Origin of the sequence: Mycolicibacterium wolinskyi (assembly GCF_002101965.1) — a bacterium.
Lineage (GTDB): Bacteria > Actinomycetota > Actinomycetes > Mycobacteriales > Mycobacteriaceae > Mycobacterium > Mycobacterium wolinskyi.
In genome coordinates this window covers 1-57,380 of record NZ_LQQA01000031.1, presented here as the reverse complement: position 1 = coordinate 57,380, position 57,380 = coordinate 1, and the positions used below count along the sequence as shown (strand labels likewise).

At 66.9% G+C, this 57,380-nt stretch carries 55 protein-coding genes (1 of these 55 running past the window's edge); 40 read left to right on the top strand and 15 right to left on the bottom strand.

Features of this window, described 5'->3' with window-relative positions; all coding sequences use genetic code 11:
• The 14 genes in view from AWC31_RS27755 to AWC31_RS27690 are tightly spaced (at most 34 nt apart) and all read left to right on the top strand, a layout consistent with a single transcriptional unit that may run on beyond the window.
• Positions 1-1,114, top strand: the 3' portion of a protein-coding gene (locus tag AWC31_RS27755; RefSeq protein WP_234817021.1) for an ABC transporter substrate-binding protein. It extends 515 nt beyond the left edge of the window; 1,114 of the gene's 1,629 nt are visible here — the last part of the coding sequence; its start codon lies off the left edge, out of view; it ends in the stop codon at positions 1,112-1,114.
• Positions 1,115-1,124: 10 nt separating this feature from the next.
• Positions 1,125-2,084 (top strand): ABC transporter permease, encoded by a 960-nt coding sequence (locus AWC31_RS27750; RefSeq protein ID WP_067859802.1) that lies wholly within the window; start codon positions 1,125-1,127, stop codon positions 2,082-2,084.
• On the top strand, positions 2,081-3,025 hold the full coding sequence (locus tag AWC31_RS27745; protein ID WP_085147455.1) for an ABC transporter permease: 945 nt from the start codon (positions 2,081-2,083) through the stop codon (positions 3,023-3,025). Before AWC31_RS27750 ends, AWC31_RS27745 begins: the two co-directional genes overlap by 4 nt.
• On the top strand, positions 3,025-3,906 hold the full coding sequence (locus tag AWC31_RS27740) for an ABC transporter ATP-binding protein (RefSeq protein ID WP_085147454.1): 882 nt from the start codon (positions 3,025-3,027) through the stop codon (positions 3,904-3,906). The genes AWC31_RS27745 and AWC31_RS27740 overlap by 1 nt, the downstream gene beginning before the upstream one ends.
• Entirely contained in the window at positions 3,896-4,705 is an 810-nt protein-coding gene (locus AWC31_RS27735) for an ATP-binding cassette domain-containing protein (protein WP_085147452.1), read from the top strand. Before AWC31_RS27740 ends, AWC31_RS27735 begins: the two co-directional genes overlap by 11 nt.
• Entirely contained in the window at positions 4,702-6,093 is a 1,392-nt protein-coding gene (locus tag AWC31_RS27730) for an amidase (protein ID WP_085147450.1), read from the top strand. The genes AWC31_RS27735 and AWC31_RS27730 overlap by 4 nt, the downstream gene beginning before the upstream one ends.
• Before the next feature lie 20 nt (positions 6,094-6,113).
• On the top strand, positions 6,114-6,311 hold the full coding sequence (locus AWC31_RS27725) for a hypothetical protein (protein ID WP_067859861.1): 198 nt from the start codon (positions 6,114-6,116) through the stop codon (positions 6,309-6,311).
• Between the two features lie 34 nt (positions 6,312-6,345).
• Entirely contained in the window at positions 6,346-7,752 is a 1,407-nt protein-coding gene (locus AWC31_RS27720) for an Asp-tRNA(Asn)/Glu-tRNA(Gln) amidotransferase GatCAB subunit A (RefSeq protein WP_085147449.1), read from the top strand.
• On the top strand, positions 7,749-8,210 hold the full coding sequence (ureE, locus tag AWC31_RS27715) for an urease accessory protein UreE (protein WP_067859821.1): 462 nt from the start codon (positions 7,749-7,751) through the stop codon (positions 8,208-8,210). Before AWC31_RS27720 ends, ureE begins: the two co-directional genes overlap by 4 nt.
• Positions 8,207-8,866 (top strand): urease accessory protein UreF, encoded by a 660-nt coding sequence (locus AWC31_RS27710; protein WP_085147447.1) that lies wholly within the window; start codon positions 8,207-8,209, stop codon positions 8,864-8,866. The genes ureE and AWC31_RS27710 overlap by 4 nt, the downstream gene beginning before the upstream one ends.
• 21 nt (positions 8,867-8,887) lie before the next feature.
• Positions 8,888-9,538, top strand: coding sequence for an urease subunit beta (gene ureB, locus AWC31_RS27705; RefSeq protein ID WP_085147445.1), 651 nt, complete (start codon positions 8,888-8,890; stop codon positions 9,536-9,538).
• Positions 9,535-11,241 (top strand): urease subunit alpha, encoded by a 1,707-nt coding sequence (gene ureC / locus AWC31_RS27700; protein ID WP_085147443.1) that lies wholly within the window; start codon positions 9,535-9,537, stop codon positions 11,239-11,241. The genes ureB and ureC overlap by 4 nt, the downstream gene beginning before the upstream one ends.
• The gene (gene ureG, locus AWC31_RS27695) at positions 11,238-11,855 is read left to right on the top strand and encodes an urease accessory protein UreG (protein WP_085147441.1); all 618 of its coding nucleotides are present in this window, start codon (positions 11,238-11,240) and stop codon (positions 11,853-11,855) included. The genes ureC and ureG overlap by 4 nt, the downstream gene beginning before the upstream one ends.
• Positions 11,852-12,673, top strand: a complete 822-nt coding sequence (locus AWC31_RS27690; protein WP_085147439.1) for an urease accessory protein UreD — start codon at positions 11,852-11,854, stop codon at positions 12,671-12,673. The genes ureG and AWC31_RS27690 overlap by 4 nt, the downstream gene beginning before the upstream one ends.
• On the opposite strand, the gene AWC31_RS27685 is transcribed toward AWC31_RS27690, so the two are convergent.
• On the bottom strand, positions 12,597-13,826 hold the full coding sequence (locus AWC31_RS27685; RefSeq protein ID WP_085147793.1) for an RNA polymerase sigma factor: 1,230 nt from the start codon (positions 13,824-13,826) through the stop codon (positions 12,597-12,599). The genes AWC31_RS27690 and AWC31_RS27685 overlap by 77 nt on opposite strands.
• A gap of 192 nt (positions 13,827-14,018) precedes the next feature.
• Positions 14,019-15,620: a fatty-acid--CoA ligase FadD8 gene (fadD8, locus tag AWC31_RS27680; RefSeq protein ID WP_067859101.1), complete on the bottom strand. Its 1,602-nt coding sequence runs from the start codon at positions 15,618-15,620 to the stop codon at positions 14,019-14,021.
• 167 nt (positions 15,621-15,787) lie between these two features.
• Here fadD8 and AWC31_RS27675 point away from each other — a divergent pair, with 167 nt between their 5' ends.
• Positions 15,788-16,045 (top strand): hypothetical protein, encoded by a 258-nt coding sequence (locus tag AWC31_RS27675; RefSeq protein WP_085147437.1) that lies wholly within the window; start codon positions 15,788-15,790, stop codon positions 16,043-16,045.
• A 66-nt stretch (positions 16,046-16,111) separates the two neighbouring features.
• Here AWC31_RS27675 and AWC31_RS27670 read toward each other — a convergent pair whose 3' ends face one another.
• Entirely contained in the window at positions 16,112-16,570 is a 459-nt protein-coding gene (locus AWC31_RS27670; RefSeq protein ID WP_085147435.1) for a YciI family protein, read from the bottom strand.
• A 197-nt stretch (positions 16,571-16,767) separates the two neighbouring features.
• Here AWC31_RS27670 and AWC31_RS27665 point away from each other — a divergent pair, with 197 nt between their 5' ends.
• The 4 genes from AWC31_RS27665 (at position 16,768) to AWC31_RS27650 (ending at position 22,020) form a co-directional block, all read left to right on the top strand.
• Entirely contained in the window at positions 16,768-18,402 is a 1,635-nt protein-coding gene (locus AWC31_RS27665) for an amidohydrolase (protein WP_085147433.1), read from the top strand.
• Positions 18,403-18,431: 29 nt separating this feature from the next.
• A complete protein-coding gene (locus AWC31_RS27660; RefSeq protein ID WP_085147431.1) occupies positions 18,432-19,997 on the top strand; it encodes a long-chain-fatty-acid--CoA ligase in 1,566 nt (521 codons plus the stop codon).
• A 146-nt stretch (positions 19,998-20,143) separates the two neighbouring features.
• On the top strand, positions 20,144-21,046 hold the full coding sequence (locus AWC31_RS27655; RefSeq protein ID WP_234791053.1) for an esterase family protein: 903 nt from the start codon (positions 20,144-20,146) through the stop codon (positions 21,044-21,046).
• A gap of 2 nt (positions 21,047-21,048) precedes the next feature.
• Positions 21,049-22,020, top strand: coding sequence for an o-succinylbenzoate synthase (locus AWC31_RS27650; RefSeq protein ID WP_085147791.1), 972 nt, complete (start codon positions 21,049-21,051; stop codon positions 22,018-22,020).
• 83 nt (positions 22,021-22,103) lie between these two features.
• Here AWC31_RS27650 and AWC31_RS27645 read toward each other — a convergent pair whose 3' ends face one another.
• Entirely contained in the window at positions 22,104-22,451 is a 348-nt protein-coding gene (locus AWC31_RS27645; RefSeq protein ID WP_085147429.1) for a type II toxin-antitoxin system HicB family antitoxin, read from the bottom strand.
• A 155-nt stretch (positions 22,452-22,606) separates the two neighbouring features.
• Between AWC31_RS27645 and AWC31_RS27640 the strand changes: the two genes are divergently transcribed.
• The 5 genes from AWC31_RS27640 to AWC31_RS27620 all read left to right on the top strand — a co-directional run bounded on the left by AWC31_RS27640 (position 22,607) and on the right by AWC31_RS27620 (position 27,421).
• Positions 22,607-23,575 carry a GlxA family transcriptional regulator gene (locus AWC31_RS27640; RefSeq protein ID WP_207626445.1) on the top strand — a complete coding sequence of 323 codons (969 nt, stop codon included), beginning with the start codon at positions 22,607-22,609 and terminating at the stop codon, positions 23,573-23,575.
• Positions 23,576-23,584: 9 nt separating this feature from the next.
• Positions 23,585-24,301 carry a DJ-1/PfpI family protein gene (locus AWC31_RS27635; RefSeq protein WP_067859083.1) on the top strand — a complete coding sequence of 239 codons (717 nt, stop codon included), beginning with the start codon at positions 23,585-23,587 and terminating at the stop codon, positions 24,299-24,301.
• A gap of 174 nt (positions 24,302-24,475) precedes the next feature.
• A complete protein-coding gene (locus AWC31_RS27630; RefSeq protein WP_085147427.1) occupies positions 24,476-25,255 on the top strand; it encodes an alpha/beta fold hydrolase in 780 nt (259 codons plus the stop codon).
• Between the two features lie 31 nt (positions 25,256-25,286).
• The gene (gene menD / locus AWC31_RS27625) at positions 25,287-26,906 is read left to right on the top strand and encodes a 2-succinyl-5-enolpyruvyl-6-hydroxy-3-cyclohexene-1-carboxylic-acid synthase (protein ID WP_085147787.1); all 1,620 of its coding nucleotides are present in this window, start codon (positions 25,287-25,289) and stop codon (positions 26,904-26,906) included.
• On the top strand, positions 26,903-27,421 hold the full coding sequence (locus tag AWC31_RS27620) for a DUF3592 domain-containing protein (RefSeq protein WP_085147425.1): 519 nt from the start codon (positions 26,903-26,905) through the stop codon (positions 27,419-27,421). Before menD ends, AWC31_RS27620 begins: the two co-directional genes overlap by 4 nt.
• Here AWC31_RS27620 and AWC31_RS27615 read toward each other — a convergent pair.
• On the bottom strand, positions 27,399-28,073 hold the full coding sequence (locus tag AWC31_RS27615) for a DsbA family protein (protein WP_067859077.1): 675 nt from the start codon (positions 28,071-28,073) through the stop codon (positions 27,399-27,401). The two genes, AWC31_RS27620 and AWC31_RS27615, sit on opposite strands and share 23 nt — an antisense overlap.
• A 108-nt stretch (positions 28,074-28,181) precedes the next feature.
• Here AWC31_RS27615 and AWC31_RS27610 point away from each other — a divergent pair, with 108 nt between their 5' ends.
• On the top strand, positions 28,182-29,309 hold the full coding sequence (locus AWC31_RS27610; protein ID WP_085147423.1) for a glycosyltransferase family 4 protein: 1,128 nt from the start codon (positions 28,182-28,184) through the stop codon (positions 29,307-29,309).
• Between the two features lies 1 nt (position 29,310).
• Here AWC31_RS27610 and AWC31_RS27605 read toward each other — a convergent pair whose 3' ends face one another.
• From AWC31_RS27605 to AWC31_RS27595, 3 genes are read right to left on the bottom strand one after another with little or no spacing between them, the layout of a single operon-like run.
• A complete protein-coding gene (locus AWC31_RS27605) occupies positions 29,311-31,257 on the bottom strand; it encodes an aconitate hydratase (RefSeq protein ID WP_085147422.1) in 1,947 nt (648 codons plus the stop codon).
• A gap of 39 nt (positions 31,258-31,296) precedes the next feature.
• Positions 31,297-32,121 (bottom strand): alpha/beta fold hydrolase, encoded by an 825-nt coding sequence (locus AWC31_RS27600; RefSeq protein ID WP_085147421.1) that lies wholly within the window; start codon positions 32,119-32,121, stop codon positions 31,297-31,299.
• Positions 32,122-32,145: 24 nt separating this feature from the next.
• Positions 32,146-32,970 carry an SDR family oxidoreductase gene (locus AWC31_RS27595; protein WP_085147420.1) on the bottom strand — a complete coding sequence of 275 codons (825 nt, stop codon included), beginning with the start codon at positions 32,968-32,970 and terminating at the stop codon, positions 32,146-32,148.
• A 70-nt stretch (positions 32,971-33,040) separates the two neighbouring features.
• Here AWC31_RS27595 and AWC31_RS27590 point away from each other — a divergent pair, with 70 nt between their 5' ends.
• Complete coding sequence (locus tag AWC31_RS27590) at positions 33,041-33,730, top strand: demethylmenaquinone methyltransferase (protein WP_085147419.1); 690 nt, start codon at positions 33,041-33,043, stop codon at positions 33,728-33,730.
• 475 nt (positions 33,731-34,205) lie between these two features.
• Entirely contained in the window at positions 34,206-35,198 is a 993-nt protein-coding gene (locus tag AWC31_RS27585) for a CobW family GTP-binding protein (protein WP_234817020.1), read from the top strand.
• Between the two features lie 24 nt (positions 35,199-35,222).
• On the opposite strand, the gene AWC31_RS27580 is transcribed toward AWC31_RS27585, so the two are convergent.
• Positions 35,223-37,142 (bottom strand): DUF1214 domain-containing protein, encoded by a 1,920-nt coding sequence (locus AWC31_RS27580; RefSeq protein ID WP_234817019.1) that lies wholly within the window; start codon positions 37,140-37,142, stop codon positions 35,223-35,225.
• A gap of 61 nt (positions 37,143-37,203) precedes the next feature.
• Between AWC31_RS27580 and AWC31_RS27575 the strand changes: the two genes are divergently transcribed.
• Positions 37,204-37,689 carry a TspO/MBR family protein gene (locus AWC31_RS27575; protein WP_085147785.1) on the top strand — a complete coding sequence of 162 codons (486 nt, stop codon included), beginning with the start codon at positions 37,204-37,206 and terminating at the stop codon, positions 37,687-37,689.
• Between the two features lie 14 nt (positions 37,690-37,703).
• Here AWC31_RS27575 and menJ read toward each other — a convergent pair whose 3' ends face one another.
• Entirely contained in the window at positions 37,704-38,924 is a 1,221-nt protein-coding gene (gene menJ / locus AWC31_RS27570; protein ID WP_067859052.1) for a menaquinone reductase MenJ, read from the bottom strand.
• Between the two features lie 21 nt (positions 38,925-38,945).
• Between menJ and grcC1 the strand changes: the two genes are divergently transcribed.
• From grcC1 to AWC31_RS27555, 3 genes are all read left to right on the top strand, one after another.
• Entirely contained in the window at positions 38,946-39,953 is a 1,008-nt protein-coding gene (gene grcC1, locus AWC31_RS27565; RefSeq protein ID WP_207626444.1) for a nonaprenyl/(2E,6E)-farnesyl/geranylgeranyl diphosphat synthase, read from the top strand.
• Between the two features lie 72 nt (positions 39,954-40,025).
• Complete coding sequence (gene htpX, locus AWC31_RS27560) at positions 40,026-40,895, top strand: zinc metalloprotease HtpX (RefSeq protein ID WP_067859046.1); 870 nt, start codon at positions 40,026-40,028, stop codon at positions 40,893-40,895.
• 205 nt (positions 40,896-41,100) lie between these two features.
• Positions 41,101-41,751, top strand: coding sequence for a DUF1326 domain-containing protein (locus tag AWC31_RS27555; RefSeq protein WP_085147411.1), 651 nt, complete (start codon positions 41,101-41,103; stop codon positions 41,749-41,751).
• A gap of 95 nt (positions 41,752-41,846) precedes the next feature.
• Here AWC31_RS27555 and AWC31_RS27550 read toward each other — a convergent pair whose 3' ends face one another.
• Complete coding sequence (locus AWC31_RS27550; RefSeq protein ID WP_085147409.1) at positions 41,847-44,033, bottom strand: SulP family inorganic anion transporter; 2,187 nt, start codon at positions 44,031-44,033, stop codon at positions 41,847-41,849.
• Between the two features lie 480 nt (positions 44,034-44,513).
• On the opposite strand from AWC31_RS27550, the gene AWC31_RS27545 reads away from it, so the two are divergent.
• The 4 genes from AWC31_RS27545 (at position 44,514) to AWC31_RS27530 (ending at position 47,799) form a co-directional block, all read left to right on the top strand.
• Positions 44,514-45,296: a response regulator transcription factor gene (locus AWC31_RS27545; RefSeq protein WP_085147407.1), complete on the top strand. Its 783-nt coding sequence runs from the start codon at positions 44,514-44,516 to the stop codon at positions 45,294-45,296.
• On the top strand, positions 45,293-46,786 hold the full coding sequence (locus AWC31_RS27540) for a sensor histidine kinase (RefSeq protein WP_085147405.1): 1,494 nt from the start codon (positions 45,293-45,295) through the stop codon (positions 46,784-46,786). Before AWC31_RS27545 ends, AWC31_RS27540 begins: the two co-directional genes overlap by 4 nt.
• Positions 46,787-46,915: 129 nt before the next feature.
• A complete protein-coding gene (locus tag AWC31_RS27535) occupies positions 46,916-47,215 on the top strand; it encodes a hypothetical protein (protein ID WP_067859028.1) in 300 nt (99 codons plus the stop codon).
• 62 nt (positions 47,216-47,277) lie between these two features.
• Entirely contained in the window at positions 47,278-47,799 is a 522-nt protein-coding gene (locus AWC31_RS27530) for a hypothetical protein (RefSeq protein WP_067859025.1), read from the top strand.
• A 1-nt stretch (position 47,800) separates the two neighbouring features.
• Here the strand turns inward: AWC31_RS27530 and AWC31_RS27525 are convergent, their stop codons facing one another.
• Together AWC31_RS27525 and AWC31_RS27520 are read right to left on the bottom strand one after the other, a co-directional pair.
• Complete coding sequence (locus AWC31_RS27525) at positions 47,801-49,234, bottom strand: APC family permease (protein WP_085147403.1); 1,434 nt, start codon at positions 49,232-49,234, stop codon at positions 47,801-47,803.
• Positions 49,235-49,252: 18 nt separating this feature from the next.
• A complete protein-coding gene (locus AWC31_RS27520; RefSeq protein ID WP_085147401.1) occupies positions 49,253-50,398 on the bottom strand; it encodes a Zn-dependent alcohol dehydrogenase in 1,146 nt (381 codons plus the stop codon).
• A 118-nt stretch (positions 50,399-50,516) separates the two neighbouring features.
• Between AWC31_RS27520 and AWC31_RS27515 the strand changes: the two genes are divergently transcribed.
• Positions 50,517-51,110, top strand: a complete 594-nt coding sequence (locus AWC31_RS27515; RefSeq protein WP_234817018.1) for a helix-turn-helix domain-containing protein — start codon at positions 50,517-50,519, stop codon at positions 51,108-51,110.
• 3 nt (positions 51,111-51,113) lie between these two features.
• On the opposite strand, the gene AWC31_RS27510 is transcribed toward AWC31_RS27515, so the two are convergent.
• Entirely contained in the window at positions 51,114-52,139 is a 1,026-nt protein-coding gene (locus tag AWC31_RS27510; protein ID WP_085147397.1) for an NAD(P)H-dependent glycerol-3-phosphate dehydrogenase, read from the bottom strand.
• 54 nt (positions 52,140-52,193) lie between these two features.
• Entirely contained in the window at positions 52,194-53,414 is a 1,221-nt protein-coding gene (locus tag AWC31_RS27505; protein WP_085147783.1) for an MFS transporter, read from the bottom strand.
• 99 nt (positions 53,415-53,513) lie between these two features.
• On the opposite strand from AWC31_RS27505, the gene AWC31_RS27500 reads away from it, so the two are divergent.
• From AWC31_RS27500 to AWC31_RS27485, 4 genes are all read left to right on the top strand, one after another.
• Positions 53,514-53,849, top strand: coding sequence for an ArsR/SmtB family transcription factor (locus AWC31_RS27500; RefSeq protein WP_067859009.1), 336 nt, complete (start codon positions 53,514-53,516; stop codon positions 53,847-53,849).
• Between the two features lie 413 nt (positions 53,850-54,262).
• Positions 54,263-55,132: an MlaE family ABC transporter permease gene (locus AWC31_RS27495; protein WP_085147395.1), complete on the top strand. Its 870-nt coding sequence runs from the start codon at positions 54,263-54,265 to the stop codon at positions 55,130-55,132.
• Between the two features lies 1 nt (position 55,133).
• Positions 55,134-55,991 (top strand): ABC transporter permease, encoded by an 858-nt coding sequence (locus tag AWC31_RS27490; RefSeq protein ID WP_085147393.1) that lies wholly within the window; start codon positions 55,134-55,136, stop codon positions 55,989-55,991.
• 9 nt (positions 55,992-56,000) lie between these two features.
• The coding region (locus tag AWC31_RS27485; RefSeq protein WP_110775302.1) for an MlaD family protein at positions 56,001-57,380 on the top strand (1,380 nt) is incomplete at its 3' end.

Here is a 57,380-nt window from a genome sequence, read left to right as displayed (position 1 = left end):
CAAAGTACGCCTGACGCAACCGTTCTCGGAGTTTCTCCGGATGCTCGCCCAGGGCGGCAACGGCTCGACGGCGATCATGAGCCCGACCGCACTGCAGACCTACGGTGACGATATCGCCGACCATCCGGTGGGCACCGGGCCGTTCAAGTTCAAAGAACGCATCCGCGGTGAACGAATCGACCTCGTACGCAACGACGACTACTGGGGCACCGTCCCGGCGATCGACGGCGTGGTGTTCCGGCCGTTGCCCGACCCGTCGGCGCGGACCGCGGCACTGCGGTCCGGCGACGTCGACATGATCGCGGTGCCGAACCCCGACAGCATCGACAACCTCGTCAACGAGGGCTATCAGCTCTCGGAGGGCACACCGCCGCACACGTGGTATCTGTCGTTCAACATGAAGGACCGTTACACCTCGATTCCCGAGGTGCGCGAGGCGATCAACCTCGCGGTCGATCGCGAAGGCATGGCACGAGATCTGTTGCGCGGCTCGGTGAATCCGGCATACGGCGTGCAGGCCCTGTCGGCCGGCGGCTACGTCGAGCGCAGGGACGCCTACGAGCGCAATCTCGACCAGGCCCGCAAGCTGCTCGCATCGGTGGGCCTCGCCGACGGGTTCGAGACGACGCTGATCACCTCGACCGACGGTTCCGGCCAGATCATGCCGGCGCAGATGGCTGAGTTCATCCAGCAGAATCTCGCCGAGATCGGCATCAACCTGCACATCCAAACCCAGGAGTGGATCTCGTACCTGGGTGTGTGGGCGCGGGGTATGCAGGACGGTGTCGGCATGGCCCAGATGTCGTGGGGCATGACCAGCCCGTACTGGCTCTACATCGTGACGTCGACGGAACTGCAGGCGCCCAACGGACCCAACGTCGGCTACTACGCCAACCCCGCACTCGACACGGCGATGCACAACGCGATCACCGCGCTCGATCCAGATGAAGCCGACCGGTGGTGGCGTCAGGCCAACAACATCGTGAGCGACGACGCCGCGCTGGTTCCCATCGTCAACGACAAGGCCCCGTATGTACTCGCCCCTTACGTCTCGGGATTCGTCTCGGCGAGCGAGGAGTGGTACGACCTGACTTCCGTACGGCTGGAACAGTGAGGCTCGAACAATGACCGGAGTGATCGGAAGTCGGCTGCTGTCAACGGTTCTCGTACTGTTCGGCGTCAGCTTGATCGTATTCCTGCTGCTGCAACTGGTTCCCGGTGATCCGGCGGTGACCATCCTGGGTTCGGGTGCGACGGCAGAGGCAGTGGCGGCATTGCGGACCGAGCTCGGGCTGGACCGGTCGTTGCCGGTGCAGTTCTTCGACTATCTCGGCGGGTTGCTGCACGGCGACCTGGGCCGGTCGCTGACCGTCAACGCGCCCGTCACCGACATCATGGTGCCCCGGTTCGCGAACACGATGATTCTCACGGTGGCCGCCCTGGTGCTGTGCATCGTGGTGGCGGTGCCGCTCGGGGTGATCGCGGCGCACAAGCAGTACAGCATCTTCGACCGTGCCTCGATGGTCATCTCACTGGCCGGTGCGAGCGTGCCGGTGTACTGGTTCGGCCTGCTGCTGATCGGCGTCTTTGCGATCACCCTCGGCTGGCTGCCGACCTCGGGCATGTACAACCCGCGTTTCCCTGGCGGGCTGGGAGATCTGCTGGCCCATTTGATCCTCCCGGCGATCGCGGCCGCGCTCGTGCCGCTTGCGGTGATCGCCAGGATGACGCGCAGCGTGATGATCGACATCCTGCAGCAGGACTACATCCGCACGTTGCGCGCCTCCGGCCTGTCGACCACGTCGGTGCTGTGGCGGCACGCGCTGCGTAACGCCTTGCCGCCGATCGTCAACATCATCGGCCTTCAGGTGGGCTATCTGCTCGGCGGTGTGGTGTTCGTCGAAGTCGTGTTCGGCTGGCCTGGTCTCGGTCAGCAGCTCTACACCTCGATCACCCAGCGCGACATCCCGGTGGTGCAGGCCGGTGTGCTGTTCATCGCGCTGGCCTTCGTGATCATCAACCTCATCGCCGACGGCGCGGTCGGCCTGCTCGATCCGCGTACCAGAAGAAAGGTCGGAGCATGAACGCCCTTGCCGCGGCCGCCGGTCGCCGCGCATTTCCGAGAGTCCGCCGCACCTCGGCGGGCGGCCATGCGCCGGTCGAGTCGGATACGCCGAAACCCCAGTGGCGCTTGGCCGTCCGCGCCTTCAGCCGCGACAAGATGGCCGTGGTGTCGCTGGTCGTCCTCGTGCTTGTGGCGCTCGCGTCGATCTTCGCGCCGCTGCTCACGCCGTACAGCCCCACCGCGGGAGACCCCGTCGACCGGCTCGCCGGTATCGGCACAGAGGGGCATCTGCTCGGACTCGACGGTCAGGGCCGCGACATCTGGACCCGCCTGCTCTACGGCGGTCGCAACTCGTTGATGGTGGCCGTGGTGCCCATTCTCGTGGTGTTTCCGCTGGCCCTTATGATCGGGCTGTTCGCCGGGTTCAAACGCAGCAAGGCGGGCGAGGTTCTGATGCGCGTCCTCGACGTGTTGTTCGCGTTTCCCCTCGTCCTGCTGGCGATTGCGCTGTCGGCGGTGCTCGGCGCCGGCCTGGGCAACGTGATGCTCGCGATCGGGATCACCCTCATCCCGTACATGGCCCGTGTTGCCTACACCGCAACCGTCCAGGAAGCGTCGAAGGACTACATTGAGGCGGCCCGGGCCTACGGCGCGAATCCGCTGCTGCTGATGTCCCGCGAACTGATGCCCAACGTCGTGGTGCAGCTGCTCGTGTACGCAACCACGTTGTGCGGCTTGATGATCGTCGTGGCATCCGGCCTGAGTTTTCTCGGCGTCGGTGTCATCCCGCCGACGCCCGACTGGGGCATCATGACCGCCGACGGCAAGAACGTCCTGCTCGAGGGCATCTATCACGTCGCCACCATCCCCGGCCTCGTCATCCTCGTCGTCTCGCTGGCGTTCAATCTCATCGGCGACGGCATCCGTGACGCGCTCGATCCGCGAAAGCAGACCAGCTGATGACCAATTCGCTCGACGTCAAGAAGCTGTCGGTCGACTTCCACACCGACAACGGTGTGGTGCATGCGGTGAAGAACGCCGACATCAGTGTGCGCGAAGGCGGAATCCTCGGCCTCGTAGGCGAATCGGGGTCAGGGAAGTCAGTCACCTCGCTGGCCGTGCTGCGGCTGCTGGGCACCACGCGAGCCCGGATCACCGGTGGCGAGATCCTGTTCCGCGGTGAGAACCTGCTCGACAAGACCGACAAGGAGATGCGTGCCATCCGGGGTTCGCACATCGGGATGGTGTCGCAGAACGCGTTGTCGGCGCTCGATCCGTCGTTCACGATCGGCTCGCAGCTGGTCGAGGTCATCCGGTTGCACCAAGGTGTGGACAAGGCGACCGCTCGCGCGAAAGCACTTGAGGCGCTGGAGCTCGTGGCACTGCCGGACCCGAAACGCCGGATGAAGGCCTATCCCCATGAACTGTCGGGCGGCCAGCGTCAGCGCGTGGTGATCGCGATCGCGCTGGCATGCCGGCCCGAGTTGTTGCTGGCCGACGAACCGACGACCGCACTGGACGCGACCGTGCAAAAGCAGATCCTGGATCTGTTGGTCACGATCAACCGCGAACTGGGCACGTCGATCTTGTTGGTGACCCATGACTTTGGTGTGGTCGCCCACGTGTGCACCGACGTCACCGTGATGCGCCGCGGTGACGTGCTGGAGTCGGGGACGGCCGACCAGGTCCTCAACAACCCGCAGCATCCCTACACGCAGGGGCTCATGCGCGCGGTGCCCAGGCTGCACCTCGACGACCAGACCCGCGCGATACCGCGCGCGGACCGCCGCCTGTTCGAGTTCCACGGCGACACCACCAGGGAGACAGCAGATGTCGCATAGGGAGGCCCTGATCTCGGTCACCGACCTGAGGAAGGTGTTCGCCGTCCGCGGCGAGGACGGCAAGCGCGGCGAATTCGTCGCGGTCGATTCGGTGAGCTTCGACATCCAGCGCGGCGAGACCTTCGGTCTGATCGGCGAATCCGGCTCGGGCAAGACGACGACGGGACGGATGGTGCTCGGACTGGAGAAGCCGACGTCGGGATCGGTCACGTTCGACGGCAACGAGCTGGTCGGACTGTCGGACCTGGACATGCGGCGCTACCGCCGCCACATCCAGATCGTGTTCCAGGATTCCGGTTCGGCCTTCAACCCGAGGCGCAGCGTGGGTTCGCAGATCGCATACCCGCTCAAGCTCTTTCGTACGTGTTCGCCATCGGAGGCACGCACGAAGGTGCTCGAACTGCTCGACCGGGTCGGCATGCTGCCGTCCCACTACGACCGCTACATCCACGAGTTCTCGGGCGGTCAGCGCCAACGCCTCGGTATCGCCAGAGCGCTGATCACCGATCCGGATTTCGTCGTCCTCGACGAGCCGACGGCCGCACTCGACGTGTCGGTGCAGGCGCAGATACTCAACCTGCTCAAGGATCTGCAGCGGGAACGCAAACTCACGATGCTGTTGATCACCCACAATCTCGCGCTCGTCGAGTACATGTGTGAACACGCCGGGGTGCTCGACCACGGCAAGCTGGTCGAGGTGGGGCCCGTCGATCGACTGCTCACCGCACCGGCCACCGACATCACCCGCAAGCTCGTCGACGCCGTGCTCGAGCCCGAACTCGCCGGAGCCGCCCGATGACCGAATCGCTTGTCAGCCCGACTATCCCGCAGCTGCGAACCCTCATCGACAGCGGAGACCTCGCCCCGGTCGGGCTGGTCCGCAGCGCTCTGGCGCGGATATCGCAGGTGGAGGACAAGATCCAGGCCTTCGCCGCGATATTCGCCGACGAGGCGCTCGCGGTCGCCCAGCAGCCTCAACCCGACGGGCCACCGGGACGGGCACCGCTGTGGGGCATACCCGTCGTTGTGAAAGACATCTACGACGTCGCGGGCTACCGGACCGGCAACGGATCGCTCGGTGCCCCGGACCACCTGGCGGTCCGCGATTCCGAAGCCGTCCGGCGCCTGCACGCCGCGGGCGCCATCATCCTCGGCAAGAGCACAACGCACGAATACGCGTACGGCGTCAACACTCCGCCGACCCGCAACCCGTGGTCGCTCGACCGGATCCCCGGCGGGTCCAGCGGCGGGACCGGCGCGGCGATCGCGGCAGGTATCACCACGGCGGGCCTGGGCACCGACACCGGTGGCTCGATCCGGATCCCGGCGGCGCTGTGCGGCGTCACCGGACACAAACCGACATTCGGTCTGGTGAGCCGCAGCGGGGTCAGCGCGTTGAGCTCCACCCTGGACCACACCGGTCCGCTCGGACGGACCGTCGACGACACCGTGGCACTGCTGGAGGCCATCGCCGGGCACGACCCCGCCGATCCGTACAGCTCGACCGCGCCCGTCGGCGACCTCCGCTCCGAATACGACCGCGGGCTGAACGGTCTGACCGTGGGCGTGGCGGAGAAGTACTTCTGCGATCGGCTGGCTCCCGATGTGGCCGCGGTGTTCGACGACGCGGTGCGGACCATCGAGGGTGCCGGCGCCACCATCAAGTCGGTCGAGTTCACCGACGTCGAATTGTGCCCTGGCGTGGTCGATGTGGTGTGCGGGGTCGAGGCCGCGGCCTGGCACGCGATGCAACTGGGAATGCAGCCGGACAAGTTCGGTTCAGATGTGCGCGACGCGCTGCGGATCGGCGCAGCGTACACCGGCGTCGAGTACGTGGAGGCACTGCGTGCCCGCGCCGCGGTGATCGCGGGTATGGACGCGCTGTTCGGCTCGGGCACGGACCTGTTGATCTCGCCGACAATCGCGATGACCGCACCGCCATACGGGTCGACTCAGGTCGAACTCGGCGGCCGGACGGTGTCGGTCCTCGCCGGCATCAACGCGCTGACCGTGCCGGCCAACGTGACGGGCATGCCCGCGCTCACCGTGCCGGCCGGCTTCGGAAGTGACGGTCTGCCCGTCGGTCTCCAGATCATGGGACCGCGCGGTGCGGACGCGACCGTGCTCGGTGCCGGGCGAGCCTTCGAGGCACTCGTCGACTGTGTGGCAAGAACCCCCGCATTGTGAAACAACCGCAAGGAGATGTCATGGCCAACAACGATTTCAGTCCGTCGCAAGAACAAGTGTCGGCGGCGTTCGAGTTCGCCGGGGTGACCGTCCCCGCCGATCGTGTCGCAGCCAACTACGAAACCTATTCATCGACACTCGCGCTGATCCGTAAGGCCTCGGCACCGGGGCTGGGTGAGACGGTCCCCGCTGTCGGCTTCAAAGCGCACTGGGACTGACCGGCCAACGCGAGAAAGGACACCGAAAACCACCATGGAACTCTACGAACTTCCGTTGATCGAGGTCGCCGAGAAGATCCGCACCAAGGAGGTCTCGCCGGTCGAGGTCACCCAGTCGGCGCTGGCCCGACTCGAAGCGGTCGAGCCGACCCTCACCGCATTCGTCACCGTCACACCCGAACTCGCGCTCGAGCAGGCCAAGCTCGCGGAGAAAGAGATCGGCGGCGGCAACTATCGTGGCCCGCTGCACGGTATCCCGCTCGGGGTCAAGGACCTGTACGACACGGCCGGCGTCAAGACCACCTCGAGCTCGGCCCAGCGGGCCGATTACGTACCGGACGCCGATTCGGCGTCAGTCGCCAAGCTGTACGACGCGGGAATGGTCCTGATCGGCAAGACCCACACCCACGAATTCGCCTATGGTGCAACGACACCCACGACCGGAAACCCGTGGGCACCGGAGCGGACGCCCGGCGGATCCAGCGGTGGCTCCGGGGCGGCCGTAGCTTCTGGCGTCGTGCACGTCGCGCTGGGCAGCGACACCGGTGGCTCGATCCGGATCCCGGCGGCCCTGTGCGGGACCGTCGGGCTCAAGCCGACGTTCGGCCGCGCGTCACGGGTGGGCGTCGCGTCCTTGTCGTGGTCTCTGGACCACGTCGGACCGCTGAGCCGCAACGTGATCGATTCAGCCCTCGTGATGGCCGCGATGTCGGGCTTCGACCGACGCGATCCCGGCACGGCGAACGTGCCGGTGCCCGACATGGTGACCGGCATCGACGCGGGCGTGGCAGGCAAGAAGATCGGCATTCCCGTCAACTACTACACCGACCGGGTGGCGCCGGAGGCGGCCGAGGCCGCGCGGACGGCAGCGGCCGAGTTCGAGGCGCTCGGCGCCGAGCTGGTCGAGGTCGAGATCCCGATGGCCGAGCACATCGTCCCGACCGAGTGGGCCATCATGATGCCGGAGGCGACCGCCTATCACCTGGATTACCTGCGCAATTCACACGACAAGTACACCGACGAGGTGCGTGTTCTGCTCGAGACGGGGGCGGCCCAGCCCGCCACCGACTACGTCAACGCGCTGCGCCTGCGCACCCTGATCCAGGCCGCGTGGAAGGACATGTTCTCCTCGATCGACGTGTTGTTGGCCCCGACCGTCGTCGCACCTGCGACACTGCGGTCAGACCCGTTCGTCCGGTGGGCCGACGGTTCGGTCGAGGCGGCCACCGCTGCGTACGTGCGCCTTTCGGCACCGGCGAACGTGACCGGCCTGCCGTCGTTGTCGGTTCCCGCCGGGTTCAATGCCGACGGGCTGCCACTGGGCGTTCAGATCCTCGGAAAGCCGTTCGCCGAGCCCGAGATCCTGCAGCTCGGCTACGCGCTGGAGCAGAGCACCGACGTCGTCGGCAAGATCGCGCCCGTGCTGGCCGAGGTGGCGTGACGGCCGTGGCCGACGGACCACGGATTCTCGACGGCATCGTCGGTTGGGCGACCGACGATGCCGTCGCGGGCCGGTTACACGAGCTGCGGCATCATCAGGCGGTCGAGTACGTGCATCTCGATGCGCACGACCTCGACCGCAGGAGGTTGCGGGTGACCTCGGACGCCGGCACGGACTACGCCGTGATCCTCACGCGAGACAGCACCCTCGGTGACGGCGCGGTCCTGCTGCTCGAGGCGGATCGTGCGGTGGTCGTGCGGGCGGGTGCGCCGCAGACCCTGACCCTGCGCGTCCACGACCTCGCGGCCGCACTCCGGCTGGGTTTTCTTGCCGGTCATCTACATTGGAAAGTCGACCAGCACGACGACACCCTGGTGGTCCATGCGGAAGGGCCGCGATCCGACTACACCGCCCGCATCACCGAACTGCTGGCTACCGGCCGCGTCGAGGTGCTATGACCGACCTCGGCCAGCTGCTGGCCGGAATTCGGTTCGGCGACAGTGCCTTTCCGTCCGGCGGGTTCGCGTTCTCCTCCGGTCTCGAGGGCTCGCATCGCGACGGGCTCGTATGCGACGAGGACGATGTGACGGCGTTTGCCGCCGAACAGCTCAGCGGCAGGTGGCATTCGTGCGACCGCGTGTTGATGCGGCTGGCCTGGCCGCAGCTCGATCCGCAGGGTACCGACGAACTCGCCGAGGCGCTCGCGTCGATGGCGGTGCTACGGCAAGCGTCCCGCCGGGCCGGTGCGGCCACGCTGGCGACGTTTCAGGCGGTGGTCGACCATGGTGTCACCGACTACCGCACGCGCGTGCTCGCCGGGTCCGCGCCCGGCCACCTGCCGGTCGCGCAGGCCGTGTGCTTTCGCGCCGCGGGTCTGGGCCTCGACACCGCCGAGGCGGTTTCCGCGTGGCAGGTGGTGTCGGGAATCACCAGCGCCGCCTTGCGTCTCGGCATCTGCGGGCACCTCGGCGCGCAGCGCGTGCTGACCGCGTTGAGCCCGGCGCTGCTCGACGTACTGCGCCGTGAGCCGCCCGGCGAGCCCGCCGCGTTCATCGCATTCGCCGACATCGCGGCCCAGCGCCGCGGAGACGGTGTGCGGTTGTTCGCGAGCTGATCTCGAACCGAAGGAGAGTATGTGAACCTGACGCCCACCGAGCTCGAGCGCTTGACGATCTTCACCGCGGCCGAGCTCGCCAGACGCAATCTGCGCGAGGGGATTCCGCTGAGCCACCCGGAAGCGGTGGCGTTCCTGACCGACGAGGCGATGCTCGCCGCGCGCAAGAACATGGCCTATGACGAGGTGATCGATCACGTCACGGGTCTTCTGGACGCCGACCAGTGTGAGCCCGGCGTGCCGGACATGGTGCGCATCGTGATGCTGGACGCGCCGTTTGCCGACGGTACCAAGCTGGTCACCCTCATCGATCCGATCGTGGCCCGAGGGGGCGACGCCCGACCGGGCGAGATCATCGTGGGCGACGAGCCGATCGAGCTGTTCCCCGGCGCTCAGCGGGTCACGCTGACCGTCGTCAATCGCGGTGACCGCGATATCCAGGTCCGCAGCCAGTCGCATTTCTGCGAAGCCAATGCCGCTCTGGAGTTCGACCGTCGCGCGGCGTGGGGCCACAAGCTGGCCGTGGCTTCCGGAGCCGGGGTGCGGTTCGAGCCGGGTATTCCGGTCGAGGTGACGTTGGTGCCGATGGCGGGGGACCGGATCATTCATGGATTCTCCGGCTCGGCCAACGGGCCGTTGGACGCCGACGGTGCGTTGGAGGCCGCGCTGTGACGAGTATCGATCGCCACGCATACGCCCGCATGTTCGGCCCGACCACGGGTGACCGCATCCGGCTGGCGGACTCCGAGCTGTTCGTCGAAGTGGAGCACGACCACACGGTGCCCGGGTTCGAATTGCTCAGTGGGGCAGGCAAGTCCGTACGCGACGGCGAGGGCTATCGACCGTCGTCGAAACACTCGGACGGCGCCCTCGACTACGTCATCATGAACGCGGTTGTGATCGACGCGATCGCCGGAATCGTCAAGTGCGACATCGGTATCCGGGACGGCAGGATCGTCGGGCTGGGCAAGGCGGGCAATCCCGACACCATGCCCGGCATCACCCCTGGCCTTGTTGTCGGTACCAGCACGACACCGATTCCCGCGGAGGGGATGATCGTCACCGCAGGCGCGATCGAGACGCACGCCCATCTGATCTCACCGCAACAGACCGAGCACGCGCTGTCCACGGGAACCACCACGCTCATCGGCGGATCCCTCGGCCCTTCGTTCGAGGTGGCGACCGGTGGCCCGCGCAACCTCGGGCTGTTCCTCAAGGCCGGCGACTACACCCCGATGAACTACGTGCCGTTCGGACGCGGCTCCTCGGATCCGGCGGCTGTGCTCGAGATGGTGACGGCCGGGGCCGGGGCGGTCAAGATCCACGAGGACTTCGGGGCATCACCGGCCATCATCGACAAGACGTTGCAGGCAGCCGATTCCGCTGATTTCGCGGTGCACCTGCACACCGACTCGATCAACGAGTTCGGTTTCTCCGAGACGACGATGTCGACCATCGGCGAGCGGACGATTCACCTCTACCACGTCGAGGGTGCGGGCGGCGGACATGCGCCGGACCTGATCCGCTGCGTGAGCTACGACAACGTCATCCCCGGCACGACCAATCCGACCAACCCGTACACGCTCGGCGGTCTGGATGAGGGCGTGCCGATGACGATGGTCGCGCATCTGATGAACTGGGAAGCGCCCGAGGACATCGCGTTCGCCGAAGCCAGGATCCGGCCGCAGACCATGATGGCCGAGGATCTCCTGCACGACATGGGCGCGATCTCGATATTCGGCAGCGACACCCAGGGTATGGGCCGGGTCGCCGAGAACATCGCCAACTGCTGGCAGCTCGCCGCGGTGATGAAGCAGCGCGTCGGGCGCCTGCCCGAGGAGACGACCGCCGCCGCCGACAACGAACGCGTCAAGCGATACATCGCCAAACTCACCATCAATCCGGCGATTTCGGTCGGTACCGACGCCCACATCGGTTCGGTCGAGGCAGGCAAGGTCGCCGATCTGGTGATCTGGGATCCCGCCTTCTTCGGTGTGAAACCCCGGGTGGTGCTCAAGCATGGTTTCATCGCGTGGGCGGCGCTCGGCGACGCGGCGGGCTCGATATCGTCATCGGAACCGATCATCCAACGTCCCAACTGGGGTGCGCTCGGCGACGCGGCCGCCGAGTTGGGATTCGTGTTCATGTCCTCGCTCGCGGTCGACGCCGGTGTGCCGGAACGCCTGGGCCTACGCAAGAACGTGTTGCCGATCAAATCAGTTCGCGGCCTGAGGAAGAAAGACATGGTGCGCAACGACGCCCTGCCGCATGTCGAAGTCGACCCCCGCACGTTCGAGGTGCGCGCCGACGGGCAGCTGCTCATCACCGAACCCGCTGTGAACCTGCCGTTTTCGAGAAAGTACATGCTGCGATGACAACTGCGCTCAAGGCCGCCCGCATCGGTATCGGCGGCCCCGTCGGGTCCGGTAAGACCGCGCTCGTCGAGGCCCTGCTCGCCGGGTTCGCCCAGCGTGGCCGGTCGGTCTCGGTCATCACCAACGATCTGGTGACCGTGGAGGACGCCGAACGCATCCGCCGCTCGGGGCTGATCGACCCGAGACGCGTGCGGGCCGTCGAGGCCGGCGGCTGCCCGCATACGGTGATCCGGGAGGACCCGTCGCTGAACATGGCCGCGGCCGACGCACTCGAGGCCGAATTCCCGGACACCGAAATGATCCTGCTCGAGTCGGGTGGGGACAATCTGGCGTCAACCTTCTCGCGTGACCTCGTCGACTACTGGCTCTTCGTGATCGACGTCGCCGGTGGCGACGACATCCCGCGCAAACGAGGCCCCGGCGTGCTGCGCTGCGATCTGCTCGTCATCAACAAGGTCGACCTGGCCCCGCACGTCGGCGTCGACCTGGCCTTGATGTGCAAGGAGGCCGACGAAGTCCGCCGCGGCAGACCGGTTGTCGCGATCAGCGCCCGCGGCGGACAAGGTGTCGATGTGGTGATGAACGTGCTCGAGCGGGACGTGTTGTTCGTGTGACCACGGCTCTTGATCTGGTCTTCGCCCGCGTCGGCGGCCGGACCGTGCTGACCAGGCGGCGCTATCGCTGGCCGCTGCTGATCGGGCGGGTGTTCGACGAGCCCGCACAGCCCGGCATGGGTTCGGTGACCGTCCAGAACGCCGCGGGCACAGTCATTCCCGGTGACGTGGTCCGGCAACGCATCGGCGTCGTCGATGCCGGGTGGGCAGTGGTGCGGGGCCAGGGCGCCACCGTGGTCAGTGGCGTGCCCGGCCGTGGCGAGGCGGTCGAGGACGTCTGCGTCCGGGTGGGCGCAGGCAGCAGACTGCTGCTCGATCCTCCACCGCGCATCCTCACTGCGCATGCCCGCTACCGCCAGCACACGCAGGTCTGTGTCGAGCCCGGCGGGCAGGCCGTGTTCACCGATGCCGTTGTGCTGCACCCCGCTCTGACCGACGAGGTGTTCGGCAGCTACGCGTCACGGGTGGCGATCACGGCGGCGGACGGCGCGCTACTCGCCCTCGACGCGCAGGTGCTCGCCACGATGCCCGTGGTGCGTCGTGCCCCAACCGCGTTCGGCACGGTCTACATCGTCGGAGCGGGCCTCGACACCGCGATGACGGCCCGGACGCCGGCACTCGAATCGGTCGCCGACCTCGGCAGCGTGTATGTGGGCGTCACCGACCTGCCCAATTCGGCCGGGTGGGCCGTGCGGATCGCCGCGTCGGACGGCGGTGCGCTGCGCACGGCCATCGGCGCGGTCATCGGGCTCGTGACGCCTTGTCCAGCAGAACTTCTCGTTCCCGTTCGTTGTCCGTCATCGACGCTGCCCGGCTGAACTCGGCGGCCGCCTCATCGTGTCGGCCCAGCCGCGACAGCAGCTCACCGCGCACGCTCGGCAGCAAGTACGAGTCGTCGAGGCCGTCCAGCCCGTCGACGATCACCAATGCCTCGGCAGGTCCCGAACTCATCGCCACCGCCACCGCCCGGTTGAGCTGCACGACCGGCGACGGCGCGATCTGCAGCAGCGCGTCGTAGAGCGCCACGATGCGGTTCCAGTCCGTGTCGGCGGCAGTCGGTGCGACGGCATGGCATTCGGCGAGTGCGGCCTGCAGCGCGTATGGCCCCCATCCCGAACTCCGTTGCTGCCGTGTGGTATTCGCTCGTTCAAGGGCCGCGACGCCGCGCCCGATCTGGGCCCGGTCCCAGCGGGCCCGGTTCTGGTCCTCCAGCAGGATCGGCCTGCCGTCGGCGTCGGTGCGGGCACCGAACCGCGACGACTGAAACTCCATGAGCGCCAACAATCCATGGACTTCGGGTTCGTCGGGAACGAGTGCGGCCAGCACCCGACCCAGCCGCAACGCCTCTGTGCAGAGCTCGTCACGAATCCAGCGGTGCCCGAATGACGCCGAATAGCCCTCGTTGAAGATCAGGTAGATGACCGCGAGCACCGCGGTGAGTCGCCGAGGGTACTCCTCGCGGGGCGGAACCTCGAACGGCGCGTTGGCCGCCGACAGGGCCTTTTTCGCCCGAGTGATACGGGCGGCCATCGTGGCCTTCGACGTGAGAAACGCCCGGGCGATCTCCTCGGTGCTGAGCCCGCCGACCATCCGCAGGGTCAACGCGATTTGCGCCTCACGTGCCAGCACCGGGTGGGCGGCGATGAAGATGAGCCGTAGCACGTCGTCATCGATGCGGTCTGGATCCCACGCCTCGTCGACGTGATCGGCGAGTTCGCGGGCAAGCTCGCCGTACTTGGCGTCGAGGTTCTCCTGGCGGCGCCAGTGGTCGATGGCCTTGCGTTTGGCGACCGTGGTGAGCCATGCCCCGGCGTTGCGCGGCACACCGGTCTGCGGCCATTGCGTCAACGCGTCGACCAGCGCCTCCTGCGCGAGATCCTCGGCGAACCCCACGTCACCGACTACGCGGGTCATCGTCGCGACGATCTTTGCGGCTTCCATGCGCCAGACCGCGTCGAGGGTCTCGCGCATGTCCGTCACCGTTTCCGCCACGCCGCCATTGTGCCGACTGTCACGCCAGAGTGGCACCCGAGCTCGCGAGCCACTCTGGCGTGACAATGGCGCTAAGGCCATCGCCGTGATATCACCCGCGATATCGCATTCCGGACTCATATGTGCCAACACTCCGGGGTGCTGGTGTGGCCAATGTGACAAACGTGAGCATCACCCGATCGCGCGGGCAGCACCCTCCCAGAACTGTGCGCGCACCGCCTTCTTGTCGGGCTTGCCGAGTGCAGTCACCGGAACGGAGTCGACGACGATCACCTGCTTGGGCGATTGCACGGAACCCTTGCGCTCCTTGACCGCGGCCTGGATCTCGGCCGTCACCCGGGCAACCGCTTCCTCGCTGGAGTCCGCGTCGGGCCGCAGCACGATCACGGCGGTCACGGCCTCGCCCCACTTTTCGTCGGGCGTCCCGATGACGCACACCTGCGCGACGGAAGGATGTTCGGCCACAACGTCTTCCACCTCACGCGGGAACACGTTGAAGCCGCCGGTGACGATCATGTCCTTGACGCGGTCGACGATGAACCAGTAGCCGTCCTCGTCCTCGCGTGCCATGTCGCCGGTGCGCAGCCAGCCGTCCTTGAAGGTCTCGGCGGTGGCCTCGGGCAGTTTCCAGTAGCCACCCGCCAGCAGCGGCCCGGACACACAGATCTCGCCGACCTCGCCGCGGGGCACCGGATTGCCTTCCGGATCGAGCAGCGCGGTGCGCGCGAACAGCGTCGGCCGCCCACATGAGGTCAGCCGCTTCTCGTCGTGGTCCTTCTTGCCGAGATACGAGATCACCATCGGCGCCTCGGACTGGCCGTAGTACTGCGCGAAGATCGGCCCGAACCGCTTGAGCGCCTCGGCCAGCCGCACGGGGTTCATCGCCGAGGCGCCGTAGTACACCGTCTCCAGCGACGACAGGTCACGGGTGTGGGAATCCGGGTGGTCCATGAGCGCATAGATCATCGACGGCACCAGCATGGTCGCGGTGATGCGACGTTCCTCGATCACGCGCAGCACCTCGGCCGGATCGAACTTGGGCAGCACGATCATCTCGCCGCCCTTGACGATGGTCGGCACGAAGAACGCCGCGCCGGCATGCGACAGCGGTGTGCACATCAGGAAGCGCGGATTCTCCGGCCACTCCCATTCCGCGAGCTGGATCGTGGTCATCGTGGTGATGGACCGGACCGTGCCCATCACGCCCTTGGGCTTGCCCGTCGTGCCGCCCGTGTAGGTCAATCCGCCGATGTGGTCGGGCGGCAGCTCGGCGGCCTGTAACGGCTGCGGCGAGTACTTGGCGGCCTCGGCGACCAGGTCGACCCCCACGCCCTCGAGCGCCGCGGGCACCGGGCCGATCGTCAGGATCTGCCGCAGCGACGGCACCTTCTCCAACAGACCCAGCGCACGGTCGACGAAGGCGGGCGTCGGATCGATGATCAGCGTCGTGACTTCGGCGTCGGACAACACGTAAGCGTGGTCGTCGAGCGAGCCGAGAGGGTGTAGTGCGGTGCGGCGGTAACCCTGCGTCTGGCCGGCGCCGATGATCATCAGCACCTCGGGCCGGTTCAGCGACAGCAGGCCGACGCCCTCGCCCGTGCCTGCCCCCAGCGCCTCGAACGCCTGGATGTACTGGCTGATGCGCTCGGCGAGCTGCCCGCCGGTCAGCGTCGTCTCGCCCAGAAACAGCACGGGCTTGTCCTTGTTGCGCTTGAGCGCACCCACCGTGAGGTGGCCGGAATGGATCGGATGGTGCAGCAGATCATCACGCATGCCCATCAGATTAGAACGTGTTCCAGAAATGCTGCAGGGGATCCCCTGATGTGTGCGCGGGCAAGTACCCCGGACGGCGGAAGTCAGGTAGTGGACTACTCGCGTTTTGGCAGGCAGAGCTACCTAGCGTCGTATCCAGTTCACCGACCACCCGCAGGAGTCACACCATGGCACGCCATCCCGGCACCTACACGACGATCACTCCGTCGTACGCGCTGCTGTGCGTGGCTTTCGGTGCTCTCGCGGCGGCCGCATACGTCGTCGTCGCGCCCGACTCGATGCCGGCTCTGACCGGCGCGCAGTGCGCGCACTACCACTCCGATTTCGACGAACGCCGTGCCCTGCTACCAGCAGATTCAGCCGATGACTGGACGCACCCGCAGGCGGTCGACATTCCGCAACTCGGCGGACGGTGCCATTTGTAGAGGGCGGGGGGCGGCCAGTCCCCGGCGGGTTAGGGACCGCCGGGGACTGCGCCGATATCGCCGGCGTCAGCGACCGGCGGCCTTGCGTGCCTCAGCGGCGACCTTCTCCGCGAGGTCGGCCCGCCACTGGATCTCCTTCTGAATCCACTCGTTGTCCTGGGGAAACTCCTCGGTCTCGCTCACGCGGCGCACCTCGAGCTTCACCCCGGTGCCGAGCGGGCACTTGCGCGCCCACTGCTTGGCCTCTTCCTTCGAGGACACGTCGAGCATCCAGAACCCGTTGAACAACTCCTTGGCCTCGGTGTACGGGCCGTCGGTGATCACCGGCGGATCGGAGTTGAAGTCGACGACGAAGCCCTCCTCGGGATCGGTCAATCCCTCTCCGGCCAGCAGCACCCCGGCCTTGACGAGCTCCTCGTTGAATCGACCCATATCGGCGATGATCTGGTCGAAGTCGATCTCCTGCTCGGCCATCGCGGCCTCGGCCTCGGGGGTGGACCGCATGATCAGCATGTAGCGCGACATTGTGTGTCTCCTTCTGGTGTCGGGAAGGGGCGCGTCCATTCTTGTTCAGGTTGCCCCTCGCAAGTACGTCGAACGAGACCCCCGCGAAATCGACACGACTCCCAAAACTTTTTGGAACGCATCGGTGCGGTCCGGCCCACGACACGGATTTCCGGCGACACGCCCGGGCCGACGTCACCACGCCATAGCATCCGGGCATGGCCTCAAGTGATTCTGCTCCTCCGCCCCGAGGTGCCGATCTGGTTCTCTTCGGAACCGTCCTCACCGTCGACTCCGCGCAACCCACCGCAGAGGCGCTCGCCATCGCCGGTGGCAAGATCGTCGCGGTCGGTGGCCGTGCCGACGTTGAAGAATGGGTCGGGGCCGGCACCGAGGTGCGCTCGGTCGACGGCTGCATCATGCCGGGTTTCGTTGAGGCACATGGGCATCCGCTGATGGAAGCGGTTGCGGTGTCGGACCGGATCGTCGACATCCGGCCGGTCACGCTGCGCACGGCCGACGCCGTCCTCGAGGCCATCCACGCCGAGGTGGCGTCCAGGGGCGCGTCCGGTGCGTATCTCAACGGCTGGGACCCGTTGCTGCAGCCAGGGTTACCCGAGCCGACACTGGCCTGGCTCGACGGCGTCGCACCCGACACCCCGTTGGTGATCACCCACAACTCCGGTCACAAGGCGTATTTCAACAGCGCTGCGGCCAAAGTCGCCGGGCTCGACCGCGACACCCCGGACCCGAAGGGCGCCAAGTACGGACGTGACGCCGACGGCGAACTCGACGGCACCGCCGAGGAGACCGCCGCGGTGTTCCCGCTGCTGGGCGAGGCCATCTCGGTCAGCGACTATCCAGCGATGCTGCGGGCCGAATGCGCCCGGCTCAACCGGGCCGGGCTGACGACGTGCTCGGAGATGGCGTTCGACCCGATGTTCCGGCCACTGCTCGACCAGATGCACGATCACCTGACCGTGCGGTTGCGGACCTACGAGATGTCGACCGCAGCCCTGCACACCGACGCCGAACCGTTCGAGGGCGACGACATCGTGCGCCAGGTCGGCATGAAGATCTGGGTCGACGGTTCACCGTGGATCGGCAACATCGACCTGACGTTCCCCTACCTCGACACCGAAGCCACGCGGACCATCGGCGTCGTGCCCGGGTCCTGCGGGCACGCCAACTACACCCGCGAACAGCTCGCCGAGATCGTCGGCACCTTCTATCCGCAAGGCTGGCAGATGGCCTGCCACGTACAGGGCGACGCCGGCGTCGACACGATCCTCGACGTCTACGAAGAGGCGTTGCGAGCACACCCACGCGACGATCACCGGCTGCGGCTCGAACACGTCGGCGCCATCACGCCCGAGCAGCTGCAGCGCGCCCACGATCTCGGTGTCACGTGCAGTCTGTTCGTCGATCAGATCCACTACTGGGGCGACATCATCGTCGACGGACTGTTCGGGCCCGAACGCGGCGAACAGTGGATGCCCGCCGGATCGGCCGTCGCAACCGGGATGCGGATCTCACTGCACAACGATCCACCCGTCACCCCGGAGGAACCGCTGCGCAACATCAGCGTCGCCGTCACGCGCACCGCCCCGAGCGGGCGCGTGCTGGCGCCCGAGCAGCGGCTGACGGTCGAGCAGGCGATCCGGGCGCAGACCATCGACGCGGCGTGGCAGTTGTTCGCCGACAACGTGATCGGGTCGATCGAGGTCGGCAAGTACGCCGACCTTGTCCTGCTGTCGGACGACCCACGCAATGTGGCCCCCGAGACCATCGCCGACCTCGAAGTACACGCCACTTTCCTCGCGGGCAGGCAGGTTTATCCGAAAGCCGGTTGACGGCCCGGGTGCCGTGGCACGCTCTGGGCATGTCCGAGTTGCCGGCACCGAAGTTTCTCGACGAACGCGTGGCCCACTGGGCGGCAACCAAGCCGGACGGCGAGGCCGTCACCTATCTGAACCGGACGTGGACGTGGGCTCAGTGGAACGACCGGATCCGCCGGCTGGCCGGTGCGTTGAGCGCGTGGGGGATCGGTCGCGGAGATGTGGTCGCGTTCCTGGACAAGAATCACCTGGCGTGTGTCGAATTGACCCTGGCGGCATCGTCGCTCGGCGCGGCGAATGCCATCGTCAATTTCCGGTTGGCGGCCGACGAACTCGACTATGTGCTCAACGATTGCGGCGCGAAGGCGTTGATCGTCGGGACCGAACTCAAGCCCGGCATCGACCAGATCGCCGACCGGCTGACCACGATCGAACGCATCGTGACCATCACCCCTGACGGGGCCGATGGCGACGAGTACGAGGCGCTGCTGGCCGGTGCGACGCCGGTGGACCGCTCACCGGAGGTACAGCCGGATGACGTGTGCATGGTCATGTACTCGTCGGGGACGACAGGTCGCCCGAAGGGGGTCGCCCTCACGCAGACCAACATCCTCGCCCACACCCGCAACGCATTTCAGAGCTGGGTGATCGAAGACGACGACAAGAGCCTGGTCGCCATGCCGCTGTTCCACGTCGGTGGTTCGTCGTACGTGCAGTTCGGAATCCAGAACGGCCTACCGACGTATCTGGTGCGCGAGGTCGACGGTGCCGCACTGGCGACCGGGATCCTGGCCGGCGCCAATCGCACGTTCCTCGTTCCCGCGGTCCTCGCCACGGTGCTCGAGTCCGGTGCGGACGCGGTGAAACTGTTCGGTGCGTTGAAGACGTTCTGTTACGGCGCATCGCCCATGCCGTTGCCGCTGCTGCGCGCTGCGTTGAAGGCCTGGCCCGACACCGACTTCATCCAGGTGTACGGGCTCACGGAGGTGTGCGGTGTGATCAGCCTGCTCGGCCCAGAAGACCACCGCGGCGCCGACGAGGAGCGGTTGATGAGTGCGGGCACGGTGATCCCCGAAGCCCGCGTGCGGGTCGTCGACCCGGACACCCGCCAGGATGTCCCCATCGGCAAGCAGGGCGAATTGTGGTTCTGCACACCGCAATTGATGAAAGGCTATCTCAATCGTCCGGATGCCACGGCCGAGGCGATCACGCCCGACGGCTGGTTCCGGACGGGCGACATCGGCCGGATCGATGAAGACGGCTACATCTTCGTCGAGGACCGGCTCAAGGACATGATCATCTCCGGCGGCGAAAACATTTACTCCATCGAAGTCGAACGCGTGCTGGCCGAGCACCCCGCGGTCACCGAGGTCGCGGTCATCGGCGTGCCCGACGAGAAGTGGGGTGAGGCGGTGAAAGCCGTTGTCGCTCTTGACCACGACGTGCCCGAGAAGGAATTGATCGCGTTCGCCAGGGAGCGGCTTGCCGGCTACAAGTGCCCCAAGTCGGTGGACATCGTCGATGCGTTGCCGCGCAATCCCACCGGCAAGATCGTCAAGAAAGACCTCCGAAAGCCGTACTGGGAGGGCCGCGACCGCGCCACCGTGTAGGAACCGAGTGTGCGGTTTTCTACCTTTTCCGTCCCGAGCGGAGTAGGTTCGCCCCATACGTGTGCGCGAAGAGGTGGGGTGCGGACATGGCGGATGCGCATGGAGTGCATAGGTTTTCCCGCGGGACGGTGATTCTGACCGCCCTGATGGTCGCGGTGACGGTCGGACTGCTCGGGCCGCCGCAGAAAGCAGAGGCCTGGTCGCGCGCCGGTCTGCCGGTCGAGATGCTCTCCGTGCCGTCGGGGTCGATGGGCCGCGACATCAAGGTGCAGTTCCAGGGCGGCGGGCCGCGTGCGGTCTACCTGCTGGACGGTCTGCGTGCGCGTGAGGATTTCAACGGCTGGGACATCGAAACTCCGGCCTTCGAGTGGTTCTACCAATCGGGTCTGTCGGTGGTCATGCCGGTCGGTGGCATGTCGAGCTTCTACACCGACTGGTATCAGCCCGCCGCGGGCAACGGCGGGGTGTGGACGTACAAGTGGGAGACGTTCCTGACCAGCGAGCTTCCGCAATGGCTTGCCGCCAACAAGGATGTGTCCACGTCCGGCAACGCGGTGGTCGGCCTGTCCATGTCGGGCAATTCGGCGATGATCCTTGCCGCCTACTACCCGGGGCAGTTCATCTACGCGGGTTCGCTGTCGGCATTCCTCAATCCCTCCGCCGGCCCGTGGCCCGGGCTGATCGGGCTCGCGATGGGCGACTCCGGGGGCTTCAGCCCCAATGCCATGTGGGGTCCGCCGGGTGATCCGGCATGGGCGCGCAACGATCCGACCGTGCAGGTGGGCAGGCTCGTCGCGAACAACACGCGCATCTGGGTCTACTGCGGGTCGGGGACGCCAGGCGAGTTGGGCGGCGGGGATCTTCCGGCGACCTTCCTCGAAGGCACCGCGTTGCAGAGCAATTTGAACTTCCGCGACCAGTACATCGCGGCGGGCGGCAACAACGCGGTGTTCAATTTCCCGCCCACCGGAACCCACACGTGGAGTTACTGGGGTGCGCAACTGCAGGCGATGAAACCCGACATTCAGCGGGTGCTGGGTGCCGGTTAGGCATCATTGACTGCGTGCCCGCGCTTGACGATGTCCTGGACCGTATGCACGTCGTCGCGCTGCCGATGCGCGTGCGCTTCCGCGGCATCACTGTTCGTGAGGTGGCGCTGATCGACGGGCCGGCAGGCTGGGGAGAATTCGGGGCCTTCCCCGAATACGAGGCGCCCGAGGCGTCGGCCTGGCTGGCCGCGGCCATCGAGGCCGCCTATCGACCGGCGCCCGAAGTGCGTCGCGACCGCATTCCGATCAACGCGACCGTGCCCGCGGTCGAGCCCGAGCAGGTGCCTGCGGTGCTGGCCCGGTTTCCCGGGGCCGGCACTGCCAAGGTGAAGGTGGCCGAACCGGGGCAGACGCTGGCCGATGACGTCGCGCGCGTCAACGCTGTCCGCAAGCACGTTCCGGTGGTTCGGGTCGACGCGAACGGTGGGTGGAGCGTTTCGCAGGCCATCTCGGCAGCTGAGGCTCTCACCGCGGACGGGGCGCTGGAATATCTGGAGCAGCCGTGCGCCACGGTCGAAGAATTGGCTGAGTTGCGAGCGCAGGTAAAGGTTCCGATCGCTGCCGACGAATCGATTCGCAAGGCGGACGATCCACTGCGCGTGGTCGCGTTGGGGGCCGCCGACGTGGCCGTCCTGAAGGTCGCGCCGTTGGGCGGGGTGGCGCGCATGCTCGACATCGCGGCCCAGATCGATCTGCCGATCGTGGTGTCGAGCGCACTCGATTCGGCCGTCGGGATCGGCCGGGGGTTGTTGGCCGCCGCGGCGTTGCCGGAGCTACGGCATGCGTGTGGGCTGGGAACCGGTGGGCTGTTCGTCGAAGACGTTGCCGAGCCCCGGGTTCCGGTCGACGGATGCTTGACCGTTTCCGCCGTGGTGCCTGATCCGGCGCGGTTGTCGACGCTTGCGGCGCCCGCGCCGCGGCGGCAGTGGTGGATCGAGCGGGTGCGAGCGTGTTATCCGCTGATTTGCGCGTAGTGGCCCGGCGAGTCACACGCGTCACTTCGGCACCTGGGAGGTCCGGCAGGTATGGGTCAGAAGAGCGATATCGCCGGTGATATCTAGTACAAGTCACTCAGTGACACTGGCGGACGGCCCGCGAGCTTCTGAATCACCCACTGGTTCAACGACACTCCTTGTTCGCTGGCTTCGACGGTGAGCCGGGCGTGCAGCATCGGCGAGGCGCGGACGATGAACTTGCCGGTGTAGCGGCGGTCGGTCAGCGACTCGGGTGGATCCATATCGCTGGCCAGTAGATCGGCCACCTCCTGTTCGACTTGCTTCTCGATATCGGCGATCGCCGCCCCGGCAGTAATACCGCGCGACCACAGCAAGGGGAACTCGAGGCACCGACCGATGTACTCCTTCTCGTCCGGAAGCCACTCGGCGCGGTAGGTGTACTGAGTCATGGCTCGATCATCGCGGGAGACTCCGACAACCCGAGCACTGATATCACCCGTGATAGCGCACTTCAAAGGGCATCAGGCCTTCCGAAACGGCCGATGTCCTAATTTGTGGGGTGCATGGCGTAGACGACATCGCCGGTGTCCTCAACACTGAAGACGTGACGCGATCGGTGGTGATCCTCGGCTACTCCGGCGTGCAGGCGCTGGATCTGGTCGGGCCATTCGATGTGTTCACGAGCGCGACGTTGTGCCTGGCCGGCAAGGAGAACTCCGACGGCGGCTACGCCGTCACTCTCGCCTCCGTCGACGGCCAGCCCGTCACAACCCTCACCGGTCTCGAGTTCGTCGCCGCGCCGCCACCCGACCCCCACGGCCCGATCGACACCATCGTGATACCTGGCGGTATGGGTGCGGAGGCGGCGCGGCAGAATCCCGCCGTCATCGAGTGGATCACCACCGCGGCCGGCCACGCCCGACGGGTCGTCAGCGTATGCACCGGCGCGTTCCTGGCCGCGCAGGCCGGTCTGCTCGACGGTTGCCCGGCCACCACGCACTGGGCGTCGGCCAGCCGGCTGGCCGACGAATTTCCCACGGTGGCAGTCGATCCCGAGCCGATATTCGTGCGCAGTTCGGAACGGGTGTGGACGGCCGCTGGGGTCACCGCCGGAATCGACCTCGCGTTGTCGCTGGTCGAGGACGACTACGGCACCGAGGTCGCCCAGACCGTCGCCCGCTATCTGGTGCTCTATCTACGCAGACCGGGCGGACAAACCCAGTTCGCCGCGCCCGTGTGGATGCCCCGCGCCAAACGTGCGCCGATCCGCGAAGTGCAGGAGGCCATCGAATCCGAACCCGGTGGCACCCATAGCATTTCCGCGCTCGCCGAGCGAGCCGCCATGAGCCCACGGCATTTCACCCGGGTGTTCACCGACGAGGTGGGCGAGGCGCCCGGCGCGTACGTCGAGCGGATCCGTACCGATGCCGCCCGGCGTCAGCTCGAGGAATCCGACGACACCGTGACCGTCATCGCCGCCCGGTGCGGATTCGGAACCGCGGAGACCATGCGTCGCAACTTTGTTCGGCGACTAGGCATTTCACCTGATCAATACCGGAAAACCTTCGCGTGAGGAGACACCATGCAGATCGCCATCGTGCTGTACCCCAGCTTTACCGCGCTGGACTTCATCGGACCCTATGAAGTGTTGCGCGCCCTGCCCGACGCCGAGGTGCGGTTCGTCTGGCACGAGCCAGGGCCGATCACGGCCGACTCCGGCGTGTTGCTCGTCGGTGCCACGCACAGTTTCGACGAAACCCCGGCGCCCGACGTCGTATTGGTGCCCGGCGGACCCGGCACGGTAACCACGGCCCGCGATGAGAAGGTGCTCGACTGGCTGCGGCGAGTCCATCCCGGCGCCACCTGGACCGCGTCGGTGTGCTCGGGATCGGTGGTGCTGGCGGCCGCGGGTCTGTTGGACGGCAAGCGTGCGACCTCGCATTGGTCTACGCTCAGCGCGCTCAAGGCATTTGGCGTCACGCCGGTCGGCGATCAGCGGATCGTGCACGAAGGGGACGTCATCACCGCTGCCGGAGTCTCGGCCGGCATCGACCTCGGCATGTGGCTGGCCGGCCAGATCGGTGGCGAGGCCAAGGCCAAGGCGATCCAGTTGATGATCGAGTACGACCCGCAGCCGCCGTTCGACTCCGGACACATGTCGAAGGCGTCGGCGACCACGAAGGCCGCAGCAACCGCCCTGCTGGGTAGAGACATGATCAAGCCCGAGCTGCTCAAGGACAGTGTCCTGCTGGCGTGGGACCGCGCAATCGCAAAGGTACGTGGCCGCCGCACCGCGTGACCCTCCCTTGCACCGCGAGCGACCGTGTTTGTACGCCGCCACGCCGCAAACCGCGTACAAATATGGTCGCTCGCGCTCTGCCCGCAGTGCGCAATCACACGGCGATAAACCGGCGGCAAGGTCGCCGTACCACGTGATCTGATGCACTGAGCTCCATGAAGTAGCGTCGGCCGGGTGAATCTGGCATACGACGACCGAGGCAAGGGCGACCCGGTGCTGTTCATCGCCGGTCGGGGCGGTGCGGGCCGCACGTGGCATCTGCATCAGGTGCCTGAGTTCCAGCGGGCCGGGTACCGGGTCATCACGTTCGACAACCGGGGGATCGGCGCCACCGAGAACGCCAGCGGCTTCACGACCGAGCAGGTGGTGGGTGACACCGCATCGCTCATCGACAAGGTGGTCGGCGGGCCGGTCCGCGTCGTCGGGGTCTCGATGGGCTCCTACATCGCCCAAGAGTTGATGGTCACTCGGCCAGACCTGGTCAGCCAGGCCGTGTTGATGGCCACGCGTGGTCGCCATGACAAGGCCCGCGAGTTTTTCAACAACGCCGAGCGGGCGGTCATCGACGCGAAGGTGACATTGCCGCCTGCCTATGACGCGAAAATCCGCCTGCTGGAGAGCTTTTCGCCGAAGACGTTGAACGACGACCGCGCGGTCATCGACTGGGCGGAAATGTTCACGATGTGGCCCACCAAGTACACGCCGGGTCTGCGCAGCCAGCTTGCGGTCGCGCCCGAAGGCAACCGACTGCCGGCATACCAGCACATCAAGGTCCCGGTGCTGGTGATCGGCTTTGCCGACGATCTCGTCATACCGCCGCATCTGGGCCGTGAGGTCGCCGACGCCATCCCGAACGGTCAATACCTGGAGATCCCCGACACCGGGCATCTGGGCTTCATCGAGAAACCGCAGGAAGTCAACGCCGCGATCCTCAAGTTCTTCAGTGCCCAGTAGGACCCGCCAGGTCGGCGAATAAGGTGGAGTGGTGAACCCATCGACGGCACAGGCCCGCGTCGTCGTCGACGAACTCATTCGTGGCGGCGTCCGCGACGTCGTGCTGTGCCCCGGCTCGCGTAACGCACCGCTGGCGTTCGCGCTGTCGGATGCCGATCGCGCCGGGCGGATCCGGCTGCACGTGCGAATTGACGAGCGCACCGCGGGCTATCTGGCGATCGGGCTCGCGGTGGCCGAACGCGCCCCGGTGTGTGTGGCCATGACCTCGGGCACGGCCGTCGCAAACCTGGGCCCCGCGGTGGTCGAGGCGAACTACGCGCGGGTGCCGCTCATCGTGCTCAGCGCCAACCGGCCCTACGAACTTCTCGGCACGGGCGCCAACCAGACCTTCGAGCAGCTCGGCTACTTCGGAACCCAGGTGCGGGCGAACATCAGTCTCGGGCTCGCGGAAGATGCGCCCGACAAGTGGGACACGCTGAACGCGCAATGGCGCTCGGCGACGTGCCGGGTGCTCGTGGCCGCCACCGGTTCACGCAGCGCCAATGCCGGTCCGGTGCAGTTCGACATCCCGTTGCGCGAGCCCTTGGTGCCCGACACCGAGGACAAGTCGTTTCCGCCGGGCCGCCCCGACGGCAGGCCGTGGACCTACACGCCGCCCGTGATGTTCGATCAGCCGCTCGACATCGACCTCACCCCGGACACCGTCGTGATCGCCGGTCACGGGGCCGGTGTGCATCCCAACCTGGCCGAGCTGCCGACCGTCGCCGAGCCGACCGCCCCGCCTGCCGCGAACCCGCTGCATCCGATGGCGTTGCGACTTGTGCACCCGCAGCAGGTGATCATGTTGGGCCGGCCGACGCTGCACCGCCCGGTGTCGGCGCTGCTGGCCGATCCGTCGGTCCCGGTGTTCGCGCTCACGACCGGCCCGCGTTGGCCCGATGTCTCGGGAAACTCCCAGGCCACCGGCACCCGGGCGGTCACAACGGGCGCCCCGAGCGCGGCATGGTTGCACCGGTGCGCCGAAGTGAACGGCCACGCGGTCGCGGCCGTCCGCGATCAACTCAAGGCTCACCCCCTGACCACGGGTCTGCACGTCGCGGCCGCGGTTGCCGACGCGCTGCGGCCGGGTGACCAGCTCGTGCTCGGCGCGTCCAATCCCGTCCGCGATGCCGCGCTGGTCGGGCTGAACCCGCAGGGCGTGAAGGTGCGCTCCAACCGTGGGGTGGCCGGGATCGACGGCACGGTGTCGACGGCCATCGGCGCCGCCCTGGCACACGACGGCCGGACCGTGGCGTTGATCGGCGACCTGACGTTCGTGCACGACAGCTCGGGCCTGCTGATCGGGCCGACCGAGCCGATGCCGCGCAGCCTGACGATCGTGGTGTCCAACGACAACGGCGGAGGCATCTTCGAGCTGCTCGAACAGGGTGACCCGCGGTTCTCCGACGTGTCGTCGCGGGTCTTCGGCACCCCGCACGACGTCGACGTGGGTGCGCTGTGCCGCGCTTACCACGTCGAAAGCCGCCAGATCGAGGTCGACGCGTTGAGCGCGGCGCTCAACGAACCGTTCGAGGGCATGCGGGTGCTGGAGGTGAAGGCGGACCGGTCGTCGCTGCGTGCTCTGCACGCGTCGATCAAGGCAGCCCTGTGAGGGTGCCCGCGGTCGTCAAGCGGCTCAAGGCCGCCGCGCAGCCGTTGCTTCCGCATCTGTACGGAGAGCCCGGTGAGACCCGGTCCCAGCGCATCATCCGGCGCGTCCGCATCGGGATCGTGGTCGTGGCGTGCCTGGTGACGTTGCAGTCGGTGCTGCTGGTTCTCGGTGCGTGGCGCAACGACCGCCAGATCGAGCGCAACATGGGGGTCGCGGCCGCCGAAGTGCTCAGTGCCGGGCCCCGACGCTCGACGATCGAATTCGTGACGCCCGATCGGGTGACCTATCGCCCCGAGCTCGGCGTGCTGTACCCGTCCGAACTCGACACGGGCATGCGGATCTACGTCGAGTACGACAAGAACGATCCCGATCTGGTGCGCGTGCGCGACCGCGACGCGTCACTGGCGATCATCCCGGCCGGGTCGATCGCGGTCGTGGGCTGGGTGGTCGCAGGCGCGGCGCTCATGGGTCTGGCGGTCGTGCAGCGCCGGCTCAACCCTTCGCCTTCGACATGAGCTTCGACAACCAGTTGTTGTCGTAGATGTCGACCTTCTCGTCGCCGGCGAGGTCATAGACCGTCGGCGTCCCGCCATAACTGTCGATATCCATGAGGAATCCGGTGTTCTGATCGGCCATCTCGACCACGTCGACGCCCTGCTCGCCGGCAGCGATCTTGGCCACCTGCTCGGAGCCGACCCCGCTTTCGCGCGCCATGTCGGCCAGTTCCTCGTCGGATGGCCCGTCCCCGCCCTGGTCTTGGTGACCCCACAGGTCCTCGACGAAAGCCTGGAACGCGACGCCGTCCGTGCCGGGGCCCGCGGCCAGGAACAGCGCGTTGCTCACCCGGGCCGAATAGTCGGTGCCGTCATCGAGAAAGGTCATCGGGCGATACGTGATGGCGAGCTGGCCCAGGTTGACGTAGCTGGCCATCTCCTCACCGAAGTCGTGCTGCAGCTGCGCGCAGTGCGGGCACTGCGGTTCGGTGAACACCTCGATGCGGGCAGTGGCCTCCGGGAAGCCGATGAGAATGCCGGACCCGTCCTCGGTGATCTCGCTGGGCGGCTTGTTCGGATCCGGCTGCGCGGAGCCGTCGACCACCTGGCTGCAGCCGGCAGCGGTCAACATCGCCGCTGCCAGCAGCGCACCGAGGCCGCGCGATAACCGCATGTCGGCAACATTAGCCCGGTTGCATGATCCGTTCGCGGGCATCAGGTTTTTGCGTGTCGTATCCCCGCAGGCAACCTCTTCGACAGTTCTCGGGGAGACTATCTTGACGTGCGCGTTGCAATCGTCGCAGAGTCGTTCCTCCCGAATGTCAACGGCGTCACCAACTCGGTGCTTCGGGTGATCGAGCATCTCCGCCGCACGGGTCATGAGGTTCTCGTCATTGCTCCGGATACGCCACGCGGCCAGCCGCCCGCCGACCGCGTGCACGACGGTGTGCGGGTGCATCGCGTGCCGTCGCGCATGTTCCCGAAAGTCACCTCGTTGCCGCTGGGCGTGCCCCGGCCGCGGATGGTGAGCGTTCTGCGCGGATTCGATCCCGACGTCGTACACCTCGCGTCGCCGGCGCTGCTGGGCTGGGGTGGCGTGCACGCCGCCCGGTACCTGGGCGTGCCGACCGTGGCGGTGTTCCAGACCGACGTGGCCGGCTTCGCCGAGAGCTACGGGATCGGCATGCTGTCACGGGCGTCGTGGGCGTGGACCCGCCGCCTCCACAGCAAAGCCGACCGTACCCTGGCGCCGTCGACCTCGGCGATGGAAAACCTTGCCGCTCATCGGATCCCACGCGTGTACAAGTGGGGACGCGGCGTCGACATCACCGGCTTCGCGCCCTCGGCCCGCGATCAGGAACTGCGCGCGACGTGGTCGCCCGACGGCAGGCCGATCGTCGGATTCGTCGGACGGCTCGCACCGGAGAAGCATGTCGAGCGGTTGGCCGCGCTCGCCGGTCGTGACGATCTGCAGCTCGTGGTGGTCGGCGACGGTGTCGACCGGGAAAAGCTCGGATCCGTGCTGCCGTCAGCGGTTTTCACCGGCGAGCTACGGGGTGAGGCGCTCGCGGCGGCATACGCCAGCATGGACGTGTTCGTTCACCCCGGCGAGCACGAGACGTTCTGCCAAGCAGTGCAGGAGGCGATGGCCTCGGGTCTGCCGGTGATCGCCCCCGACGCTGGCGGCCCCCGGGATCTGGTGTCGCCGTACCGGACCGGGCTACTACTCCCCGTCGCCGAATTCGAGGCCGCGCTGCCCGCCGCGGTCGAGCATCTGATCGCCGAACGGTCGCGGTACTCCGTGGCGGCCCGCCGCAGCGTGCTCGGCCGCACCTGGCCGGCGATCTGTGACGAGCTGATCGGCCACTACGAGGCCGTGCAAGGCCAGCGCCGGCTGCGCGCGGCCTGATCTACTGCTGGGTCGCGAGCCAGGGGATCAGCCCACCGGCGAGCACGTGCTGGACCTGACGCGGTGAAAGCCGGTGCCGCACATCGAACGACGTGTTCTGCGTGGTGTTGGTGACCGTGATCGGCTGACCGTCCGAAAGCGCTTGGCGCACACCGGCGATGGTCAGCACATCGTCCTGCGCCACGGTGTCGTAGTCGGCGGCGTCGGCGAATTCCAGTGCCAGCACACCGAAATTGGCGAGGTTTTGCCAGTGGATGCGGGCGAACGACTTGGCGATCACCACGAGCAGCCCCAGGTGGCGGGGCGCGATGGCAGCGTGTTCACGTGACGAGCCCTGGCCGTAATTCTCGCCGCCGACGATCATGTGGCCCGGCACGGCCTGTGCCCGCTCCGGATAGCTTTCGTCGACCTGGGTGAAGCTGAACATCGCGAGCTTCGGGATGTTCGACCGGAACGGCAGCGCCCGCGCGCCTGCCGGTGAGATCTCGTCGGTCGAGATGTTGTCGCCCACCTTGAGCAGCACGGGCGCCTCGATGTCGTCGGGCAGCGGGGTGAGGTCGGGCAGGCTGGAGATGTTGGGCCCCTTGACCACTTCCACATCGCGGGCCTGCTCGGGTTCGGGCGGGGCGACGAGCATGGCGGTGTTGACGCTGTGATGGGACGGCAGCTTCAGCGTGGGGTAGGGGATGCCCTCGTCACGGGCCCACTGCCGAGGGTCGGTGATGACGCCCGTGATCGCCGATGCCGCAGCGGTTTCCGGCGAACACAGCCACACCGAATCCTCCTTGGTGCCAGACCGACCGGGGAAGTTTCGCGGCATCGTGCGCAACGAGTTGCGTCCCGTCGCCGGGGCCTGCCCCATGCCGATGCAGCCCATGCAGCCGGCCTGATGGATCCGGGCGCCGTTGATGACCAGTTCGGTCGTCGCACCCATTTCCGTGAGGTCGGTCAGGATTTCGCGTGAGGTGGGATTCACATCGAAGCTGACCTCGGGTGAGGTCTGGTGGCCGCGCACCATCGCCGCCGCGATCGCGAAGTCGCGCAACCCCGGATTGGCACTGGACCCGATGACCACCTGTGCCACCGGCTCACCGGCCACCTCGGACACCGGAACCACGTTGCCCGGCGACGACGGCTTGGCGATCAGCGGTTCGAGTTGCGACAGGTCGATGACTTCGTCGATGTCGTAGCGGGCGCCGTCGTCGGCGAGCAGCTCGGTCCAGTCGTCGCCGCGGTCCTCGGCTTCGAGGAACTCACGCACCGCTTCGTCGCTCGGGAACACTGTTGTGGTGGCACCGAGTTCGGCACCCATGTTCGCGATGACGTGCCGGTCCATGGCCGACAACCCGGCGAGTCCCGGTCCGTAGTACTCCATGATCCGGTTGACGCCGCCCTTGACGTCGTGGCGTCGCAACATCTCCAGGATGACGTCCTTGGCCGAACACCATTCCGGGAGTTCACCTTCCAGGCGGATACCCCACACCTCGGGCATCCGCAGATGCAATGGCTCACCGGCGATGGCCAACGCCACTTCCAGGCCGCCGACGCCGATCGCGAGCATCCCCAGCGACCCGGCCGCCGGGGTGTGGGAGTCCGAACCCACCATGGTCTTGCCGGGCACGCCGAACCGCTGCATGTGGGTGGGATGCGATACGCCGTTGCCGGGCTTGGAGAACCACAGGCCGAAGTGCTGCGCGGCGGTACGCAGGTACTCGTGATCTTCGGCGTTCTTCTCGTCGGTCTGCAACAGGTTGTGGTCGACGTACTGCACGCTCACGTCGGTGCGGGCCCGGTCCAGGCCCAGCGACTCGAGTTCCTGCATCACCAACGTGCCGGTGGCGTCCTGCGTCAGCGTCTGATCGATGTGGATGGCGATCTCTTCACCGGGTGTCATCGTCCCGGACACCAGATGGGAACCGATCAACTTCTGCGTGACGCTCTCGGGCATTCACATAGGCTTCCCGGACGGCTACCGGGTGAAACGACCTCAGGAGCGGATGAACTCCAGAAGATCGGCGTTGATGGTCTCGGCCTGCGTGGTCGGCATGCCGTGCGGGAAGCCCGGATAAGTCTTGAGCGTCGAGTTGGGCAGCAGTTTTGCCGACAGCGGCCCGGAATTCGCGTACGGCACGATCTGGTCGTCGTCGCCGTGCATCACCAACGACGGAATCGTGATCTTCTTGAGGTCCTCGGTGAAGTCGGTCTGCGAGAACGCGACGATGCCGTCGTAGTGAGCTTTGGCGCCGCCCATCATGCCTTGGCGCCACCAGTTCGCGATGATCGCCTCCGACGGTTCGACGCCGTCCCGGTTGAACCCATAGAACGGGCCTGACGGCAGGTTCCGGTAGAACTCCGACCGGTTCGCCGCGAGCTGCGCCTGCAGATCGTCGAACACCGATTTGGGCAGGCCACCGGGATTGGCGTCGGTCTGCACCATCAACGGCGGGACCGAGCTGATCAGCACGGCCTTGGCCGCCCGGTCCTGACCGTGGCGGGCCAGGTAATGCGTCAGCTCGCCGCCGCCGGTCGAATGCCCGACGTGAATCGCGTCGTGCAGATCGAGATGTTCGACGACGGCGGCGAGATCGTCCGCGTAATGGTCCATGTCATGACCGTCGGCCACCTGCTCCGAACGGCCGTGTCCCCGCCGGTCGTGGGCGATCACGCGGTAGCCGTGATGCAGGAAGAACAGCATCTGCGTGTCCCAGTCATCGGCCGACAACGGCCAGCCGTGACTGAACACGATGGGCTGGCCCGAACCCCAGTCCTTGTAGAAGATCTCGACGTTGTCAGAGGTGGTGATGGTGGGCATGGCGCCTAACCTACGCCGCCCGGCCTACCCTTGTGCCTCGATCGAAACCGGCTGCCATTCCTCCCAGGTTTTCAGCCGGCTCTCGTAGTCGGCCTTGGCCAGTTGCAGCGGCAGCTCGCCGAAGAACACCCGCAGCGGCGGATTCTCGGCATCGACGATCTTGAGCACCGCGGCGGCCGATGCTTTCGGATCACCGGACTTCGCGGTGCGCTGGGCCCGGGCCCGTTGGGCGGCTTCGCGGGCCTCGTCGTACGCGGGCAGCGGCGTGGCGTGCTTGGCCGACGATCCGGCCCAGTCGGTGTCGAACCCGCCCGGCTCGATCAGCGTCACATGGATGCCGAACGGCGCGACCTCCTGGGCCAGCGACTGCGAGAAACCCTCCAGCGCCCACTTCGACGCGTGGTACATGCCCACGAGCGGGAACGCGGTGATCCCCCCGATCGACGACACCTGGATGATGTGCCCGCTGCCCTGCGCGCGCAGGTACGGCAACGCGGCCTGGGTGATCCACAGCGCGCCGAACACGTTGGTTTCGATCTGCTCGCGGGCCTCGGCCTCCGACAGCTCCTCGATGAACCCGAACTGTCCGTAGCCGGCGTTGTTGACGACGATGTCGAGGCGGCCGAAATGATCATGGGCCTGCTTGACCGCGGCGAAGTCGGCTTCGCGGTCGTTCACGTCGAGTCTGAGCGCAAGCAGCGCATCGCCGTATTTGTCGGCCAGGTCGGTGAGGGTCGAGGTGTCGCGGGCGGTCGCGGCGACCTTGTCGCCGCGTTCGAGGGCCGCGATCGTCCACTCCCGCCCGAAGCCGCGTGACGCACCAGTGATGAACCAGACTTTTGCACTCATATCGGGCTACAGCGGGCCTGCGGCTGTCCCCATTCCCGGATTACGGAAGTTCACAGGTAGCGTCGGCGACGTGAGTCGAGCCAGCCTGGAGAAGAACCCCCACGAAGTCGCGTCGATGTTCGACGCCGTGGCGCGGCGCTACGACCTGACCAACACCGTGCTCTCGCTCGGGCAGGACCGGTTCTGGCGCCGCGAGACCCGCTCCGCGTTGCGCATCGGACCTGGTGACAAGGTGCTCGACCTGGCGGCAGGCACTGCGGTGTCGACGGTCGAGCTCGCGACGTCAGGGGCGTGGTGCGTCGCCGCGGACTTCTCGGTCGGCATGTTGGCCGCCGGTGCCGGCCGGCCGGTGCCCAAGGTGGGTGCCGACGCGACGCGGCTCCCGTTCGCCGACGGCGTGTTCGATGCGGTGACGATCAGCTTCGGGCTGCGCAATGTCGTCGACCACGTGGCGGGGTTGCGCGAGATGGCCCGCGTGACACGGCCGGGTGGGCGCCTGGTGGTGTGTGAGTTCTCCACGCCGACCAATCGCATGTTCGCGACGCTCTACAAGGAGTACCTGATGCAGGCGCTGCCGCGGATGGCGAGCGCGGTGTCGAGCAATCCCGACGCCTACGTGTACCTCGCCGAGTCGATCCGGGCCTGGCCGACGCAAACCGAGTTGGCACGTCAGATCGGCGACGCCGGGTGGTCTCAGGTGCGCTGGCGCAATCTGACGGGCGGGATTGTCGCGCTGCATGCGGCGACGAAACCGTTGTAATTGTCGGCGCGGGGAGCGGGGTATCCCTGTGCCCGCCTATGAGCGACAATGTCGCTGAAAACGCCTCTGGCGCAACATTTGTCCCTTCGTCACCAAGCGGCGAATCACATCAAGCCCACCACGCTCATCAGCCACGTGAGTCTCACGATCTGAGCTGCCCGATTGCGAGCGACTTTGTCGCTGATAGGCGGGCAACCCGAAAACTGTTGCGACTGTTGCCAATGCGATGCCGGAGTCAGATGTGAATCGCAAAGTTGGTGCCTGCGTGACAGGCGGTGCCAGGTTGGCGATCTCAGCGACAATGTCGCGCATAGGCGGGCGCAACGGTCGCGTCCAATGAAAGGGACTGTGCGGCAACCTCCTCCAGCGCAAGACGATGGCCTGAACGGCGATGTGAACACTCACTGGCATCTGCAAGCGGCTCAATGTGAACCCGCTTACTGAAAACAATTCCCAACAACTTTAGGATGGCCGGGTGAAATCGGTACCTGTGTTGGCGATCGCGGGCTACCTCGGCGCCGGCAAGACGACGTTGCTCAACCATCTGTTGCGGAACAGCCGCGGCGTGCGCATCGGCGCTCTGGTGAACGACTTCGGCGCCGTCAACATCGACGCCATGCTCGTGGCCGGCCAGGTCGACGCGATGGCGTCGCTCTCCAACGGTTGCATCTGCTGTGCGGTCGACGCCGAGGAAGCCGGTGAGATGCTCGGCAAGCTCGCCGCGGTCAAGCCACGTCTGGACCTCATCGTCGTGGAAGCCAGTGGCCTGGCCGAGCCCGCCGCGCTCGCGCGCACGATCGCCACCGCCGACGACAAGCGCTATCACTACGCCGGGCTCGTGCTCGTGGTCGACGCCGTGGAATCCGCGCGGGGCGATCTCGGGCACAGCGTGCGGGTCGCCGATCTCGTCGTGCTCAACAAGGCCGACCAGGTGAGCGCCGACGAGCTCGCGGCCGTGAGGGCGAAAGTGGCCACGCTCAGCCCGCGCGTGCCCATCGTGCCGACCGAGTTCGGCCGGCTGGACCCGGCTCTGTTGATCGACCCGTCTGAGCAGGCACCGCGTGCCGGGCAGCTGAGTCTCGACGAAATGCTGTGGGCGGACCACGATCACCACGAGCACGAGCACGCCGCGTTTCAGAGCGTCGAGCTCATCTCAGAGACTCCGCTCGACCCGCGCCGGTTCATGGCGTTCCTGCAGAACCGGCCCGCGGGTCTCTACCGGGCGAAAGGCTTCGTCGACTTCGGCGCCGCCGGATCGGGCCGCAAGTTCGTCATGCAGCTGGTCGGCTCGTCGTTGCGGTTCGAAAAGCAGCGGTGGGGGAGCGGCGAGCCACACCGCACGGCGCTGGTGTTCATCGGCACGGAGATGTGCGCCGATTCCGTGCGCGAGGCGTTGGCCGAATGTGTGAGTGTCCCAGGCGAAAACGACGAGCAGGGGATTCTCGGAGTGCTGCGCTACGTCGGGTGATGCTGTGCAGTCGATGCGCGAGTTCTACACCCACCGCTTGTCGAAGCCGGCCCTGCGCTCCGTGAGCTGCTGCTCGCGCTCCTCGGGTGTCACGAACTCCACGTTCGGTAGGTCGTCCAACTCGTCATGCGACACGACCTGCTGACTGACGATCCGCGGCGCGTTGTTCGGATCGCCGCCGAGGTTCTGGAATCGGATCGAGATCAGACCCTGGTTCAGGCCGCCCGTCGAAACCCAGTTCGCCGCACCAGGATCGGTCGGCGAGATGACGACGGTATAGGTGCCGTCCGGGTTCGCCGTCATCTGGTCGTTGTTGAGGCTGGTCGGCTGGTCCCAGTAGTTGTCGGTGATGGTCCAGTCGTTGTAGGTCGGTACGACGAAGTAGCCCGCGTCGCCCGGATCGATCGTCAGCACCAAGGCTTCGTCGTCGTCGAGCTGGAACTGGCCGTTGCTCTGCTTCTGGTTCGCCAGGAACTCCGCGTTGCTGGCCGGCTCACTCATCACGTTGGGATCGCCCGCGGTCGCCAACTCCATGTACTTGGCCTGCTCGTTGGCGCCTCGCACGATCAGGATCAGCGCCGTGACCGTGCCACGCACCGCGGGCGGCATGTTCGGCAGCGGCGGGATGGCCGACACGATCGACGTCAGCACCGGGCTCTGATTCACCACCGAGCCGAGGAACGTGAAGCCGCCCAGCTGAGCGAACAGGCTGTCGGGCGGGCCGCCGACGCGTTGGATCTCCAGGCCCATCGGCTTCTCGGCGTTCCAGTCGCCCAACGTGTTTCGGGACGCGATGATGGTGGAGCCCGGAGTTAGCTGCAGGTGGTTCGGCCGACCGTCGGCGGGTTCGGCGCTCACCGTGATCTCGAACGTGCCGTCGTCGTCGATCTCGAATTCGTCGTCGACCGTGAGCAGTTGCGATGTCGTCCCGGCCGTGCCCTCCAGCACGCTGAAGCTCGTATCGGCCGGCATGTCGTCGCGGAAGTCCCCGTCGCCGTCGACGTCGTAGAACTGGCCCCTGATGACGTACTCCGACGATGCGCTGACCCCGGTGAAGCGGTAGATGGTGTCGGGATTGTCGTAGAGGATCCGCGTACCGCCCGCACTCTGGCCGTTCCACGTGTGCGGTGGCGCGACCTGCGTGACGAACTTCGGATTCATCGGGTTGAGCAGTTGCTGCTGAAACGCTGCGGCCAAAACGAATTCGTCGACGGCGTTGTCCAGCGCGGCGAGGTTGTCAGCGTCGGGACCGCCCGGGAACTGTTGGTGGCCGGCCACCAGGAACCCGGCTTTCAGAACGACTTTCATGAGCCGCACCGGCAGGGTCTTCACGGTCCTGGCGGCGACCTGCTCGGCTACCAACTGCTCCGGCGTCTTGAGCGGGCTGTCCTCGGTGGACACGGATACAGTCTGCGCTGCGACAGTCGTTGCCGGCGCGGTCTTCACGGTCTTGGCGGGGCCGGCGTCATGCCCGATCTCACGACGCACGATCGCGGCCTTGACCCACTCGGCCGGTGTTGGCGGCGGCTCGACCGGATTCTTGTTCGCCTCTGCCGACAGGCCAAGCGTGGACAGCACTTTCGCGGCCGGCCGCTCGGTGCGCCGGGGCTTCGTTCGTTGGGGGCGGTCCGTAGTATTCGAATCCGTTGCGGACGACACCTTTTCGCCGTCGGCCGAACGTGACGCTGACGAATCCCGCTGCGCGGAGCGTTTGATCGCGTCCCGAATGGAGTTCTTCTTCGGCTTCGCCGGTTTCGCCTTCTCCGCGGACTTGACCGACGGCCCGGCCGAGCTTTCCGACGACTCTGACGAAGTCGATTCTCCGGTTTCGGCAGACGCGATACCCGGACTGTTGGCCACCGCGATTCCAATGCCGAGCGCAACTGCCAACCCGCCGACGCGACCGATGAATTGACTGCCGGGGCGGTACCGGTTCGGATTCACGAATTGACACGTTAGGCCGCGCGCGGGTGTGCCGGGCGCGAATTCGGGTAACAAGTACTTCATGCGACCGAACACACTGGTTAAGACCGCATCCGCAGCGCTCGCCACCGCGCTGGTCGGTGGTTTGGCGAGCCGCCCGGCGGAGTCGTCGTGGTACGCCGCACTGCGCAAGCCGTCGTTTCAGCCGCCGCGGCAGGCGTTCCCGATCGTCTGGCCGATTCTCTACACCGACATCGCGGCGGTCTCGGCCTCGACGCTGGAGAAGATGCGTGCCGAGAACCGGAGTGATCAAGCGCGGGCGTTCACCGCGGCGCTTGGCGCCAACCTCGTCATGAATGCCGGCTGGTCGTGGATCTTCTTCTCGCAGCGGCGGTTGGGCGCGGCGGCGGTGGCCGCGGCTGCGCTCACCGTCAGCAGCGCCGACCTCACGCGCCGGGCGGTTCAGGCCCAAGGCCCGCGGGCGGCGGTGCTCGCGCCCTATCCGCTGTGGTGTGCGTTCGCGACCGCGCTCTCGACGCGGATCTGGATGCTCAACCGCGGCCGCTAGCGCCTTCACCCGCCTCAGCTGAACGGCTTGCGCTGATCCAGCCGTCGCGACGCGAGGCCGGCGGTCCGCCACACTCGGGCGATCGCGTCGGCGTCTTCGTCGGTCACCAGATTGCCCATCACCCGCACGGCGATCCGCATCAACGTCGTCGACCGCATGGCAACCGGCCCCGTCAATGGCAGGAACCGCGGCAGGGTGAGGAGAAGCGCCAATCGCCGCGCCACCGAGAACCCGCGTGCGTAGTGCTCGGTCAGCAGGGCGGGCCACGCGCGCGACAGATCTCCGGAGCCCAGAAGTTCGGCGGCCAGCCGCCCGGTCTCCAGCCCGTAGTCGATGCCCTCGCCGTTGAGCGGGTTGACGCATGCCGCGGCATCGCCGATGAGCATCCAGTTCGGCCCGGCCACTCCGGACACCGCGCCACCCATCGGCAGCAGCGCCGACAGCCCAGCCCGCGGCTCACCGGTGAAACCCCACTCCTCGCGGCGCAGGCCGGCGTAGTAGGACATCAGGGGGCGAAGTGCCGCGTCGGCAGGCCGTTTCGAGGTCGCCAGCGCGCCGACGCCGATGTTCACCTCGCCGTTGCCGAGCGGGAAGATCCAGCCGTAGCCCGGCAGCACCTTGCCCTCGGGGGAGCGCAGTTCGAGGTGCGACGTGATCCACGGTTCGTTCGCGCGCGGCGTGGCGATGTAGCCGCGGATGGCCACGCCGTAGACGGTTTCCTTGTGCCACGCTCGGCCGAGGACGCGGCCGAGCGTCGAGCGGGCCCCGTCTGCCACGATCAACTCGGTGCAGCTCACCGAGCTGCCGTCGTCGAGCAACACGGTGTCCACGCGCCCTTGTGAATCGTGCTGTACCCCAACTGCTTTGACGCCGAGAAGCATCTTTGCGCCGTCGTCGGCGGCAACCGAGCGGATCCGGTCGTCAAGCTCGGTGCGCGGCACCGCGCTCCCGGTCGACGGGAACGACGGGCCCGGCCACGGCACTTCGACGTCCGCGCCGAAACCCGACATCCGCAGACCGCGGTGCCGGATGCGGGTGTCGAGCCACGGCCCCATCCCGAGCCGTTCGAGCTCGGCGACCGCGCGCGGCGTCAACCCGTCACCGCACGCCTTGTCGCGGGGGAATTGCGCGGCGTCGATCACAAGCACGTCGCGGCCGGCGCGCGCCGCCCACGCGGCGGCTGCCGAACCCGCTGGTCCGGCTCCTACGACGACCACATCCGCATTGGTGCTCACGCTTCCCAGTATGTTGGCAGGGTGAGGACACCAGCGACCGTGGTGGCAGGCGTTGACTTCGGCGATGCGGCATTCGCCGCCGATGTCCGCGACGGTGTGGCCCGGATCGAAGACATGATGTCGGAAGAACTGGGCAAAGCCGACGAGTTGATGGCCGAAGCCGTCCAGCATCTGTTCCAGGCCGGTGGCAAACGGTTCCGCCCGTTGTTCACGGTGCTGTCCGCGCAGCTCGGGCCGCAGCCCGATGCCTGGCAGGTCACGGTGGCCGGCTCGGTGATCGAGCTCGTGCATCTCGCGACGCTTTACCACGACGACGTGATGGACGAGGCGCAGGTGCGCCGCGGCGCCCCGAGCGCCAACGCCCGGTGGGGCAACAACATCGCGATCCTCGCCGGCGACTATCTGTTCGCGACCGCGTCGCGGCTCGTGTCGCGGCTCGGCCCGGACGCCGTGCGTGTGATTGCTGACACATTCGCGCAATTGGTCACCGGCCAGATGCGCGAGACGCGGGGCGCGGCCGACCACGTCGACTCGATCGACCACTACCTCAAGGTGGTCTACGAGAAGACGGCCTGCCTGATCGCGGCGTCGGGCCGCTTCGGCGCGACGTTCTCGGGCTCCGACGATGAGCAGATCGAGCGGCTGAGCCGGCTCGGCGGCATCGTCGGCACGGCGTTCCAGATCTCCGACGACATCATCGACATCGACAGCGACCCCGACGAGTCGGGCAAGGTTCCGGGCACTGACCTGCGGGAAGGCGTGCACACGCTGCCGGTGCTGTACGCGCTTCGGGAGACCGGGCCGGAGGCCGACCGGCTGCGCGAACTGCTGGCCGGGCCGGTTGAGCGCGACGAGGACGTGGCCGAGGCGCTGAGCCTGTTGCGCGGGTCGCCGGGCATGGCGCGGGCCAAGGAGACCGTCGCCTCCTACGCGGCCCAGGCGCGCGAGGAACTGGCCAACTTGCCCGAGGGGCCGGGTCGCCACGCACTCGCGTCCCTGGTGGACTACACGGTCAACCGCCACGGCTGATGCGGAACCCAGGAGGGTTGCTGAGCGTTGAATCGGCGTCAACTTTCCTAGTTTGTAAAGCGAGGAACTCCGATGACCTGGAATCCGCACGCGAACAGGCTCAAGACATTCCTGCTCCTGGTGGGCATGTCGGCGCTGATTGTGTTCATCGGTGCGCTGTTCCAGAGCCGCGCGATCCTTGGCCTGGCGGTGCTGTTCGCCGTCGGCATGAACGTCTACGTCTACTTCAACAGCGACAAGCTGGCGCTGCGGGCCATGCACGCCCAGCCGATCACCGAAGTCCAGGCGCCCGAGATCTATCGGATCGTCCGCGAGTTGGCCACCACCGCGCATCAGCCGATGCCACGCCTCTACATCTCCGACACCGCCAACCCCAATGCGTTCGCCACCGGCCGCAATCCGCGCAACGCCGCGGTGTGCTGTACGACCGGCATCCTGCAACTCCTCAACGAGCGCGAACTGCGTGCGGTGCTGGGCCATGAGCTTTCCCACGTCTACAACCGCGACATCCTCATCTCGTGTGTGGCAGGCGCGATGGCGTCGGTGATCACGGCCCTCGCCAACATGGCGATGTTCGCGAGCATGTTCGGCGGCAACCGCGAGGGCGGCAATCCTCTTGCGATGCTGCTGGTTTCGTTCCTCGGCCCGATCGCGGCCACGGTCGTCAAGCTCGCGGTGTCACGGTCGCGCGAATACCAGGCCGACCAGTCCGGTGCCGAGCTGACCGGCGACCCGCTCGCGCTTGCCTCGGCACTGCGCAAGATCTCCGGTGGGGTAGAGGCCGCGCCGCTGCCGCCACAGCCCCAGCTCGCCGACCAGGCGCATCTGATGATTGCGAGCCCGTTCCGCGCCGGCGAGCGCATCGGCAAGCTGTTCTCGACCCACCCGCCGATCGCCGACCGCATCCGCCGCCTCGAGGACATGGCGGGCCGCGGCCTCTAACCTCTCTTGCTTCTTTGCACCGCGAGCGACCGTGTTTGTACGCCGACACACCGTGATCTGCGTACCTACGCGGTCGCTCGTGCCGTTCCAGCGCCCTCGATGCCCCCGATAGATACCCCCTGGGGGTACTTGTGCCCATCGCCGGACCCGTGTAGCGTCGCTTTCGTCAGATACCCCCTAGGGGTATATACGAGAGGAGCGAGCGATGACGGTGACGACCACGACGGACTGGTCTCTGCGGGGCGAATGGTTCGATGTGTGCAGCTGCAAGTTGCCTTGCCCATGCAGCTTTGCCCAGGAGCCCACGCATGGCGACTGCCTGTTCACGCTCGTCTGGAAGATCCACGAGGGCCACTACGGCGCAACGGATCTCAGCGATCTCGGCGTGGTCGCGATCGGCGAGTTCAAGGGCAACATGTGGGTCGGCGACCCGGACGCCACGATGTCGCTGATGTTCTACATCGACGACAAGGCTGATACGGACCAGCGCCATGCGCTCGAGCAGATCTTCACCGGGTATGAGGGTGGCTGGCCCGGCGAGTTCGGCAGTCTCATCGGTGAATTGCGGGGCATCGAGTATGCCCCCATCACATTCGATGCGGCTGAGGACCTGGCGTATTGGCGAGCCGAGATCCCGGGCAAGGTCGATGTTCGCGTGGAGGCCCTGACCGGGCCGACGGCTGATCCGAACAAGCGGGTGACGACGGTCAACGCTCCGGGCGCCGAGGTGGGCCCGGGTCAGGTGGCCACGTGGGGCGTGGTCAAGAAGGACGAGGCTGTCGGTTTCGACTTCTCGCATGAGTATCGCGGCGGGTCGAGCAAGCACTTCCCGTTCGACTGGCGTCCGGAGTCCTGACGGCACTGCGCGAGCGACCGGGTTTGTACGCGATTCACGGAGTGTCGCTGTACAAACACGGTCGCTCGCGGTGCAAGGGGACCCGAGCGGACCCGCTACGCGGCGTCGGCCAGGGTTTCGACGTAGGTCGGGGTCACCCGCAGGACGCCCGCGCTGGGGATGTCGTAGAACAGCCCGATCACGTTGACCCCTTGGGCCAGTGGGTGTTCGCGCAGGGTCTGCACCTGGACCGCGATGTTGACCATCGACAACTGGTCCACCAACCCGAACCCGGCTGCCGCAGCCGACCGAGCGACCGGGTGCCGCCCGTCATCGAAGGCCTCCAGCGTCGGATTGCCCTCGGCCAGCCAGGTTTTCAGATACTCGTCACTCGTACCGCGAGGTTGCATGTTGCCCAACAGTGCATTCATCGCTCCGCAGCTGGAGTGCCCACAGACCACGATAGAGCTGACATGAAGCCGGTCGACCGCGAACGCGATCGCGGCCTCCATGGAAGCGTCGGTCTGGCCGGCCGGGATCATGTTGCCGACGTTGCGGACGGTGAACAGGTCGCCGGGGCCGCTGCTGGTGATGACGTTGGGCACGATGCGCGAATCGGTGCACGTGATGAACAACGTCTCCGGCCGCTGGGCGTGCTCGAGCTCCTTCATGTGCGGACGCAGTACCGGCGCGGTGCGGCGATGGTAGGTCGCCAGCCCGTCCAGCACCGACGTCGAGTTCTCCTGCTGCTGCCACGAGCTCCACGGCACCACACCGGACCGCTTGTCGAACGGCGTGAATGCCCGGATCGGCGGTCCCGCAACAGCACTGGCCATCTCGACCGCGCCGACGTCATGGATGTCGACCGTGCCGCCGGTGGCCACGTGCTGGCGCTGCCATTCGTCGATCGCCTGGTGTGCGGCGTGGTCGATGAAGTCCACGCACAGCTCGACGGTGACGTTGGCGCCCGTGGGCACGGTGGCCAGCGCGCTGGTCAGCTTGGGCAGCGACAGGAACGTGCACGAGCCTTCGACGACGACGCGCCAGGTGTTCTCGCTGACGGGCTCGGCGTGAATCTTGGCCCGCACCACGCGCCACACGGTCAGCGCGATCGCCAGGGCAAGCCCGATCAGCACACCCTCCAGCAGGTTGAGGAACACGACGCCAAGGACCGTCACCACGTACACCACCAAATCGCCGGTACGCCGGGCGGTTTCGATGTGCGCGCGCTTGACCAGTTCGCAGCCGATGACGATCAGCAGGCCGGCCAGGGCCGCGGTCGGGATCAACTGGGCCAGCCCGGCGAACGGCAACGCGAATACCAGGACCCAGACGCCGTGCATGATCGCCGACGCCCGGGTGCGGGCACCCGCGGCGACGTTGGACGAGCTGCGCACGATGACGCCGGTGACGGGCAGGCCGCCGACCGCGCCGGAGATCATGTTGGCCGTACCCTGGCCGAGCATCTCGCGGTCGAAGTTCGTTCGCGGTCCGGTATGCATGCGGTCGACGGCCACCGCGCACAGCAGGCTTTCGACGCTTGCGATGAGCGCCACGGTCAGCACACCCGCGGCGAACGCGCCCCAGTTGCCGTCGGGCAGGCTCGGCAGCGCGATGGCGTCGATCAGCGACCCGTCGAGCTGGATGCGGGGCACGTTCTGGATGGAGCTGAACGGCAACAGCACGCTCAGCGCCGTCACGCCGACGATGGCGACCAGCGGGCCGGGGACCTTGCGTACCGCCGCGGGCATCCGTTTCCAGCCCACCAGAATGGCGATGACCAGCACGCCGAGGAACAGCCCCGGACCGTGCGCGGACATCAGCTGACCGGGCAGCTCGGTGACGTTCGCCCACGCCGAGCTGTTGGAGCTACCGCCCAGCAGGACGTGCACCTGCTGCAGCGCGATGGTGATGCCGATGCCGGCCAGCATCGCGTGCACGACGACGGGCGAGATCGCCAGCGCGGCACGCGCCACCCGGCTGAGGCCGAACAGCACCTGCAGCACGCCCGCACACACGGTGATCGCGCACGTGACGGCCCAGCCGAACTGCGACACCAGTCCCGCGACGACGACGGTCAACCCGGCGGCGGGTCCACTGACCTGAAGCGGGGACCCGCCCAGCGCGCCCGCGACGATGCCGCCGACGATCGCGGCGATGATGCCGGCGAGCACCGGTGCGCCTGAAGCGACCGCGATGCCCAGCGACAGCGGGAGCGCGACCAGGAACACCACGAGCGAGGCGGGCAGGTCGTACCGCAACACCGCCTCGGCTCTGTCTCTTAATGGAATCGTTTGCTGCATCTCGTGCTCCCGTCCGGGGTGGGGTGGGCATCCGGGCAGGCGTCGTCGCGGGCCCGGTCAGTGTGCTGACACCGTTGTCACTGATACGTGGTTGAAAGACGTTGCACGACAGCGCGACACAAGTCGACTTATGGTCCGCTGCGGTAAAACAACATCCAATTGCTGTGGGCGAGAGTATTTATCGATTTCTGAACCCGTCAAGGAAGCGTGGCGGACACATAGAGAACCCAAATCTTCGCGCCTACCCCGTAGGGTGCGAATTAGGGTGCTGTGCAGGCAAAACATCCCACGCGGAAATACCGGTGGTTACCAAGAATTAACGGATACGTATGAAAAGCTCTGTATCGCAACAAATCTGGGTTGGCTCACGTAGTGATCTTGAAGGTGATCCACGTCATAATCGTTTGTATTCAACGGGTTTACCTGAGAACTCGATATGAACTTCGTGACAGGTAACTATGCGCTCCGCACAATGGGATCATGACGATGATGTCGGTATCCCCGCGTTCTCAGCAACCGCGGCAGGCCATCCTCGGCCAGTTGCCGCGGATCCATCGCGCCGATGGTTCGCCGATTCGGGTGTTGCTGGTGGACGATGAGCCGGCACTGACCAATCTGGTCAAGATGGCGCTGCACTACGAGGGCTGGACCGTCGACGTCGCGCACAACGGACACGACGCGGTGACCAAGTTCGATGAGACCGAGCCCGATGTGGTGGTGCTCGACATCATGTTGCCCGATATCGACGGCCTGCAGATTCTGCAACGAGTGCGTGAGGCCGACGGCTACACGCCCACGCTGTTTCTCACCGCGCGCGATTCGGTGCTGGACCGCGTGTCCGGTCTGACGGCCGGCGCCGACGACTACATGACCAAGCCGTTCAGCCTCGAGGAGCTCGTGGCCCGGCTGCGCGGTCTGCTGCGCAGGTCGAGCCACACCACGCCGCCCGCCGACGAGGTGCTCAAGGTCGGGGACATGGTGCTCGACGGGGCCAGCCGCGAGGTGACGCGCGCTGGTGAGCCCATCGGGTTGACCGTCACAGAGTTCGAGCTGCTGCGCTTTCTCATGCGCAACCCCAGGCGGGCGCTGAGCCGTGCCGAGATCCTCGACCGGGTGTGGAATTACGGCTTCGGCGGCAAGTCGAGCATCGTCGACCTCTACATCTCCTATCTGCGCAAGAAAGTGGACGCCGGCCGCGAGCCGATGATCCACACCGTGCGCGGCGTGGGCTATACGTTGCGCCCCGCCGACACGGTGCAATGACAGGCCCTCGATGGTGGCCGCGCTCGCTGCGCAGGCAACTCGTGCTCGGGGTGACGTCGATCGTGTCGGTGGTGCTGCTGTCCGTCGGCGTGCTGTCGGTCTACAGCCTGCACACCTACGTCTCGACGATGAGCGACACCGAGGTGTCGCGGTCGCTGGCCGCGTTCAGTCACTCCTACGACAAGCTCCGCGAAAAAGAGGAAAAGCACCAGATCACCAAGGATGAGGAAGCGCTCACCGCGTTCGTCGGCCAGGCGCCGGGCAACCTGATCGCGGTGCTGCACGACGGCGAGGTCGTGCAATCGGCGATGTTCTCCGACGGCGAGCCGCACCCCGCGCCCGATTCCGTCGTCAAGGCGCTCGACGCACAGTCGTGGGATCAGCACGAGCCGCGCACGATCAAGCTCCCGGTGCTGGGTTCCTACCGGGTGTGCAGCCAGCCCGCCGGCGACGGGGATGTGCTGGTCTCGGGCGTTTCCCTGGACAGCGCAAACCTGATGATCGCCCGCAAGACGGTGACGGTTGCCGTGATCATCATCGTCGCGCTCATCGTGACGGCGGTCGCGACCATCGCGGTGGTGCGCTTCGCGTTGCGGCCGTTGCGCCGGGTGGCGGCCACCGCGGCCAAGGTGGCGACGCTGCGGCTCGACGGTGACGATCACCGGATCACGGCTCGGGTGCGCGACAAGGACACCGATCCGGACAACGAGGTCGGCATCGTGGGCGAGACGCTGAACCAACTGCTCGCGAACGTCGACAGCGCGCTCGCCGAACTCGCCGCCTCGGACCGGCGCACCCGGCAGTTCCTCACCGACGCCAGCCATGAGTTGCGCACGCCGTTGGCCGCGATCCAGGGATACGCCGAACTCACCCGGCAGGACAGCGCGAACCTTCCGCCGACCACCGAATACGCGCTCGCCCGCATCGAAGCGGAAGCGCGGCGGATGACGGTGCTCGTCAGCGACCTGCTGCTGTTGTCGCGGCTCGGCGAGGGTCAGGACTTGGAGACCGACGACGTCGACCTCAGCGATCTGATCGTCGACGTCGTCAACGACGCCGCGGTGTCGGCGCCGACGCACACGTGGGTGGCGCGGCTGCCCGACGAGCCGGTCTGGGTCCGCGGGGACCACATCCGCCTGCATCAGGTCGTGAGCAACCTGCTGACGAACGCCAGGATGCACACGCCGCCCGGTGTGACGGTCACCATCACGCTCGCCGTCGATGGTGAATACGCCGAATTGACCGTCGCCGATGACGGGCCGGGCATCGACGCCGAATTGTTGCCGAACCTGTTCGGGCGTTTTGTGCGGGCCGATAAATCGCGCTCGCGTGAATTGGGGAGCACCGGCCTGGGGCTCGCGATCGTCGCGTCGATTGTTCAAGCTCACAAAGGCAGCGTGACTGTGGCCTCGGACGCGGACGAGACGGTGTTTACCGTGCGTATACCCATGTCAGTGCGGGTTTCGACGCCGCAGGTGCCGGCTCTGTGAATTCTTTGAATTCGGCCTGAATTCGATTGCCACATAACCGTATGTGTTCGATATGAATTGATGGAATTGCCTGAATTATCCGCCTAGGCTGAAAGCAAGTTCAGTCGAATAAGAAAGGCAATTCGCAACATGAGAAAAACGGTTATCGCGACGCTCACCGCCGGCCTGGCGCTCACCGGACTGGCACTCGCCGGCCCGGCCGCCGCCGCACCGACAGGTCAGACCTCGGCGCAGCAGACCATCAAGGATCTGCAAGCCGAGGGCTACCGCGTCATCCAGACGAAGGTCGGCAGCGGCTCGATCGACAACTGCACCGTCAGCGCGGTCCGTCCGGGCCGCGACATCACCGAGTTGCGGGCGGCCCCGCGCGGCAACACCGAGGAAGTGGTCCGCTACACCACGGTCTACGTCGATCTGAAGTGCGGCTGAGCGTCCCGTAATTGACGCCAGAGCGGTTGGCCCCGCTGTTGGGGCCGGGTTAGGGTTACCGCGTGCGGAGCAGAATGCTGATCGGCCTGGTAAGCGCCGCGGGGGCGGCTTTCATGAGCGTTCCCGGAGTCGCGGCGGCAGAGCCGGCGCCGCCACCCCCGCCGGTAGTGCCGAACGTCAACGCGTTCGCACCGGTGAAGACGTCGGAATACGCGGTCATGGACAACAACTGGTACGCCTTCGCCACACCTGAGGGCGTCACGTGCGTCCTGCAGCGCTCCGGTGGTTACGGCTGCAGCGGACCGATTCCCGCCGCCCCCAACGGGGCCAACCTGGTGAGCGGCGGGCCGGGTGTTCCCGGCTTCGCCAGCTCCCCGGCCCCGGTGTTCGCCGCGGCCGGGGCGGCCAAGCCGCTGCCGCCGAACAGTCGCATCAGCTACCAGACCGTGAGCTGCGGGACCGACGGCGTGATGACCGCGTGCATCGACGGGCGCAACCAGGCCGGGTTTGTGATCAGCCCGGCCGGCAGCTTCGTCATCGGTGAACAACCGTCGGATTTCAAGCCCACCTTCCAGATCGGCTAACTCAGCCGATCCCTTCCAGCGTCTCCACCTCACTGGTCCCGATCCTCGAGATCACGTGCGGTGAACGGCGACTCAGGATCAGGTACCACGCGAGCGCGACGGCCACCGTCGCGATGAACAGCCACGGGATGACGTTGAGCGGGTAGGCCGGGACCGGATAGACGTTGGCGTAGAACACATATGCCATCGATGCGATGGCCACCACGGCGGCAGGCCACACCAGCGGAACGCGAGCGTCGATGCTGCGCAGGAACTTCACCGCGGCCAGGGCCGCGGCGGCGTACGCCACCATGTAGCCGTACGTGCCGTAGGTGTCCACCCAGGTGACGACGTTCATCGGGTCGACGCCGTTGAGGTACATCACGATCGACACGGCGATGACGAACGGGCTGACCGTGAGCAGCGCGCGGTGCGGGGTCAGGTGCGTGGGGTGGGTGCGGCCGATCGCCGACGGCACCACGCCTTCCTTTCCCATCACGTACAGGATGCGCCCGATGACGTTCATGGGTGCGACGACGACGGCGAAAAACGATGCGGCGATACCGAAGTTGAGGATCGGGTTGAACCACGTCGGCATACCGACCAGCGTCGCGATGTCGTCGAGAGGCTGCGCGGATTCGCCGAGCGCGGGCCCGAGCGCGGCGACCTGCGTGTAGGCGGCGAAGATGTAGAGCACGCCGACGCCGGCCGCACTCCACATGATCGCGCGCGGCACCGCACGGTAGGGATCCTTGGCCTCGCGGGCCAGGGCGTCCGAGCTCGAGAAGCCGACGAACCCGAGGATCGCCAGCACCATGCCGACCGCGATGCCCGACGGCTGGGCGCCGGTCAGGTCGAACTGGTCGGCGTCGAACGCGTCAGACCCCAGATGGACCAGTGTCACGACGAGCAGCAGCGCGATGATGAAGATCGAAATCAGTTCCAGCACAAGCGAAACGCGTGCCGACAGGCGGATGCCGCGAATGGTGAACAGCGTCGCGAGGGCACCGAGGACGATGGCCAGCACGATCTGGGCGACGAGTCCCTGCACCGGAATGCCGAGCTGGTTGAGCAGCGTTGCGGTGTAGGCCACCGAGCCGCTGAGCGATCCGGCCGCGATACCGAAGCAGCCGATCAGCAGGCTCACCCCGGTCAGGTAAGCCCCGAACGGGCCCAAAGTCGTTGCGGCATAGCTGTAGAGCGATCCGGCCGAGGACCGCCGTTTGGCGAACTGCGATATGCAGTAGCCGACCGACAGGATCACGACCGTCGCGAGTGCGAACGAGATCCAGGTGCCATTGCTCGCGGTCGTGTAGATGGCGGCGGCGGTGAACGCGATGACAGCACTCGGGGCGATGTTGGCGATGGCCTGCGCGGCGAGTTCGCCGCCGCCCATCACGCCGCGCCGCAGCCCGGCGTCACCGGCCGCGGTGCCGGTCTGAAGGTCTTCGGACACTGAGTCTCTCGATTCTGATCAGGCGGAGGGGATGAGGAGTTGGCGCAGCGCGTGTCCGGCGGCGAGGTCGTCGAGCGCGGCCGCGGCTTCGTCGAGCGGCCTGCGCCCGGAGATCATCGAGGCGAGGTCGAGGTTGCCCGCCATGACCTCGTCGACGAGCGCGGGGATGTCACGCTCGGGCACGGCGGATCCGTAGTTGGAGCCGAGGATTCGCTGATCGCCTTCGGCAAGCGCGAGCGGGTCGAAGGTCGCGCGCTCGCCTGCCGGGGGCAGGCCGACGATGACCGCAGCACCGCCGAGGCCCAGTGCGGCGATGGCCTGCTCGGTGGTGACGATCTTGCCGATCGCGTCGAACACATAGTCGAAGCCGTCGGCGACGACATCGCGCAACGCGGCCACGACATCGTCGGTCGCGGATGCGTCCACCACGTCGGTGGCGCCGAGTTTGCGGGCCAGGTCAAGCTTTTCGGCCACGACGTCGACCGCGACGATGCGTTCCGCGCCGGCCAGCCGCGCGCCCTGGACGCACGCCAGGCCGACGCCACCGCAGCCGATCACCGCTACGGTCGAACCGGGCTGGACGCCTGCGGTGTTGCGGACCGCACCAACGCCGGTCGCGATCGCGCAGCCGACGATGGCGATGTCCTCGAGCGGTGCGTCCTTGCGGACCTTGATCGCGCCGCTGCGCGGGACGACCACCTGTTCGGCATACGACGAGACGCCGAGGTAGTGGTGGATCGGGCCGCGCTCGTTGGACAGCCGCGTGGTGCCGTCGTAGAGCGTGCCACCCGCCGCGACGACCGAGGCGACCAGCGAACACTGCGCCGGCCGGCCGGCCTTACATGCCCGGCACTCGCCACAACCGGGAACCCAGCTCAGCACCACATGGTCGCCGGGCTCGAGGTCGTCGACGCCCGCGCCCACCGCGGTGACCACACCGGAGCCCTCGTGCCCGAGCACGACCGGTGCCGGGACGTCCCAGGCGCGGGTGGTGACGTGCAGGTCGGAGTGGCATACGCCCGCGGCGGCGACCTTGACGCGGACCTCGCCCGGGCCGGGCGCGGCGAGGTCGACCGTCTCGACCGTGATGGTGCCGTCGCCGTCGAAGACGGCGGCCCGGATCTGTGTCGTGTCCTGCGATTGGTCGGTTTGAGGTGCGGACACCGCCGTGCCTTTCTTTAATCGGGGGGCATGACCGCGTGTAGGGTTCAATGCCATAAAACGCTGCGACGTGTTTTACACCACTAAACGAATGGCCGTCAACACACGGGGGAGGACTGCTGTGCCGGACAGCGCAGAGACGGGGATGGGCCGTGCCGGGGCCCGGCTGCGCGAGTTCCGCCGCGAGCGCGGGCTGAGCCTGACGGAGGTGGCCGTGCGGGCCGAGGTGACGAAAGGTTTCCTGAGCCTCGCCGAGCGCGGCATGACCAATGTGTCGGTTCCGGTGCTGATGCGGATCTGCGACGCGTTGGAGATCGGGATCGGTGACCTGTTCGAGTACCCGTCCGCGCCGGTCGTGCGCAGTGGAGCCGGCGCACCGCTCGAGATGGGCGGGGTCGACGTACGCGAGGAGCTGCTGACCCCGAAAGCCGAGCGGCACGTGCAGGTGATGCACACCGTGATGCGCCCGGGCGGCGGTTCGGGCGGGGCCTATCGACTCGACGCCGCAACGGTTTTCGTCTACGTGCTGCGGGGCCGGCTCAGCATCGCCGTCGACGGCGAGAACACCGTCCTAGACACCGGCGACTGCCTCACGTTCGACGCGACGCGGCTGCACGACTGGCACAATCCGACCGACGGCGAGGCCGAAGTGCTGTGGACGATCGCCCCGCCCGTCGGTGCCGAGGACTTCCGCGCCGCCGTGCGTGGCGACTGAGTTTCAGAATCCCGAGCTGTGCACCTCGTGGCCGGTCTTCTCGGCCATGAGACCGCGGTAGGCCTCCTCGACGGTCGAGCCGTGGTTGATCACCGCGTCGACTTCGCGGGCGATCGGCATGTTGAGACCGAACTTGTCGGCGAACTCCATGATCACGCTCGCGGCCTTGACGCCCTCGGCGACCTGGTTCATCGAGGCGATGATTTCGTCGATCTTCTTGCCCGCGCCGAGTTGCTCGCCGACGTGGCGGTTGCGGCTGCGCTGGCTGGTGCAGGTGACGATGAGATCGCCCATGCCGGCCAGGCCGGCGAACGTGTCGCGGTGCCCGCCTGCCGCCTCGCCCATCTTGGCCATCTCGCGGACCGCCCGCGCCATCACCATGGCACGCGTGTTCTCGCCGATACCCAGTGAGTAGCCCATGCCGACTGCGATGGCATAGACGTTCTTCAACGCCCCGGCCATCTCGACACCGGTCACGTCATCGGTGGTGTATGTGCGAAAACGCTTGGTGCGGAACAACTCCGCGAGCTTGGCCGCCAAGTGCTGGTCGGGCATGGCGAGCACGGCCGCGGCGGCATAGCCCTCGGCGACCTCGCGCGCGATGTTCGGCCCGGCCAGGATGCCCGCCGGGTGACCCGGCAGCACCTCGTCGACGATCTCGCTCATCCGCATGTTGGTGCCCTGTTCCAACCCCTTGACCAGCGACACCACCGGCACCCACGGGCGGAGTTCGCGCGCCAGCTCCATGAGGACACCGCGGAAACCGTGCGACGGCACACCCATCACGATCACGTCGGCACAGTTCGCGGCCTCCGAGAAGTCATTGGTGGCCTTGAGGTTGTCCGGCAGCGCCACCTCGTCGCCCAGATACCGGGAATTGCGGTGATTGTCGTTGATGTCCTTTGCGGTCTCCGCCGACCGCACCCACTGCAGCGTCGGGCCGCGCCGCGCGCAGATCGAGGCCACGGTGGTGCCCCAGGAGCCGCCACCGAGGACGACGACGTTCGGTTCGCGTTGCGCTGGTGCCATGGCGATCAGCGTATTGCCGGGATGCGGCCCTTGACCGCAAGTTGCTGAACTGTCTCAGCCGCGTTTGGCGGCGCGGATCGAGCGCGCGCCGATCGCGGCCGCGGTGAGGCAGGCCAGCGCGACCGCCGCGGCGAACCAGGGAAAGACCGTCGCGAGGTTCCACCGCGTGGCGGCCCAGCCCGCGAGCAGCGTGGGAACGGCCATCGCGGTGTAGGCCAGCACGTAGAACGCCGACATCGTCTCGCCGCGTTGGTCGGCGGGGACGACGTGTGAGAGGTGGCGCAACGACCCGCCGAACCCGAGCCCGAAAGTTGCGCCGAGCAGCGCCGCGGCCACGAACACCAGCGGCCAGGAGTGGGTCAGCAGCACCGGGACTGTCAGCAGGAGCGTGATCGCCATACCGACGTCGCCCAGGATCGCGGCGCGGTGGGCCGGGATGCGCGTTGCGGCGAGCTGGACCAGCGCCGCGGAGAACGCAGTCACCCCGACCACGCCTCCGCCGAACAACAGGTTGTCGATGTGAGTCTGGTGCGCGGCCAGCGAAGGATAGAGCGACAGCAGTACCCCGAGCACCGACCACGACGCCATCGCGCCGAGTGCGGCGAACCAGAAGTCGGACCGGATCTCTTGGGACACCGCGGGTTTGGAGATCCGGATCGGCCCCGACGACCGGGTGGTGTGCGTTTCCCGCAGCGCGATCACGCCGACGCCGACGATGACGCAGACGACAGCCACCACGGCGTACGGTGTGCGCAACGGATGCGGGGCGTACTGCGCCAGCATGGCCGAGCCGACGATCGCGACCGTCATCCCGATGTTGAACGCGACACCGCTGAGCTGGCCGGAGCGCACCCCGAGGTGCGGCCGCAGGTCGAGGAGCGCAGCCGCGGCGACCACCACGATCGAGCCGACGGCGGCGCCGTGGATGGTCCTGGCGACCAGCAGCAGTGCCATGGTGTCGGCCACCAGGAACACTCCGAGTCCCACGATCATCGCGACGAGCGCGAAGAGCAGCACCGGCTTGCGGCCGATGACGTCGGAGATCCGGCCCGACACCAGAACGGCCGCCAGGGCCGCGATGGCGTAGACCGCGAACACGATCGTGGTGGCCAGTGGCGTCAGGTGCCAGGCCGTCTCGTAGATGCCGTACAGCGGTGCGGGCACACCCGATACCCCGAGTGCGACGCCGCTGAGGACAAGCAGCAGCGGGTAGGCCCAGCGCTGCGTGCGCTGTTCTTTCAGACCGAGCGCGCCATCCACCGCGACGGGCGTCATCGTCACTCCTCTTGGGGTAGGTTTGATGATGATCGAACTTCACCGAGCGTACGCCGGGTTCGATCGTCATCAAACTTATTTACCGGTGATGGAGGGCACATGGGAGAGGCGTCAGTAGCCGGGGCGGTCCGCCGCCCTGTCGCGTCGATCCACCAGGTGCTGTGCGCGCTGCAGGATCCCGTGCGACTGGAGATGGTGCGCCGCCTCCACAACGCCGGCGGTCCGGTGAGGTGCGCGGCCCTCTACGACGGCATCAACAAATCGACGGCCACCCACCACTTCAACATCCTGCGCGACGCCGGACTCATCGAGCGCGAGCCTGCCGATGGGCACACGCACCAGCGGCTGCGGACCGAGGATGTCGATGCCGCGATCCCGGGTCTGCTGGATTCGATTGTCGGGCAAGCCAATCGGGAAGCCGGCCAGGCCGGCTGAGTCGCCCCGGCATTTTTCTCGCATTTTCGCGCGTTTCCCCTACGCCAGTAAAGTTAACGTGCATACTGAGCACGAGGCTTGGGTAGGCGCACCGGGAAGTTCGGTGCGCCTCTCGTCGCTGCGCGCCCGGCCCGTGCTGATTCGTGTGCCCATTCGTTCGAATATGTTGACTTATCCCGGTTTCCACGCGATCTCAGCCGCAGCGGCTGAGCCGCTGCGGCGATGCCACTGACGGCTGGCGTGGTCCTTTCTTGCCGGAATCGCCCGGGTTCGACGAACTAAGTGAATGAGAATTCCGCAAAACGTTGACGACGGCACAGCGGCGGCTATACCGTGCCAACCACTGCGAGTTAAGGCTCTGCGGGCGTCGGGAGGGATTCAACTGTGCCTACTCAATCTCGTAAAGAGAGAGGATGACCGCGTCGTCTGAGCGCGTGTCTGACGAGGTCGGGCGGGATCGCGGGCTCGACGCCATCGAAGACTGGACCACCGGCTACGTCAGGCGCCATCCGATCGCGTCGCTCACCACGGTCGGCGACCAGTTCGTCCTCGGAGTGCGCACCCTGCAGTACTTGTTCACCGACCTGTACACCGGCCGGTTCCAGTGGCAGGAGTTCATCCGGCAGGGCGCCTTCATGGCGGGCACGGCCGTGCTGCCGACGATCCTGGTGGCGCTGCCGATCGGGGTGACACTGTCGATCCAGTTCGCACTGTTGGCCGGGCAGGTCGGCGCCACATCGCTCGCCGGCGCCGCCAGCGGTCTTGCCGTCATCCGGCAGGCCGCGTCGCTCACGGCCGCGATCCTGATGGCCGCCGCGGTCGGATCGGCGATCACCGCCGACCTGGGTTCGCGCACGATGCGCGAGGAAACCGACGCGATGGAGGTCATGGGTGTCTCCGTGGTGCGGCGTCTCGTGGTGCCGCGGTTCGCGGCGGCCGTCATGGTCGGCGTCGCACTCACCGGCGTGGTGTGCTTCGTCGGGTTCCTGGCCAGTTACCTCTTCAACGTCTACTTCCAGAACGGTGCGCCCGGCAGCTTCGTCGCCACCTTCTCGTCGTTCGCGACCACCGAGGACATGATCGTTGCCTTGATCAAAGCGGTGATCTTCGGCGCGATCGTCGCCGTGGTGTCGTGCCAGAAGGGGCTGTCCACCGTCGGCGGGCCGACGGGTGTCGCGAACTCGGTCAACGCGGCCGTCGTCGAATCGATTCTGGTGCTGATGGTCGTCAACGTCGCGATCAGCCAGCTCTATATCATGCTTTTCCCGCGAGTGGGGCTGTGACATGACGGCATCGACGTTCGTGCCGCCACTGCTGGCGCCGCTGGTCCGGCTCTACCGGAGCACCTCGACGCCGGTCATCCGGCTCGGGCACATGCTGGTGTTCTTCGTCCAGGCCGTCGTGGCCGTCCCGATCGCGCTGCGCCATTACCGCAAAGAGTTCGTCCGGCTGCTGTCCGATATCACTTGGGGCAACGGTTCTCTCGTCGTCGGCGGCGGCACCGCGGGGGTGGCGATCGTGCTCGGCGTCACCGTCGGCGCGCTCGTCGGCATCGAGGGGTACAACTTCTTGGACCTGCTCGGGCTCGGGCCTGCCACCGGCATCATCTCCTCACTGGTGAACACCCGCGAGCTGGCGCCGATCGCGGCGTCACTGGCGTTCGCGACGCAGGCGGGCTGCCGGTTCACCGCGCAGCTGGGCTCGATGCGCATCGCCGAGGAGATCGATGCGTTGAACGCCTTGGCAATTCGGCCGATTCCGTATCTGGTGACGACGCGGTTGGTGGCCTCGGTGGTCGCGATCGTGCCGCTCTACGTCGCGTGCCTGGCGGTGAGTTACCTGACGAGCCAGCTCGTGGTCTTCGCGATCAGCGGCGGTTCGACCGGTTCATATCTGCACTACTTCACGATGATGTTGTCCGGTCAGGACATCCTCTACTCGTTGCTCAAGGCGATCGTCTTCGTGTGGATCGCGTCGACGATCCAGTGTTACTACGGCTTTTACGCGAGCGGCGGCCCGGTCGGGGTCGGCGTGGCGGCCGGCCACGCCATGAGGGCGAGCATCACCGTCGTGATCATGGTCAACATGCTGCTCACCATGGCCCTGTGGAGCGTCGATTCCGGGGCGAGGTTCGGGGGGTGAACAACCACATTGCCGAATTCCATTGAGCTGGACGGCCGCGGGCCGTCAGACCGCCAACTGCTGGGCTGCGGGGTGGCGCTGCTGGCGGTTGCGTCGATCGTGACGGCGCTGCTGTTGGTCAAGTCGACCGGCCGGCTCGACCCCTACGTCAGAGTGGTGGCCAACCTCGTCAACGTCGGCGACGGGCTGCCCCAGCGATCGGACGTGAAGTACCACGGCGTGCTGGTCGGCATGGTTCAGGAGGTGACCCCGGCCGCGCACGGCAACCCCAACTACGTGCACATCGACCTGAATCCCCAGTACGCCAAGTCCATTCCGGCCACGGTGACCGCGCGCGTCGTGCCCAGCAATGTGTTTGCGGTGTCGTCGGTGCAGCTGGTCGATAAGGGGCCCGGCCCCGCCATCCAGGCCGGTGCGCACATCCCGGAGGACACCGAATTGCCGACGGTGTTGTTCCAGACAACCATCAGCAAGCTGCGTGACATCTTGGCCGCGACCGGGCGCGGCCGCGAGGACAAGACGGTCGGCATTCTGGCCGCCGTCAACGCGGCCACCGAGGATCGTCGTACCGAACTCCTCGCCAGCGGCGCCCAGTTGAACCGGCTCATCGACGAAACCAACGCGATCGTGGCGGCTGAAGCGGACGAGACGACGGTCTCGGCGCTCATCGATGCCACCCGTGGATTGCAGGCCACCGCACCGGAACTGCTCGACTCGCTGCATCAAGCGGTGGAACCGATGCGTGTGCTGGTCGAGCAACGTTCGCAACTCGACACCTTGATCAGCGGCGGCATGCACACCATGAACGCCACGCATACCGCGCTCAACAACCACACCGACCGGATGGTCAACATCACCTCCGAGTTGACCCCGGTGCTCGGCAACCTGGCGCAGACCTCACGGCACTGGGTGCCTGCCTTCGTCAAGCTGAATCAGCTGTCGGACAAGTTCTTCGGCGAGGTGTGGATGCATGACCGCGACACCGGCAACATGCGAGTGAATCTGTCGTTCACGCCCAGCTACACCTATACCCGCGCCGACTGTCCGCAATACGGGGAGCTGAAGGGTCCGAGTTGCTACACCGCGCCGCTGGTGGGAACCCGACCGGCCCTGCCCGACGTGCTGCTACCGCAGAACTATCAGCCGCCGAAGGATCTGGCCCCACCGCCGGGCACGGTGCTGGGGGAGAACGGCAACCTCATCGCCGTCGGTCCGCCGCTGATCAATCCGAATCCGAGCCTGGCGGATCCCAATCCGCCACTGCCGCCGGGGATGACGCCGCAGCCGCCGGTGCCAGGGACCGCGAACCCGGCGCTGATACCGACCCCGCCGCCCCCGGTGAACCAGTCCCCGATCGCGCCCGTCGCGCCCAATCCGTGGAACCCGCCC

Excerpts from the sequence above, each read along its gene's own strand:
- AWC31_RS27750 (WP_067859802.1), top strand. The coding sequence starts at position 1,125 with ATGACCGGAGTGATCGGAAGTCGGCTGCTGTCAACGGTTCTCGTACTG.
- AWC31_RS27745 (WP_085147455.1), top strand. The coding sequence starts at position 2,081 with ATGAACGCCCTTGCCGCGGCCGCCGGTCGCCGCGCATTTCCGAGAGTC.
- AWC31_RS27740 (WP_085147454.1), top strand. The coding sequence starts at position 3,025 with ATGACCAATTCGCTCGACGTCAAGAAGCTGTCGGTCGACTTCCACACC.
- AWC31_RS27735 (WP_085147452.1), top strand. The coding sequence starts at position 3,896 with ATGTCGCATAGGGAGGCCCTGATCTCGGTCACCGACCTGAGGAAGGTG.
- AWC31_RS27730 (WP_085147450.1), top strand. The coding sequence starts at position 4,702 with ATGACCGAATCGCTTGTCAGCCCGACTATCCCGCAGCTGCGAACCCTC.
- AWC31_RS27725 (WP_067859861.1), top strand. The coding sequence starts at position 6,114 with ATGGCCAACAACGATTTCAGTCCGTCGCAAGAACAAGTGTCGGCGGCG.
- AWC31_RS27720 (WP_085147449.1), top strand. The coding sequence starts at position 6,346 with ATGGAACTCTACGAACTTCCGTTGATCGAGGTCGCCGAGAAGATCCGC.
- AWC31_RS27710 (WP_085147447.1), top strand. The coding sequence starts at position 8,207 with ATGACCGACCTCGGCCAGCTGCTGGCCGGAATTCGGTTCGGCGACAGT.
- ureG (WP_085147441.1), top strand. The coding sequence starts at position 11,238 with ATGACAACTGCGCTCAAGGCCGCCCGCATCGGTATCGGCGGCCCCGTC.
- AWC31_RS27685 (WP_085147793.1), bottom strand. The coding sequence starts at position 13,826 with ATGCGCGAGACCCTCGACGCGGTCTGGCGCATGGAAGCCGCAAAGATC.
- fadD8 (WP_067859101.1), bottom strand. The coding sequence starts at position 15,620 with ATGCGTGATGATCTGCTGCACCATCCGATCCATTCCGGCCACCTCACG.
- AWC31_RS27675 (WP_085147437.1), top strand. The coding sequence starts at position 15,788 with ATGGCACGCCATCCCGGCACCTACACGACGATCACTCCGTCGTACGCG.
- AWC31_RS27670 (WP_085147435.1), bottom strand. The coding sequence starts at position 16,570 with ATGTCGCGCTACATGCTGATCATGCGGTCCACCCCCGAGGCCGAGGCC.
- AWC31_RS27665 (WP_085147433.1), top strand. The coding sequence starts at position 16,768 with ATGGCCTCAAGTGATTCTGCTCCTCCGCCCCGAGGTGCCGATCTGGTT.
- AWC31_RS27660 (WP_085147431.1), top strand. The coding sequence starts at position 18,432 with ATGTCCGAGTTGCCGGCACCGAAGTTTCTCGACGAACGCGTGGCCCAC.
- AWC31_RS27655 (WP_234791053.1), top strand. The coding sequence starts at position 20,144 with ATGGTCGCGGTGACGGTCGGACTGCTCGGGCCGCCGCAGAAAGCAGAG.
- AWC31_RS27645 (WP_085147429.1), bottom strand. The coding sequence starts at position 22,451 with ATGACTCAGTACACCTACCGCGCCGAGTGGCTTCCGGACGAGAAGGAG.
- AWC31_RS27635 (WP_067859083.1), top strand. The coding sequence starts at position 23,585 with ATGCAGATCGCCATCGTGCTGTACCCCAGCTTTACCGCGCTGGACTTC.
- AWC31_RS27615 (WP_067859077.1), bottom strand. The coding sequence starts at position 28,073 with ATGCGGTTATCGCGCGGCCTCGGTGCGCTGCTGGCAGCGGCGATGTTG.
- AWC31_RS27605 (WP_085147422.1), bottom strand. The coding sequence starts at position 31,257 with ATGCCCGAGAGCGTCACGCAGAAGTTGATCGGTTCCCATCTGGTGTCC.
- AWC31_RS27600 (WP_085147421.1), bottom strand. The coding sequence starts at position 32,121 with ATGCCCACCATCACCACCTCTGACAACGTCGAGATCTTCTACAAGGAC.
- AWC31_RS27595 (WP_085147420.1), bottom strand. The coding sequence starts at position 32,970 with ATGAGTGCAAAAGTCTGGTTCATCACTGGTGCGTCACGCGGCTTCGGG.
- AWC31_RS27575 (WP_085147785.1), top strand. The coding sequence starts at position 37,204 with ATGCGACCGAACACACTGGTTAAGACCGCATCCGCAGCGCTCGCCACC.
- htpX (WP_067859046.1), top strand. The coding sequence starts at position 40,026 with ATGACCTGGAATCCGCACGCGAACAGGCTCAAGACATTCCTGCTCCTG.
- AWC31_RS27555 (WP_085147411.1), top strand. The coding sequence starts at position 41,101 with ATGACGGTGACGACCACGACGGACTGGTCTCTGCGGGGCGAATGGTTC.
- AWC31_RS27550 (WP_085147409.1), bottom strand. The coding sequence starts at position 44,033 with ATGCAGCAAACGATTCCATTAAGAGACAGAGCCGAGGCGGTGTTGCGG.
- AWC31_RS27545 (WP_085147407.1), top strand. The coding sequence starts at position 44,514 with ATGACGATGATGTCGGTATCCCCGCGTTCTCAGCAACCGCGGCAGGCC.
- AWC31_RS27540 (WP_085147405.1), top strand. The coding sequence starts at position 45,293 with ATGACAGGCCCTCGATGGTGGCCGCGCTCGCTGCGCAGGCAACTCGTG.
- AWC31_RS27535 (WP_067859028.1), top strand. The coding sequence starts at position 46,916 with ATGAGAAAAACGGTTATCGCGACGCTCACCGCCGGCCTGGCGCTCACC.
- AWC31_RS27510 (WP_085147397.1), bottom strand. The coding sequence starts at position 52,139 with ATGGCACCAGCGCAACGCGAACCGAACGTCGTCGTCCTCGGTGGCGGC.
- AWC31_RS27505 (WP_085147783.1), bottom strand. The coding sequence starts at position 53,414 with ATGACGCCCGTCGCGGTGGATGGCGCGCTCGGTCTGAAAGAACAGCGC.
- AWC31_RS27500 (WP_067859009.1), top strand. The coding sequence starts at position 53,514 with ATGGGAGAGGCGTCAGTAGCCGGGGCGGTCCGCCGCCCTGTCGCGTCG.
- AWC31_RS27495 (WP_085147395.1), top strand. The coding sequence starts at position 54,263 with ATGACCGCGTCGTCTGAGCGCGTGTCTGACGAGGTCGGGCGGGATCGC.
- AWC31_RS27490 (WP_085147393.1), top strand. The coding sequence starts at position 55,134 with ATGACGGCATCGACGTTCGTGCCGCCACTGCTGGCGCCGCTGGTCCGG.